Below are 54970 nucleotides of genomic sequence, written 5' to 3' on the forward strand. Positions count from 1 at the left end.
GCCAGAAGCTCATCGAGCACTCCATGGACGGCCTGCTGCGCGAGATCTCCCTGGACCGGGCCAACGGCCTGCTGGGCAAGACCTGCATCCACCCCTCGCACGTGCTCCCGGTGCACGCACTGTCCGTGGTCAGCCACGAGGAGTTCAGCGACGCCCAGGACATCCTGCGGCCCGAACGCTGCGGCGGAGGCGTGATGCGGTCGGCCTACACGAACAAGATGAACGAGGTGAAGCCGCACCGCGCCTGGGCCGAGCGGACCCTGCTGCGCGCCGAGATCTTCGGGGTGGCGAACGAGGACATCGGCTTCGTGGAGCTGCTCGCCGCCGGACTCTCCGACTGACCGCCGGGCGACCGGACGCAAGCGATCCACCACCGACGCCGGGCCCACGCCGCGGCGGACAACGGGAGGCACGAGTACATGACCGAGCGGGCGCACGCCGAGGGGCACGCCGACGAGTACGCGGGTGAGCAAGCCGGAGGGCACGCGGGTGAGCACGCCGGAGTCTGGTCCGGCAGCTGGGTCGCCGAGCGGCTCGGCGTCCGACTCACCGGCGACGAGGCGCTGACCGGCCTGCTGGGGCTCGCCCTGCGCCGCAACCCCAAGCGGGCGCACCTGCTCGTCTCCAACGTGCTCGGCAAACACGTCCCGCAGTCGCCCGCCGTCGTCCACGGCCACGGCGTCGCCCTGGGCCGACGCGTCCGCGACCTGCTCGGCGCCGAGGAGGCCGCACGCGCGGTCGTCCTCGGCTACGCGGAGACCGCCACCGGACTCGGCCACTGTGTCGCCGACGGCCTGGGCCCCGCCCCCTACCTGCACTCCACCCGCCGCCCGGTCGCCGGAGTCGCCCGGGCCGGCGGCTTCGAGGAGTCCCACTCGCACGCGACCTCCCACCTCCTGCTGCCCGAGGACCCGGCACTGCTGGCCGGAGACGGGCCGCTGGTCCTCGTCGACGACGAGTTCTCCACCGGCAACACGGTGCTCAACACCGTCCGCGCCCTGCACGAGCGCTACCCCCGCAAGCGGTACGTCGTGGTCGCCCTGGTCGACATGCGCTCGCCCGCCGACGCCGGCCGGCTGGACGACTTCGCCCGGGAGATCGGCGCCCGCGTGGACCTGGTGACCACCGCCTCCGGCACGGTCCGGCTTCCCCCGGGCGTGCTGGAGAAGGGGCAGGAGCTGGTCGCCCGGCACGAGGCGACGGCCACTGGGCCGACCGGCCCCGCACCGGCCACGCCACCGTCCGGATCCGTCGAGCGCGTCCGGCTGCGCTGGCCGCACGACGTGCCCGACGGCGGACGGCACGGATTCACCGCCGCCCACCGCGCCCGGCTGGAGGCCGCCCTGCCCGCCATGGCGGCACGGATCGCCGAGGCGCTCCCCGCCGGCGCCCGACGCGTGCTCGTCCTCGGCTTCGAGGAGCTCATGTACGCCCCCCTCCGCCTGGCCCACGCGCTGGAGCAGACCGTCGGCGGCGACGTCGACGTGCGCTACTCCACCACCACCCGCTCTCCCGTCCTCGCCGTCGACGACCCCGGCTACGCCATCCGCACCCGTCTGGTCTTCCCCGCGCACGACGACCCGGCCGACGGCCCCGGCGAGCGCTACGCCTACAACGTCGCGGGCGGCGGCTTCGACGCCGTCGTCGCCGTCGTCGACTCGGCCGCCGACACCCCCGCGCTGCACGCCCCGGACGGACTGCCGGCCCGGCTCGCCGCCCACGTCCCCCACGTCCTGCTCGCCGTCGTCCCGTCCTACGTCCCGCGCCCCCCGCACGCCCCCGAAAGGCCCTCCATGCTGTCCGAGCCCCTGCGCGGCCCCGACTTCTCCTCGTACGCGCCCGACGAGGTCGGCTGGCTGCTCCAGGACCTCTCGGACGTGACGCTGGAGGCACCGACCGAGGAGCGCGAGGAGGCGATCCAGAGCGGTGGCGCGCACTACGCCGAGTCGCTGCCCGTGGAGTACCAGCCCAGCGAGCAGTACCAGGACCTGTTCCACGCGGCGCTCGAGACGTCCGCGGCCCGGCTGGCGCGCGCCGTCGGCGCCGTCACCGAGATCGTCCTCGCGGAACGGTCGCCCCGCCCCGTCCTGGTCTCCCTCGCCCGCGCGGGCACCCCGGTCGGCGTTCTGATGCGCCGCTGGGCGCAGTTCCGCCATGGTCTCGACCTCCCCCACTACGCCGTGTCGATCGTCCGGGGCCGCGGCATCGACGCCAACGCGCTGCGCTGGCTGGCCGGCCACCACGACCCCGCCGACGTCGTCTTCGTCGACGGCTGGACCGGCAAGGGCGCCATCACCCGCGAACTCGCCGCCGCCCTGCGCGAATTCGAGGCCACCGACGGCATCACCGGCTTCGACCCGGAGATCGCCGTACTGGCCGATCCCGGCTCCTGCGTACGCACCTACGGCACCCGTGACGACTTCCTCATCCCCTCCGCCTGCCTCAACTCCACCGTCTCCGGCCTGATATCCCGCACCGTGCTCCGCGCCGACCTGGTCGGCCCGCACGACTTCCACGGCGCGAAGTTCTACCGCGAACTCGCCGCCGCCGACCTGTCACCGGACTTCCTCGACGCCGTCTCGGCCCGCTTCCCCGACGTGACGGACACGGTCGACGCCCAGGCGAAGGACCTCCTCTCCGCCGACCGCACCCCCACCTGGGAGGGCTGGGCCGCCGTCGAGCGCATCAGCGAGGAGTACGGCATCCACGACGTGAACCTCGTCAAGCCCGGCGTCGGCGAGACCACCCGGGTGATGCTGCGCCGCGTCCCGTGGAAGGTGCTGGCCCGCACCGGAGCCGGCGCCGACCTGGACCACGTCCGCCTGCTGGCCGAACAACGGGGCGTGCCCGTGGAGGAGGTCGCCGACCTCCCGTACACCTGTGTCGGGCTGATCCACCCCCAGTACACGCGGGGCGCCACCGGCGCCGACGGCAAGGCGGTGACGCTCTGATGCCCGTACTCGTCGCCAGCGACCTCGACCGCACCCTCATCTACTCCGCGGCCGCCCTCGGACTGACCATGCCCGACCTGCGGGCACCCCGCCTGCTGTGCGTGGAGGTCTACGAGAGCAAACCCCTCTCCTACCTGACCGAGACGGCCGCCCAACTGCTGACCGAACTCGGCGACACTGCCCTCTTCGTGCCGACCACCACCCGGACCCGCAAGCAGTACCAGCGGATCAACCTCCCGGGCCCCGCGCCGAAGTACGCGATCTGCGCCAACGGCGGCCACCTGCTGGTGGACGGCGTCTCCGACCCCACCTGGCACGCCCGGGTGACCGCACGGCTGGCCGACGAATGCGCCTCGCTCGCCGAGGTCCGCGACCACCTGACGAACACCGCCGACCCGCTGTGGGTGCGCAAGCACCGGGTAGCCGAGGACCTCTTCGCCTACCTGGTCGTCGAACGCGACCTGCTGCCCCAGGACTGGGTGAAGGAACTCGCCGTGTGGGCCGAGAACCGCGGCTGGACCGTGTCCCTCCAGGGCCGCAAGATCTACGCCGTGCCCAAGCCGCTCACCAAGAGCGCCGCCGTGCACGAGGTCGCCCGCCGCACCGGTGCCGAACTCACCCTCGCCGCCGGGGACTCGCTCCTCGACGCCGACCTGCTCCTCGCCGCCGACCGCGGCTGGCGCCCGGGCCACGGCGAACTGGCCGACTCCGGATGGGCGGCTCCGACGATCAGCGCCTTGCCCGAGCGCGGCGTCCTGGCCGGTGAGCGGATCCTCCGGGAGTTCCTGCGCGCGGTGCGCCCGACTCGCTGAATCCGCCGTCCCCGTCCCCGTCCCCGGCACCGCTCCCGGTGCCGGGGTGGCCTTCGTCGTCGGCCGGCGGCCGTATGTCCTGCCGCCCGTCCCGCCCGTCGTCGCCGCGGCCCCGCCGACGGTGACCGGCGCCCGGCCGCAGCAGCCGCATGACGACGAAGACCACCAGCGCCAGGGCGGCCGCCGCGAGGATCACCTTCGAATAGGTGGAGGCGATGTCCGAGACCTCCGACCAGTTGTCCCCCAGCGCGTAGCCCGCGAGCACGAACACGGTGTTCCAGATCGCGCTGCCCAGCGTCGTCAGGGCGAGGAAGACGGGCAGCCGCATCCGCTCCACACCCGCCGGCACCGAGATCAGGCTGCGGAAGATGGGGATCATCCGGCCGAAGAACACCGCCTTGGTCCCGTGCCGGAGGAACCACGCCTCCGTCTTCTCTATGTCGGACACCTTCACCAGCGGCAGCTTCCCCGCTATCGCCACCGTGCGGTCCCGGCCGAGCAGGGCACCGATCCCGTACAGGGCGAGCGCGCCGATCACCGAACCCGCCGTCGTCCACAGCAGAACGGCGATCAGGCTCATCCGGCCGGAACTCGCCGCGAACCCGGCCAGCGGCAGGATCACCTCGCTCGGCAGGGGAGGAAAGAGATTCTCCAGAGCGATGGCGAGACCGGCACCGGGGGCGCCGAGGGCGTCCATGAGGTCGTTGATCCACTGCGGTGCCGCGCCGCTGTCCACGGCCGGCTGCGCTGCGATGGCTGTCATGACGACCACGCTAGAAAATCGCGGCTGAAGAGACCCTGAGGAAGACCGCATGATCGATTGCGGTGTACCGCAGGCGGGAATTGCGGTTTTCCGCAGTGTGCCCGCCCACCGCGCCCGACTAGCCTCGCGATCATGCGAGTCATGGCGCGACGTGTAGTGCGGTGCGGGGCGGGCCTCATCCTGGGGACCGCCGCGGCCGCCGTCGAGCTGCTCTTCGCCCTGCTGGCCGGCGTGGCCCTGCTGCCGGTGGCCGCCTGGCCGAAGGGGCGCCGGGCCGTACTGCGCCCGGTCCTCGCGGGCGCGCGGATACTGGCGGAGCTGGAGCGGGGCCGGCTGCGGATGTGGCTCGACCTCCGCGTCACGCCCGCGTACGAGGACGTGCGGGCGCTGCGGTACGTCGCCTGCCACTGGGCCCTGGGCGTCCTGGGCGGGGTCGTGATGCTGACCGCCGCCATCGGCCTGGCGTACGGCACCTTCGGGGTGTACGGCTGGCTCCTGCTGGACGGCATACGCAACCCCGGTTCGCTGGTCCTGGGCAGCCTGGGCGGCTTCTTCCTCGTGTTCCTCACCGTGCAGGGAATATTCGGTGTGGTGGGACTGGAGGGGCAGCTGGCCCGGCACTTCCTCGGCCCGCGCCACCAGGAGGAGCTGGAGCGGCGGATCGCCGAGCTGTCCGCCAGCCGCGCCGCGGTCGTCGACGCGGTGAACGACGAACGGCGCCGCATCGAGCGCGACCTGCACGACGGTGTGCAGCAGCGCCTCGTCGCCCTCGGGATGCTGCTCGGCCGGGCCCGCCGCAGCCAGGACGCCGACCGCCGGGACCGCCTGCTGGGCCAGGCCCACGACGAGAGCCGCCGGGCCCTGGACGAGCTGCGCGAGGTGGCCTGGCGGATCTACCCGACCACGCTGGACGAGGCGGGGCTGCGCGCGGCCCTGGAAACGGTCGCCGAGCGGGCGTCCGTACCGGTGGGAGTGGAGTACGACCTGACCGAGGAGCCCGAGCAGGCCGTGGCAACCGTCGCCTACTTCGTGGTCTGCGAGGCGGTCACGAACGCGGTCAAGCACGCGGCGCCGACCCGTATAAGCGTCGCGGTCAGAGCGGAGGAGAAACGGATGTACGTGAGCGTGCGGGACGACGGCTGCGGCGGGGCCAACGCCGCGGGCAGCGGACTGTTCGGGCTCGCCCGGCGCGTCGCCGCCCTCGACGGCAGCCTCAGCGTGGACAGCCCCCCGGGAGGGCCGACCCTCGTGGCCGCGGAGCTGCCATGCGGCTGATCCTCGCCGAGGACTCGACCCTGCTGAGGGAGGGACTGGTGCGGCTGCTGGCCGAGGAGGGCCACGATGTCCTCGCGGCTGTCGGCAACGCCGAGCTGCTCCTGAAGGCGGTCGCCGAGGACCCGCCGGACGTCGTCGTCGCCGACGTTCGGATGCCGCCCACACACACGGACGAGGGCCTGCGCGCGGCCCTGGAGATACGCGGGCGGTGGCCGGGGGTCGGAGTGCTGGTGCTCTCGCAGTACGTCGAGAAGCGGTACGCGACCGAGCTGCTCACCGGGGAGACGGAAGGAGTCGGATACCTGCTCAAGGACCGGGTGGTCCAGGTCGACGAGTTCCTGGACGCGCTGGAGCGGGTAGCCGCCGGACGTGCCGCGTTCGACCCGGAGGTCGTCCGTCAGCTGCTCGGGAGGACGACGCACACCGACCTGCTCGCCCGACTGACCGTGCGGGAGCGGGACGTGCTGGCCGAGATGGCGCAGGGGCACACCAACGCGGCGATCGCCCGTCGGCTGCACATCTCGCAGAGCGCGGTGGAGAAGCACACCAACGCGATCTTCGACAAACTCGAGCTGACCGGAGGGGAGGGCTATTCACGCAGAGTACTGGCGGTGCTGCGCTACTTGGGGAGCTGACGGGAGCCGAGAGGGGGATCCGGCAGGAGCGGAAGGGCGCCGGGCTCAGCCGCAGCAGCCGCCACCGCAGCAACCCCCACCGCCACCGCCGCCCGACGACGGCGCCGGTGCGGAGGCCGAGCCGCCGACCGCGACCGTCGACAGCAGCTTCACCGTGTCGTCGTGACCCGCCGGGCAGGCGGCGGGAGCGGAGGACTCGGCCATGGGACGGCTCAGTTCGAAGGTGTCGCCGCAGCTGCGGCAGCGGTACTCGTAGCGAGGCATGGGCACAGATTAACCGGCACGGCCGGCCCCGGGTCCCGGTCGGCCGAACTCGGTGATCAGTGACCGGCCCCGCGCTCCTCGCGGATCTGGGCGACCACATGGGCCACCGTCTGCCGGACCGCTTCCGTCTCCGTCAGGAAGTGCCAGTAGTCGGGGTGCCGCCCCTCCAGCGTGGTGATCGCCCGTTCCAGCCGGGCCACGGCCTCGTCCAGGGGACGCGCGTGACGGGGCTCGGGGGTGTTGCGACCGGCCATGGCCAGGCGCTGGGCGTCGCGGATGGCGAAGCGGGTGCGCTCGATCTCCTGCTGCGGATCCTTCTGCACGGCGTTCAGCTGCCGCAGCCGGTCGCCGGCCGCCGACACTGCCTCGTCGGTCGAGTTCAGCAGCGCTCGTACCGTCGACAGCAGGGCGGTGGCGTCGGGCCAGCGCTGTTCGTCACGGGCGCTCTGCGCCTCGGCCAGCTTCCGCTCGGCCTGCCGGACCGATTCGGTGGCCTGGTCCGGCACATGCTGGAGGTCCTGCCAGCAGGCGGCGGTGAACCGGCGCCGCAGCTCGCTCAGCACCGGCTCGACCTGTTCGGTGCGGGTGGTCAGCGCCTGGGCGCGGGTGCGCAGGGAGACCAGGCGGTGGCCGATCTCGGCGGCCCGCTCCGGCAGTCGTTCGGCCTCGGCGCGGACCGCCTCGGCCTCACGGGTGACCCGTTCGGCCCGCTCAAGGGTCTGGGGCACGCCGTGCTGTCCCGCGCCCTGGTTCAGCCGGGTCAGCTCCGGGCCGAGGGTGGCGAGGCGGGTGGCGAGGTCGTCCGCCTTCAGACCGGAGCCGCGTGCGGCGTCCAGGGCGTTGGAGGCGGCGAGCAGCGCCTGCCGGGCGCGTTCGACGGCGGGCGCCAGCCGGGCCAACTGGGTCTCCGCCTTGCCGAGCAGCGGGCCGAGGCCCTCGGCGAAGCGGTCGAGTTCCTGTTTGACCCGGCCCAGCTCGGTCCTGGCGGCGGTCAGTTCCGTGCGGGCGCGGGAGGCGGCGGACGCTTCCAGGTCGTCCCGGTCCAGGTCGTGGGCGTCGACGGCGCTGATGTACTGGTGGCTGACCTCGTCGATGCGCCGGCCCAGGGCATCGAAGTCGGTGACCGCACGCCGGGCGGCGGGGGAGGAATCGACGGCCGCGATCGTCTCTATCGAGATCCGCAGGTCCCGCTGGGCGGTGTCCAGTTCGTAGAACGCGGCGGCCGCGTCGTCCTTCGCGGTCTGGGCCTCCGCCCGCTGGCTCTCGGCCCGCCCGCCGAACCAGCGCCGGGTACCGCCCCCGGCGAACGCCGCGGGGAGCGCGAACACGGCCAGCAGGGGCAGGCCCATCAGGGTGAGCGTGCCGGCGACCGCGCCGGCCCGGCGCCGGCGCAGGCGGTGCGGCAGGCGTTGGGCGCGCGCCACCATCGGCGAGTACGGCTGCGATGGCGTCGCCGTCACATCACTCTCCCGTGTCGTCCGTCCTGCCCGGGTTCATTCTCCCACCCGTTAGGGACGAACACACGGGCCGGTCAGTTCGCGGTTCGGACGGTGATTCTGCCGTCACCGGACCGGGCGTCGACGACGTGCGCGCTGGTGTCGTCGGTGGGCACGGACACGTCGACCGCGCCGTCACCGGTGTCGGTGGACACCTTGTACGTGGCCCGGGGCAGCGAGATCGTCACGGAGCCGTCGCCCGTGCGGGACTCCACCCGGTCCGGGACGGTGCCGAGATCCAGCCGGACCGAACCGTCGCCGGTCTGCGCCCGCACCGTGCGGGAGGCGACCGAGGCACGGACGGAACCGTCGTCGGTACGCAGTTCCAGCGGCCCGGAGGAGTCGGTGACGTGCACGGAGCCGTCGCCGGTACGGATGTTCAGCGCGTCCTCGAACCCGCTCGCCCGCACGCTGCCGTCCCCGTCCCGCACCTTGACGGCGACGCCGCGCGGCACCTCGACGCGGTGCTTGGCCGCGCAGTCGGCGACCACGCCGGAGCAGTGCATCCGCAGCACCAGCCGGTCGCCGTCCATCTTCCAGGTCACCTCGGGGTCCGAGCCGATGGCGACCGACCCGGAGAACCACCGGGTGACCCTGACCTTCCCGGACGCGTGGTCGTCCGAGGCGACGATCTCCAGGGCGGAGTCGTCGGAGTCGACGGTGAGCGTACGGCCCTGGAGGGCGAACGACCGGTGCTCGGGGTCTTTGTCGTCCGAGGCCGAGGCGCAGGCGCTGAGGCCCGCGACGAGGACGGCGACGGCGCCGACGGCGGCGAACGCGCGGACGGGAACGGTACGGGCGGGCATGACGGTCTCCCCCTGGAACGGACGACGAGGTGCCGCACCCGGGGGCCTTCCGCGCCGGCGGAGACCTTCTCGGTGAGGCTCTTCGACCGTACGGAGCGGGCGGCCCCGCCGGGATCCGGGCCGCTACCGGATCGAGGGTGGGGTTAACCCCCGGCCCCCGTCCGAGCACGGCGGGAACGCGTTTGCCGGGCAGCGCCCCGGGCCATGTAGGCTGTCGACTCGTCCTGGGTGCGTAGCTCAGGGGTAGAGCGCCTGCCTTACAAGCAGGATGTCGGCGGTTCGAAACCGTCCGCGCCCACCAGGACCGGCGTCGTCGTCGGAGCCAAGGCCCCCGGAGATCTTCCGGGGGCCTTACGCGTGCGGGTCCTCATGAACGTGTTTCAGCTCGGACCGGGCGCTCACCTGGTCGGGACCGGTCGTCTCCGACCAGTAGCGATGGGTGCTGACGAACACGGCCAGCTCGCGCTCGCGCTGCCGTAGCTTCTCGACCTCGGCCTGCTCGTCCGCCGACCAGCCGGGGGAGGCCGGGCGTTCGACCTTGCGCCAGCCGTTGTCGTCGCTGAAGCCGTCGAGCGGTTCGACGGACCAGGGCAGTCTCTTGAGCAGGGCCGACAGCTCGGCCCGGACCTGATGCAGTTCCTCCTGACCGGCGAGGAGATCACTGGGGAAATCATAGGTCGTAGCCACGTTTCAATGATACGCCTGTTCGATTTTGAGGCGCGCGTTCCCTTCGGTGGTTCATGCGAACGAGTGGCCCCGCGGCCCGGCCCGACTGTCAGACCCCTGCCCTACCGTGAAAGACATGGACGGCATGGACGAGCGGATCGCACCGGGCGGGGAGCGGGTGTGCCTGGTCCCCTGGGCGGAGGGGGACCTGTGGCTGCTGCGCAGGACCAACAGCCCGGAGATGACCGCGCACCTCGGCGGCCCGGAGAGCGAGGAGCGGCTCCTGGCCCGGCACCGGCGGTACGTGGAGCCGGGACCCGGGCAGATGTACCGGGTGACGCTGGCGGACGGCGGCGAGACCGTCGGCTCCGTCGGGCACTGGCAGCGGACCTGGCGGGACGCCGAGGTGTGGGAGACCGGGTGGGGCGTGCTGCCGGAGTTCCAGGGGCGGGGGCTCGCCGTGCGGGCGGCCCGCGCGGTCCGGGAGGCCGCCCGCACCACCGGGACCCACCGGTATCTGCACGCCTTCCCGGGCGTCGGCCACGCCGCCTCCAACGCGGTCTGCCGAGGGGCCGGGTTCACGCTCCTCGGGCAGGTCGACTTCGAGTATCCGAAGGGCCACTGGATCAGGTCGAACGACTGGCGGGTGGACCTCGAGAGGGGAGACTGACGTCATGTGCCGCAGCATCAAGACCCTGCGTCCGCCCGTGCTGGCCGAGGAGGCCACCGAGGACGAGATCAGGGCCGCCGCCCTTCAGTACGTACGCAAGGTCTCCGGATTTCGTGCGCCCGCCGCGCACAACCAGGAGGTCTTCGACCGCGCCGTCGAGGCCGTCACCTCGGCCACGACCGAGCTGCTGGCCGACCTGGAGATACGGGGAGGCGCCGGAGCGCGAAAGGCATCCTGACGCCGAGGGCCGGCCCGACGCGCGCCGTCCGACGCCGAGTGGTGGCGCGGCGCACACTTGCCGCCCCGCGCGTCACTTCCGCCGCCGTGGCCGAAGGCCTGCCGCCGGTCCGCCGACGGCAGGCCGCCCATACGCGCGGCCGACGCTGTCGGTCCCCGGGTGCGCGGCTGACAGCCGCGTGCGAGCGGGCTGCTGACACCTGCCTTCGTGGAAGCCGAGCTGCCCGCTGCCCGTCCGCCTGCGCTGACGCGGACTGCCGCCCGCCGCCGCGGCGCACGCCGCTGTCTTCCGCTGCCGCCCCGCCCTCGCCGCTCGGCCGAGCCCCCGGTCTGCCGACCCGTCGACCGCCGGCTCACCGATCCGCCGCCTCGCAAGCCGGTCGGTCGAGGTCCGTGGGCTACGCGGCCTCCGTCGCCAGGGGGCTTCCGTCGCTACGAGGCTTCCGTCGTTCGTGGCTGGCGGCGCATCAGGTATGCCGCGCCCGCGCCCGCGCCGAACAGCGCCACCAGTGACACTCCCGTCGCCAGCCAGGTGGCGCCCAGCCACTGGCCGCCGAAGTAGCCGAGGGCGACGCTGTACGCGGCCCACGCCAGGCCGGCCAGGGCCGACCAGGGGAGGAACTCCCGGACCCGGCGATGGGCCGCGCCGGCGACGAGTGAGACGACCGAGCGGCCGGCCGGGGCGAAACGGGCCAGGACGACGAGGGCACCGCCGCCGCGGGCCAGGGCGCCGCCGAGACGTTCCTGCGCGGTGGTCAGCCGCCGGGAACGGGCAATCGCGCGGTCCAGCCGTGCCCCGCCGCGCCAGGCGAGGCGGTAGACGGCCAGGTCACCGATGACGGACGCGGTCGCCGCGCAGAGCGTGAGGACGAGGATGTCGGGGACGTCCTGCGGGACCCGACCGGCAGCCGCCGCTCCCGAACCCGCGGCCGCCGCCGTCGCCGCGGTGATCACCAGGACCCCGCTCGGCAGCACCGGCAGGAAGATGTCGAGCAGCACCGAGGCGCCCACCAGCACATAAATCCATGGGCTGCTGACCAGCGACCCGATACTTCCCAGACCTTCGACCACGACAACTCCCCGTTACTCCCCCGTGGGCCGGGCCATGCCGCGAGACGCGGGGACGGCAGGAGCGGCCAATGACAGCCATACAGCGTACGCCCGGGGTGTGACAGAGGGTTCACAGGGGGCTTGTGTGATCGACGCGGGACGTTCACACGGGGGAGGGGCGGCGGGGGTCCGCCCAGGCTCAGGCGGCGACCGGCGTCTGGCGCTCGGGGGTGGATTCCTCCCGCTCGGACGTGCGCCGGGCGAGGAGACGGTCCAGGCCGAAGGCGCCGGAACCGGTGAAGGCGAGCAGCAGGAAGGCCCAGCAGAACATGGCGGGGGCCTCGCCGCCGTTCTCCATCGGCCACAGGGCGTTCGGCTGGTGCACCTTGAAGTACGCGTAGGCCATGGAGCCGGAGCAGATGACCGCTGCCGGGCGGGTGCCGAGGCCCAGCAGGACGAGGCCGCCGCCGACCAGTTGGATCACGGCCGCGTACCAGCCCGGCCAGGTGCCCGCGTCGATCGTGCCGCCCGTCATCGCGGCGCCCCCGAGGACACCGAAGAGGGAGGCGGCGCCGTGGCAGGCGAAGAGCAGGCTGACGACTATGCGGAACAGGCCGAGAACGTACGGCTGGGCGCTGGTGCTGTTGAGGCGTGCGGGCATGCGGGGGTGCTCCTTCGGTCGGCCGGCCGGGGCGGGCCGGTGGGGGACGGAACCGAGTGGGCTGCCACGTTAGGTGAGCCTAATGAGTACTTGCAAGTTCAACATTTAGCCATAACCTGACGTGCAGTCACCCGTCCGGCGCTGCCGCCGCTCCAGGTGGGAGCGCTCCCACACCCGCGGCGCGGCCCACCGATGTGACTCAATTCATACCCCTCCCGGCTCGCGACGACTCATGCCGGAACGACTCCGTACAGACTCCGTAGGGACTCCGTACGGCTACGTCAACTCCCGGTCCGTGACCGTCCGCAGCACGTTCGTCCCGTCCCGGTTCGCGCGGGCCTGTTCCAGGCGCAGCCGGGCCGACCGCCCCCGCAGGGTCAGCGTCATGATCTGGTTGCCGAACCAGGGCCCGCCGGTCCTGCGCCAGCTCACCGCCGGGGGCGCGCATCGCCCGTGCCGGGCGATGCGCCGCCCGAGGGCCCGCGCCGGGGCGCTCCAGCCGAAGCGGAAGCCGAGGCGGATCGAGAGCGGCACCGAGTTGTGGACGGGGGAGCAGGTCAGCTGGGCCACCCGCGCGTCGGGTGTGCGCCCCGGCCACGAGGGCTCCGCCACGTAGGCGTGGTGGACGTCGCCCGACAGCACGCTCACCGTCGCGGGCGCCCCCGGCCCGGTACCGGCATCGGCGATCAGGTCGCCGAGGGCTTCGAAGGACGAGGGGAACGCGGACCAGTGCTCCAGGTCGGCGCCGCGCCGTATCCGTTCCCCGGTCCGTGCCCAGCGGGCGCCCCGCTCGCCGCCGCAGATCGCGGCGTTCCACGCCTCCACGTCGTGCACCAGGTGGGGCAGCAGCCAGGGCAGGGAGGTGCCGATCAGCAGATGGTCGTAAGCACCGTCGCCGCCATCGCCGTCGCTGCCGTCGCCGATGCCGCCCTCGCTGCTGTCGCCACCGTCCCGCCCCTCCATGACCTGCTCGCGCAGCCAGGCGGCCTCGCCCGGGTCGAGCATGGTGCGGCGGTCCTCGTCCAGGACGCGGGCCGCGCGGGAGTCGACCATCAGGAGTCTCGTGCGCCCGAAGTCGCGCCGGTAGCTCCAGCGCACCGAGGCCGGATCGGCGTCGGCCCGTGCGGCGAACTCCCGCAGCGCTTCGGTGCCGTCGGACGCCTCGCGGACGGCCGTGTAGAGCGGGTCGGCGGCCAGTTCGTCCGGGGAGAGGTTGCCCAGCTGCTGGTACACCCAGTACGACATCAGCCCGCTCAGCACCCGTTCCTGCCACCAGTCGGTGGCCCGCATGTCGGCGAGCCAGGACGCGGAGGTGTTCCAGTCGTCGATGACGTCGTGGTCGTCGAAGATCATGCAGCTCGGCACGGTGGACAGCAGCCAGCGCACCTCGGGGTCGAGCCAGGACTCGTAGTAGAGGCGGGTGTACTCTTCGTAGTCGGCGACCTGGTCGCCGGGGCCCGCCGTCACGTCGCGGCGCCCGGCGATCCACTCGCGCGTGGCGTCGGAGATCTCGTCGGCGTAGACCTGGTCGCCGAGCAGCAGCAGCACGTCCGGGCGGGCGTCTCCGGGATCGGCCGCGACGCGGGCGGAGAGGGTGTCCAGGGCGTCGGGGCCCACCCTGCCCTTGCCGCCCGCGGGCGGCGCCGCCCAGCGGCAGGAGCCGAAGGCGACGCGCAGGCCGGCGTCGTCCCCGGATGTGGCGATCACCGAGGGCGGGAAGCGGGAATCGGGCGGCGGCCACACGCCCGTGCCGTCGAGCAGCACCTCGTACTCCGTCGCCGTGCCGGGGGTCAGGCCGCCGACCGGGACCAGGGCGTAGTGGTGGTCCGCGATCCGGAAGGTGCGGGCCGTGCCCCGGGCGCCGTCGGCGCAGCGCACCTCGGCCGTGCAGGGGCGGTCCGTCTCGACCCAGACGGTCGCGCACGAACCGTCGGTGTACCTCAGCAGTGGGCCCAGGCGCAGTTCCGCCATGATGATCCTCTCCTCCGTCGCCCCGTACGGTACGGAACGACGGAGGCCGGCGGGGAGGTTCCGCGCCGAACGGACGGTGTACGGGGCGTCAGCAGTTGGCGAGGTAGCCCTGCAGCGCGGACTTCTCCGCCGAGTCGACCGAGAGGTCGTAGTAGTACTTCACCTGCACCCAGGCGCGCACGTACGTGCAGCGGTAGGCGCTGCGCGAGGGCATCCAGGTGGCCGGATCCTGGTCGCCCTTGGACTGGTTGACGTTGTCGGTGACCGCGAGCAGCTGGGGCCGGGTCAGGTCGTTGGCGAACGACTGCCGCCGCGAGGTGGTCCAGGAGTCGGCGCCGGAGTCCCAGGCCTCGGCGAGCGGCACGAGGTGGTCGATGTCGACGTCGGAGGAGGCGGACCAGGTGGCACCGTCGTAGGGGGAGTACCAACTGCCGCTGGTGGCGGCGCAGGAGGAGTCGGTGACGACGTTCGTGCCGTCGCGCTTGAGGATCGTCTCGCGGGTGTTGCAGGTGCCGGACTGGGTGATCCAGTGCGGGAAGAGGTCGCGGTCGTAGCCGGTCCGGTCCTCGGTGGCCACCGTGAGGGAGGCGAGGTAGGTGCGGGCGGTGGCGGCGCTGACCGGGGTGGGGAGGGCGGCGGAGGCGGCCGGGCCGTTGAGGAGCCCGGCGGAGGCTATGAGCCCGGTGAACGCGGCGAGGAAACCGAGCCGTCGACGCGCGTAGAACTTCGGCATGCGAACTCCCTTGAGGTGTGGGGGTGTTGGGACGCGGGCAGGGGAATGCTCGCGACGCCGCATGGCGCACAGGTGTGCGGTCGGTAAGAAGTTAGTGACGTGTGCATGGCACGTCTAGAAGCGCGGCGAATCTCGTGACGGGAGCCGGGCCGGGACTTTCGGCCCTCGGCCCCGCCGGGAAGGTCGCGTAGTATGGACGGCGCAGAAGGGGAGTAGCTCTTCGCCGGACCGTCGACATACTGCTCAGCCCGCCTGAGCCGGCGCCCGGAGGCAGGCCTCGTACGCGAGGCGGGCCAGCGAGACCTTCGGCAAGCAGTGCACGCCCGTGCCGTACGGCAGGGGTGGATCCGTGTGCTGCCGTGCCGAGGTGTCGCGCGTCGCGGAGATCGTGGAATCCGCGCAATCAGCACTCTCGGTGGGGTGGCCCCGACCGATTGAGGAATCTTGATCAGCCTGACCGTGACGGCGCTCGTCTTCGGTGTTGTCTTCCTCGCCGAACTGCCGGACAAGACCGCCCTGGCCGGCCTCGTCCTCGGCACCCGCTACCGCGCCTCCTACGTCTTCGCGGGCGTCGCCGCCGCCTTCCTGCTGCACGTCGTGCTGGCGGTCGCGGCCGGCAGCGTGCTGACCCTGCTGCCGCAGCAGATCGTGCACGCGGTCACCGGCGTGCTGTTCCTGGGCGGCGCCGCCGTGCTGCTGATGAAGAAGGACGACGAGGACGAGGAGGTCCGCAAGCCGGAGGACCAGTCCTTCTGGAAGGTCGCAGGGGCGGGCTTCATGCTCATCCTGGTCGCCGAGTTCGGCGATCTGACGCAGATCATGACGGCCAACCTCGCGGCCCGCTACGACGATCCGCTCTCCGTCGGCCTCGGCGCGGTGCTCGCGCTGTGGGCGGTGGCCGGGCTCGGCATCGTCGGTGGAAAGGCCCTGATGAAGCGGGTGCCGCTGGGGCTGATCACGAAGATCGCGGCCGTGCTCATGATGGGCCTCGGCGTGTGGAGCCTGTTTGAGGCGATCGCCGGCTGAGCGGCCGGCGGCGTGTGCCGGCGCTGTGTGCCGGTGGCGCGAACCCGGTCTATTTTGTACCGTGGATGAACAAAGTGGTTCCCGTCCGTTCTCCCTGACCGGCGGGCGGGGCCGCCTTGTTTCCTCCCCGCCCCTTGGAGTCTGCCGATGACGGCCACCGCCACCACCGTTCTGCCCGCCCGTGCCCTGCTGCTCGACATGGACGGCACCCTCGTCAACTCGGACGCCGCCGTGGACCGCGTCTGGCGGCGCTGGGCCGACCGGCACGGGCTGGACGGCGACGAGGTCATGAAGGTCGTCCACGGACGGCAGGGCTACGCCTCGATGGCGCTGCTGCTGCCGGACCGGCCCATGGAGCACAACCACGCCGACAACGCGCGCATGCTCGCCGAGGAGACCGCCGACACCGAGGGCGTCGTCGCGATCCCCGGCGCCGCGGAGTTCCTCGCCTCGCTGCGCGGGCAGCCGCACGCCCTGGTGACCTCGGCCGACGTGGCCCTGTCCACCGCGCGGATGGCCGCCGCCGGGCTCGCGCAGCCGGACGTCCGGGTCACCGCCGAGTCGGTCGGCGCGAGCAAGCCCGACCCGGAGGGCTTCCTCAAGGGCGCCGCCGAACTGGGCATCGCCCCCGCCGACTGCATCGTCTTCGAGGACTCCGGCGCCGGCATCGCGGCCGGACGCGCCGCCGGTATGCGGGTCGTCGGCGTCGGGCCGCGCGCCGGGCTGCACGGGCCGGACGTGGTCGTGGAGGACCTGACGCGGGTGCGTGTCGAGGCCGACGCTGACGGCGGGCTGCGGCTGCACATCGGCTGACGGCGGACGCCGAGCGGCCCGCCGCCCCTACGGCTCCCTACGGCTCCCGGGTCTCCGACTCCAGCTTGCGGCGGGTGTCCGGGCCGTAGACACCGACCCTGTCGGTGCGTATGCCGTTCTCCCACTGGTACTGGCGGACGGCGTCCTCGACCTGGTGGTTGTAGTCGCCGTCGAGGCCGCCCCAGTACATCCACTTCTCCTTCAGGCGCTGCTGAAGTTCCACTACCTCCGGGCCCTGGTCACCGCGGCGCAGCGTGGGGCCGCCGCCGGGGTTCCGGTCGTCGTCCCCGGACTCCTGCGGGGCGTCGTCCGCCGGCGCCGTCGTGCTCTGCGTCGGCCCGGCCGACCGGGACGGTGTGGGCGAGGCGCTCGACGCCGACGGGGACGGCGAGACCGAGGCGCTCGCACTCGCCGACGGGGAGGCGGACGCGGAGGCGGAGGCGGAGGGGGACGCGGAGGGCGACGGCGAGGCGGAGGATGCGCTCGGGTCCGCGCTCGGCGAGGACTCGCCGGTCGACGGGTCCGGCACGCTGGCCCGGACCTCGTCCGGCACCGCCTCGTCCCGCGACGGGGTGTCGTACGAGAACAGCCCGCTGGCGAAGCCCGCCGCGCCGATCACGACCACGACCGCTCCGGCGGCACTCAGCAGGACGCGCTTGCGCCGCCTCCGCGGTGCCCCTCCGTCGCCGCCCGGGCCTCCGGCCCCCGGGCCCACCTGCGGCAGGGGTGCGGTGGCGGATGCGTCGAACAGGCGCAGGTCGTGCGCGCTGGGCGAGCCGGCCGAGGGGGCCAGGGGGGTCGGCAGCGCGGAGGTCGCCGCCGGGTCCCCGGCGGGCGAGTCGGCACCGGAGGCGGTTCCGGAACCCGCACCGGCTCCGGAACCCGCACCGGCTCCGGCGTCGACGGCGCGCAGCGTCATCGTGGCGTCCGGGTCGGACGGGGGCGACGCGGGCGACGCGGGCGGCGCGGGCGGCGCGGGCGGCGCGGGCGCGGCACGGTGCTCACCGGGCGCGTCGGGCGCGTCCGGCGGCTTCCCGGCGTCGGCGCCGTCCAGTTCGACGTACGGCCGTATGCGCAGCGGATCGAAGTCCTCCGCCGCTGCCGCCTGGGCCGTGCGTGCGTCGCGCAGGGCGTCGGACGCCCTGGTTCCGCAGGCGCAGGACGGGGTGTTGTCCGCCGCCCTGGGTGTGCCGCACTCCGGGCAGGCGGCCCCCGCCGGCCGGTCCTGCGACGGCTCCTTCTGCTGCTCCACGCGTTCGTCCCTCCCCTCGCGACTCCCCTCGCGACCTCCAGAGATTATGCAGATCTTCTCCATACTCCGGCGCACACGCCCCCGGAATACCGGCTTCCTGGAGGACTGAAACGGCCATATCTGGTCACACCGACCAGGATGGACCGTGACACCTGTGGAGGTCGGGATGGCCGGAGACGTGCGCGGGGCGACGGAGTCGGAGCGGGAGCCGGACCCGGCGCGGCTCACCGCACCGGGGGAGCAGGAGCAGGTCTCCAGCGGCGTACTCGTCTCCATCGGGGCCCTGCTCCTCGGCATGCTGCTCGCCGCCCTCGACCAGACCATCGTGTCGACGGCGCTGCCGACCATCGTCAGCGATCTCGGCGGACTCGAGCACCTGTCCTGGGTGGTCACCGCCTACCTCCTGGCGGCCACCGCCGCGACCCCGCTGTGGGGCAAGCTCGGCGACCAGTACGGACGCAAGAGGCTGTTCCAGCTGGCGATCGGGATCTTCCTGGTCGGGTCCGCGCTGTGCGGCATCGCGCAGGGCATGGGCCAGCTGATCGCCTTCCGCGCCCTGCAGGGACTGGGCGGCGGCGGGCTGATGGTGCTGTCGATGGCGATCGTCGGCGACCTGGTCCCACCCCGTGAACGCGGCCGCTACCAGGGGCTGTTCGGCGCGGTCTTCGGCGCGACCAGCGTGCTCGGGCCGCTGCTCGGCGGGGTCTTCACCGAGCACCTCAGCTGGCGCTGGGTCTTCTACATCAACCTGCCCATCGGCGTCGTCGCGCTCGCCGTGATCGCCGCGGTCCTGCACATCCCGCGCCGCACCACCCGGCACGTCATCGACTACCTCGGCACCCTCCTCATCGCCTCCGTCGCCACCTGCCTGGTCCTCGTGGCCTCGCTCGGCGGCACGACCTGGGCCTGGGGCTCCCCGCAGATCATCGGGCTCGCGGTGCTGGCGGTGCTCCTGGCCGTGCTCTTCGTGGCCGTGGAGCGCAGGGCGGCCGAGCCCGTCCTGCCCCTCAAACTCTTCCGCGTCCGCACCTTCACGCTCTCCGCCGTCATCAGCTTCGTCATCGGCTTCGCGATGTTCGGCGCGATGACCTACCTGCCGACGTTCCTCCAGGTCGTGCGCGGCGTCACCCCCACCATGTCCGGTGTGTACATGCTGCCGATGGTGTTCGGCCTGCTGATGTCCTCGACCGTCTCCGGGCAGATCGTCAGCCGCACCGGCCGCTGGAAGGTGTTCCCCGTCGCGGGCACCGCCGTCACCACCCTCGGACTGCTCCTGCTGCACCAGCTCGACGAGAACAGCGCCACCGCCGAGATGGGCGCCTGCTTCTTCGTCTTCGGCCTGGGCCTCGGCCTGGTGATGCAGGTCCTCGTCCTCATCGTGCAGAACGCCGTCGCCTACGAGGACCTGGGCGTCGCCACCTCCGGCGCGACCTTCTTCCGGTCCATCGGCGCGTCGTTCGGCGTGGCCATCTTCGGCACGATCTTCGCGAGCCGCCTCGGCGACCAGCTCACGGATGCCTTCCGGGGCGACGCCCTGCCGCCCGGTCTCTCCGTGGACACCCTCAAGGCCGACCCGCGCGGCATCGGCGCCCTGCCGCCCGCGCTGCGCCCCGAGGCGATCCACGCCTACGCCTCCTCCATCACCGACGTCTTCCTGTACGCCGCCCCCGTCGCCCTGCTCGCCTTCCTGCTGGCCTGGTTCCTGAAGGAGGACCGGCTGCGTGGCTCGGTCACGGCACCGGACGCCACCCAGACCCTGGCCAGCAACCCGGTGGAACGCTCCTCGCACGACGAGGTGTGCCGCGCCCTGTCGGTGCTCGGCACCCGGGAGGGCCGCCGGGAGGTCTACCGCGGGATCACCGCGCGGGCGGGCTACGACCTGCTGCCCGCGGCCAGCTGGATGCTGCTGCGGGTCAGGAAGTACGGCCGGGTCGAGCCGGCCCAGCTCGCCGAGCGCAGCCCGGTCCCCCTGGCGACCGTGATGGCGGCGGCCCGGCAGGTGGAGGAGCGGCACCTCGCCGTCCGCGAGGGACCCGACCTGGTCCTCACCCGCCGCGGCCGCGAGGTCGCCGAACGGCTGGCGCTGGCCCGCGAGGACTCGCTCGCCGAACTGCTGGGCGACTGGTGGGGCCCGGACCGTCCGACCGACCTGGTGCGGCTGGTGCGGGAGCTGACCGGGGAACTGTGCGGCTCGCAGCGGGAGCGCCCGCACGAGGGGCGTACGCCCGCGCGGGCGGGCTGAGCGCCGCCGTCAGGAGTCGGGGTCGCGGCGCAGCCGCTTGGCGAACCAGTGCTCGGCGTACGGACTGTCGTTGTACGCCTCGGTCTCGGTGTAGCCGAGGCGCGCGTACAGGGCGCGGGCCTCGACGAGGTCGCCCCGTGTGTCCAGGACCATGCGCCGAGCCCCGAGCGCCCGTGCCGCGTCCTCGGCGGCCCGCACGAGCAGCCCGGCGCCGCCCCGGCCGCGCATCGGGCCGTACAGGAACACCCGCTTCAGCTCGGCGGTCGTGTCGTCCAGCAGGCGCACGCCGGAGGTGCCGGCCGGTTCACCGCCGTAGCGCGCGACCAGCAGCCATCCCCGGGGCGGTGCGAGGTCGGCGCCGGATTCCGCGGCGATCTCCCGCTCCAGCTCGTCGGGGTCGGTCGCGCGGCCCTCGTGGAGCCGGTACCAGCGGTCGCTCACCTCCGTGTAGTACGCGCGCCAGAGGGCGGCGGCGACGGGGGAGTCGTACGGTTCCGGGTCGACGGTCCAGGTCATGACCCGCATTGTCGGCCGGGGACCGGCGTGCCGGGCAAGCGGATTTCCCGGTGCGCCCCGCCCGCGGGCGACGGGTGTCAGCCCTCCGCCCGGCCCTCCCGCCACTGCCGCACGACCTCTTCGACGTCGTAGGGCTTCAGACCCAGCGGAGGGCCGGGCGGTGGCTTGAACATGACGTCGCGGATCTTGACGTTGATCTCCTCGACGATGCGGCGGACCACCCGCTCCGACGGTGCCTTCGCCGCCGCCTCCAGGGCGTCCTCCGCCTCCTTGCGCAGGGCCAGCGTGGGCGGCAGTACGGAGAAGCCCTCGCGGGCCATCTTCCGCTTGACCCACCACAGTTCGTCGTAGGTGCTGTCCATCTCGCTCGGCAGGGGCTTGCCGACGCCGGGCAGTTCGGCGAACTCGCCGCGCGCGTCCGCATCACGGATCTGTTTGTCGACCCAGGACTCGAAGTCGACGCCGGGTGGCTTTCGCTCGGTCATGACCCCATTGTGCCGGACGCCGGACACGGCTTCACCGGTCGATCTATCATGCGGCGGCGACAAGCCAACGGACCTCGAAGGAGCGCACGTGCTCGAACTCACCATGGCCGCCGTCACCGCGGCGGACGCGGGTGCCACGGCCGGCATGCAGATGGCCGACGCGCCCAGCGAGCCGGACGCGGTGCTGCGGGTGGGCAGGGACAAGTCCGTGTGCCGGCTGTCGACGCCGGATGACTGGCTGTTCGTCTCCCGGGTCCACCTGGAGTTCCGCTGCGGAGCCGACGGCACCTGGCGGCTGAGCTGGCTGCGCGGCTCCCAGCCGGACCCCTCCAGCGAGGTCCGGCTGACCATCGGCGAACACCGGCAGGCGCTGCCCTACGGCGGCACCGTGCCGCTGCCCAGGGGCGGCAGCGGCGAGGTGGTGGTGCAGGACCGCGCGGAGCCGCGCAGCGTCAACGTCGGCTTCTACCACGAGGTGTAGGCCCGGCCCCGCAGCTACCGGACAGTGGTTCAAGCCGGCGGCTCAGGACGGCAGTTCAAGCCGGCAGCTCAGGCCAGCACGCGCGCCAGCGCGAACCCGTCGTACCCCTTGGTGCCGACCGTCTGGAGGGCGGTGCCGCTGAGCCGGGGGTGGCTGCCGATCAGCTCGATGGCGGCGCGGGTGCCGCGTACGTCGTCGCCGGTGTCGTCGGCGTCGGCCACCCGGCCGCCGCGGACCACGTTGTCGATGACGATCAGGCTGCCGGTGCTGGTGAGTCTCAGCGCCCACTCGAGGTAGTGCGGGTTGTTGCCCTTGTCGGCGTCGATGAAGACCAGGTCGAAGGGCGGCGGGTTCTCGTCGGCGAGCTTCGGCAGGGACTCCAGCGCGGGACCCACCCGTACGTCGACGAGCGCGTCGAGTCCGGCGCGGGCGATGTTGCGGGTGGCGACCTCCGCGTGCCGGGCGCTGTACTCCAGCGTGACCAGGCGGCCCTCGGCGGGCAGGGCGCGGGCCAGCCAGATGGTGCTGTAGCCGCCCAGGGTGCCGATCTCCAGGATGGTGCGGGCGCCCTGGATCTGGGCGAGGAGCTGGAGGAGCTTGCCCTGGTTGGCGGCGACGTTCACCGGGGGCAGCCCGGCGGCGTCGCTCTCCCTGCGGGCGGCCGCCAGGGCGTCGTCGTCCGCTGCGAGGTGGGTGACGAAGTAGGCGTCGACGTCGTCCCAGACCTGCGACTCGCTCATGCGGGGCCTCCCGTGTGCGTCGTGACGTGTTCCCGGTGTGTGGGTCCGACCCGTGCCGCGCGGCGGAAGAGCTGGCGGGAGCCGCCCTCCGGGCCCGGGGCGACGACTTCGGCGGGGGTGAAGCCGAGCCGCTCGTAGAAGGCGCGGGCGCCGCTCTCGGCGGCGCCGGGGTGGTCGGCGCCGAAGGTGACCACCTCGACGTCGGCCGGTTCCCGCACCCACCTGCGCATCGCGTCCCGCATCAGCGCACGGCCGACGCCGCCCGCGCGGGCCTGCCGGGACACGACCAGCCAGTGGACGTGGTGGACCGGCGTGTCCGTGCCCGCGTCCGTGCCGAACAGGAGCCCGCCGAGCAGCTCCGCTCCAGCACCCGGGGCCGCGTCGGTGTCCGGATCCGGGTCCGGGGCGACGGCGACCAGGGCCGCGCCCCGGCGGATGTGCTCGCGCACCGCGTCGTGGAATCCGGCGTCCTCGACCATCGGGCCGAACCAGTGCTCCACCTGGCCCGCCAGGCCCAGGAATCCGGGGAAGTCTCGCTCCTCGGCGAGTCTGACCATCATCCTGGCAGTCTCGCAGACAAGGGCGATCAGCGTCGTCCCTCCACCGCCGGTGCCGAGCCCGGCAGCGGGCGGCCCGCCGACTCCGTCATGAACCACACCGCGACGCCGCCGACCACGGCCGCGGCCATCATGTAGTACGCGGGCATCATCATGTCGCCGGTCGCCCCGATCAGCGCCGTCACCACCAGCGGCGTCGTCCCGCCGAACAGGGACACCGAGACGTTGAACCCGATCGACAGCGAGCCGTACCGCACCCGCGTCGGGAACAGCGCGGGCAGCGCCGACGGCATGGACGCCGTGAAGCAGACCAGCAGCAGGCCCAGCGCGCCCATGCCCAGGGCCACCGCGAGCAGGCTGCCCTCGCGGATCAGCAGCAGCGCCGGGACGGACAGCAGCAGGAAGCCCGCGCAGCCCGCGGCGATCACCGGCCGCCGCCCGACCCGGTCGGTCAGCGCGCCCGCGAACGGCTGGACGACCATCATCAGCGCCATCACGCCCAGCACCACGAGCAGCCCGTGCGTCTCGTCGTACTCCAGTTCGCTGGTCAGATAGCTCGGCATGTACGACAGCAGCATGTAGTCGGTGACGTTGAAGACCAGCACCAGGCCGACGCAGAGCAGCAGCGCCCGCCACTGACCGGCGACCATCTCGCGCAGCGGCACCTTCACCCGCGCCGTCTCCGCCTTCGCCACCTCGGCCGCGAACGCCGGGGTCTCCTCAAGACGCATCCGCAGGTACAGGCCGACGATGCCCATCGGGCCCGCGATCAGGAACGGGATGCGCCAGCCCCAGGACATCAGGTCGCCGTCCGACAGCAGCGCCGTCATCAGCGTCACCAGACCGGCGCCGCCGATGTACCCGGCGAGCGTGCCGAACTCCAGCCAGCTGCCGAGGAACCCGCGCCGCCGGTCCGGCGCGTACTCCGCGATGAAGGTGGACGCGCCCGCGTACTCACCGCCGGTGGAGAATCCCTGCACCAGCCGGGCGGCCAGCAGCAGCACCGGAGCCCAGACACCGATCGTCGCGTACGACGGGATCAGGCCGATGGCGAACGTGCCCGCCGCCATCATGATCATCGTCACGGCGAGCACCTTCTGCCGCCCGACCCGGTCCCCGAGCGGACCGAAGACCATGCCGCCGAGGGGACGGACCAGGAACGCGGCGGCGAAGGCGCCGAAGGTGGACAGCAGCTGCGCGGTCGGATTGCCCGACGGGAAGAAGACCTTGCCCAGCGTCACGGCGATGTAGCTGTAGACGCCGAAGTCGAACCACTCCATCGCGTTGCCCAGCGCCGCCGCCTTGACGGCACGCCGGACGAGGGCGGGGTCGGTGGCGGTGGGCGCGCCGGTGGCGCGCGGGGCGGGTGCGGAGGTGGTGCGGAACGGGGGAGTGGCGACGGGGGCGGCCGACAAAACTACGCTCGCCTGCTTTCGACGGGGACGGGGGACGGGATGGGACCGGGACGAGGCGGGGACGGGGACGGAGGCGGCGGAACGCCACGACCCGCACGGCGGCGCTGTCGCCGGGCCGGAAAGAGCCCGCGGCACTCGGCCACGGGCGGAAAAGCGACCATAGGCGCTGATGCGCCACTTACGCCCGGTATGCTTTTCGTTGCACTGTGCACCAAAATGGCGTACACGCAGGGGACATGCGCGCGCCGCCTGCCGTTCCCCCGCTCGCGCTCTGTGATCCTTCTCGCTCTCCGGGGCGAGAAGCGGGCGGCTGTCAGGTTGAGTGGGGGTTGCTCGCGTCTTCCTCCGGGGGTGGTGCGAGCCTCATAGGGTTCGCAGGGACGACACACCGCGTCCACGAGCGCGGTACGTGCGGTACGAACGGGGCGGGAGGCCGACGAGGCGTGGCGAATGCGGAGCACAGTGGGCGACCGGCGGAGTCCTTCGGAGCCTCGGCCGCCGACGTGACCAGAGCACGATGGCACGTCGCACGCCTCGGCCTGTGGCTGATCGCCGCCGTGCTGGCCGTACGACAGGTGGCCGCGGTCCTCGGCACCCCGCGCGGGGAACGCCTGACGGACCTGGAGACCTGGGTCGGCGAGCACGGCGTCCTGCACGTGGAGGGGTCCCTCTACGACTCCACGCAGTTCACCGGGACGCCCTTCGTCGGACTCGTCCTCAAACCCTTCACCCGCGCCGCCGAACAGGCCCTCGGCTGGGGCTGGACCTTCGGCTCGCTGCTGCTGGTCGTGGCCCTCGGCCTGGTCGCCGCCCGCGCCCTGCCCCAGCCGGTCGGACGCCGTACGGCGCTGCTGGCGGCGCCGGTCGCCATCAGCCTGCTGATGCTGTCGCTCCCGGTGCGCAACGCGTTCTGGCTCGGCCAGACCAGCATCATCCCGGTCCTCCTCGTCCTCCTCGGCTGCTTCGCCGTACGCGGGGCCCAGGGCGACCGGGTGGGCGGCGTGCTGATCGGTGTCGCCGCCGCCTTCCAGCCGACCGTCCTGCTCTTCGTGCCGCTGCTGTGGTTCACCGACCGCAGACGCGCCGCCGTGTCCACCGGGATCACCTTCGTCGCCTGCACCGCCGTCGCCTGGGCGGCCATGGCCCAGGACTCCTACACGTACTGGGTGCACCACATGGCCGGCGTCGGCCTGGGCGGCGAGGCCGACGACCTCGCCAACCAGTCCCTGCACGGCGCCCTGCTGCGACTCGGCCTCTCCGGCCCCCTGGAGATCGCCCTCTTCCTCCTGCTCGGCGCCGCCGTCGCCGCCCTCGCCCTGCGCCGCGCCGTGCACTACGCCCGCGACGGCCAGCTGCTGCTCGCGGTCGCCGTCACCGGCTGCGCGGCCGTCGTCGTGTCCCCGGCCACCTGGCAGCACCAGCTGCTGTGGGTGCTGCCCGCGGTGGTCGGCCGGGTCGGCAAGCGGGCCTCCGACCGGTACCTGTGGCCGGTCGCCGTCGTCCTGGTGATGACGCTGCCCGCGAAGATGATGCTGCCGAACATGTCGGCCCTGTACCCGCTGCGGGACAACGTCGTCTTCCTCGCCGCGCTGGCCGCCGCCGTCGCCGTGCCGTTCCTGTCGCGCACGTCGCCCCACTTCGACACCCCGGTCCCGACGGCCTACGCGCCCCCCGTCCCGACCCGCTTCAAGCACGTCCCGCTGCTGCCGTTCCTGCGCCGGGTCCTCACCCGCCCCAACCTCCTCCTGGAGCTGCTCCTCATCCGGGTCACCTACGCCGCCTACTCCCAGGTCCGCCTCGCGGCGACCGGCGGCAGCAACTCGGCGGGCCGGGCGCGCGCCGAGGAGCACGGCACGCAGATCCACGACATCGAGCGGTTCCTGCACATCGACATCGAGCACGCGATCAACCACGCGGTGGTCAAGGTCGGCTGGCTGCGGGACTTCTTCGACTTCTACTACACGTCGTTCCACTTCATCGTCCCGCTGACCGTCCTCGGCGTCCTGTACTGGCGCCGCCCGGTCGACTACCGCTGGGCCCGCGCCTCGCTGGGCTTCGCCACCCTGCTGGCCCTGGTCGGCTTCTGGCTCTACCCGCTGGCCCCGCCGCGGCTGATGCCGGGGCTCGGGATCATCGACACCGTGCACGGAGTGCAGGACTTCTCCAAGCCGGACTACGGCACGCTGACCCACCTCACCAACCAGTACGCGGCGATGCCGTCGCTGCACTTCGGCTGGTCGCTGTGGTGCGGGGTGGTGATCGCGATCATCGCGCCGAGGGCGTGGATGAAGGCCCTGGGCCTGCTCCACCCGCTCTTCACCGTCTCGGCGATCGTGGCCACCGGCAACCACTGGGTCCTGGACGCGGTCGGCGGCGCGGCGGTGGTCGCGGCTGGCTTCGGACTGACGTATTGGTTCCAGGGCCCGCGGGCCAGGACCGTCACGGCGGTGGCGGCGACGGAGAAGACGGCGCAGACGGAGAAGACAGGGGAGACGGAGGCGAGGGTGAAGCCGGCCGGGGAGCCCGCGGCGGACGTCAGCAGCGATCCCCCGGCCCCGGCGAAGGACCGTACCGGGAGCTGATCCGGTACTCGCCGGGTGCCGCGACGGTCAGCCGGGCGAACTCACCGTCCTGCTTCAGGCACCCGCCGTCGCTGCGCAGCCACGGCGACCAGGCGACCCGCACGGTCACCGCGCCGGGCCTGTCCACGCGCAGCACCAGGTCGGCGGGGGTGGTGTCCACCACCGTGCCGGGCGCGGAGACGAGCGGTACGGCGTCCCGCACCCGGTAGACCTGCCAGTGCGGGTCCCGCCAGACGGGCTCCAGCCAGTCGGGCCGCAGCTCCGGGTCCCGGACCAGCTCCGCCTCGGCCCGCGCCGGGCCGTCCGGCCTGCCCAGCGGGGCGACGACGAAACCGACCGCCCAGCGGTCCAGCCACTCCCGGTAGGCGGTCGCGGAGAAGGTGCCGTCGTAGAAGAGGCGGCCGCGTTCCACGTCGAGCTGCCGGTTCCAGCCGCGGGCCAGGTTGACGTGCGGGGCGAGCAGGGTGGCCTCGCGGTGGTTGCGGGCGGGCACCACCTCCACCCGCGCCCGGTCGGCGCCGAGCCCCTCCAGGGCCGCCACGACGCCGTCCGTCTCGGCGGCCCAGGCCGGCACGGTGGTGGACACCTTCAGATCGTCGACGGTCTTCTTCCCCACCCAGCCCACGGAGTAGACGAGCGAGACGGCCAGCAGCCCCGGCAGCAGCCGCCGCGACCGGGCCGCGGTGAGCGCCGCAGGGGCGGTGAGCAGCGCGGCCAGCAGTACGGCGGGCGCGAACAGCTCCGCGAACCGCTCGACGTTCGTGCCGACCGGTGAGGCGACCAGGTACGTCAGCACGGTCCCGAGCGCGTAAACGGCCCCGCTCCACCGGGCGACCCGCCAGGTGCGCGGGGCCAGCACGGTGACGGCGAGGCCGAGCAGGACCGGCGGCCAGATGCGGGCGGCCGGCATGGGCTGCTCCCCGGTGAAGGGGAAGAACAGCGTCGTCAGCCCGACGACGGCCGCCGGGGGTATGAGCAGCACCAGGGCCCGCCGCCAGTCCCGTACCAGCAGGAACGCGGCCCCCACGACGGCCAGGAACAGCCCGGCCACCGGCGAGGCGGCCGTCGCCAGCGCCGCGTACCCGGCGGCGAGCCACAGCCGCCGCTCCCGCACCAGCGGCACGCAGGCCGCCAGCGCGAGGGCGACACCGAGGGCGAAGGTGGTCCGGCCCGAGGCGACGTCGCACCACAGCGCGAGGGAGGCGAGCAGCGCGGGCCACACCGGCCGGCGCACCCCGCCCCGCACCATCAGCACGGCCGCGAGCCAGGAGGCGGCGAGCCCCGACACGACCGTGACCGTGCGCACGCCGAGCGCCGCCATCAAGTACGGGGATATGACGCTGTAGTTGGCGGTGTGCATCCCGCCGTACCAGAACAGCCCGTACGCCGAACTCCCGTGCCGCGAGGCGAAGTCGGCCCACGCCTCCTGCGCGGCGAGGTCGCCGCCGCCCGTGGCGAGAAACGCCCACCACACCACGTACAGCGGGATGGTGGGCAACGTGGCGAGCAGCGGCACGCGATACCGGCGCCCGAAGTCGCGCAGGGCGGCGCCCGGACGTCTGTCCCGACGCCGTTCGGGCCGGGGGACGGTGAGTTCGGCAGGGGCCACGGTCGGGGGATTCCGTTCGGCGTCGTCGGGGTGCCCGGCGTGGACACACGTGCGAAGACGATAATTCGAACAGAAAAGTTGGCCCGGACCGGGCCCGACTACTCGGCGGCGGATGGGCGGGGACGGCAGCCGGGTCCGTGGCTCCGCCCTCGCCTAGACCTTGGCGAGGAAGGGATCCATCGCCGCCCAGGTCGCGTCCCGGGCTTCGAGGTGCGGGAGGTGCCCGGCTTCCGGGACCTCGACGAACTGCGCGCCGGGTATGGCGCGTGCGACGGCCCGCCCGTAGGCAGGTGTGACGATCCGGTCGCTCTCGCCCCACACCACGAGTGCCGGGACGGCCACCGCGCCGAGCCTGCCGAGCAGCGCCGGATCGCTCATGCTCGGGCCCGCGACGGCGGCGATGGCGCGTCCGTTCGCCTGCTGGATCGCGCGCTGTTCGTCGGTGAGGCGGGCCGGGTCGACGTAACCGCGCTCAGGGTGGTGCCAGGCGGCCTCGGCGAGCCCACGGGCGTCGAGGGCGAAGAAGTCCGCGACGGGTTCGCCGTCCACCACCGCGCCGACGCCGTCGATGACGACCACGGCCCCGATCACTCCCGCACAGCGGTCGTCGGCGGCGGCCTGCACCGCCATCTCAAGGGCGACCCACCCGCCGATCGAGGACCCGATCAGCACGACGTCCCGCTCTTCGTGCTCGCGCAGGCGCGCGAGATAGGCGGCCGCGAGCTGGGCGACCGAGGCGATGGAGTCGGGGCGCGCCGTGCCCTCCCAGCCGGGATGCGTGGGTGCGAACGCGTGCATCGTGGCCGCGAGATGCTCCACGAGTGGCGCGACGGTCCGGGGTCCCCCGCCACCGTGCAGCACGAGTGCGGTGCGAGATGCGGGGGAGCCGGTTTGGAGGGCGGGAAGGCCGTCGACGAGAGAGATGCGCATGGCGTTCTCCTCCACGTTTCATATCAACATGTTTATATACGAGTGTTGATACGCTAACACCATGACGACCGACCTGGAAGTCCTCGGGCAGGCGCTCAAGCGTGCCCAGTACCGCAACCACCGCACGATGGACGCCGCGCTGCGCGAGACCGGGGTCAGCCTCGTCCAGTGGGACGCGCTGCGCGCCATCGAGCGGATGCCCGGAGCCTCGGGGCACGAACTCGCCGTCGCGACGTTCCAGAGCGACCAGGCGTTCGGTACCCTCGCGAACCGGCTCCTGGAGTACGGGCTCATCACCCGGTCCGCAGGCCACGGGCGACGTCTCGAACACGCGCTCACCGATTCGGGGCGGGCGGCACTCGCGGAAGGCAGGCGGTTGGCGACCGGTGTCCTGAAGGACCTCTTCGCGCCTCTCGGCGAGGAGCAGCGAGCGCAACTGCTTCGAGCGCTCCGGGACCTCACCGAGGGCCACCGGCCCAGGGATTAGGTCAGGGACTCCTGCGACGGTACGACGACCCCGTACATGTCGGCGACGGTGGCGAGGGCGCTGTAGTGCACCTGGTGGGCGTCGAGTTCGGTGTCCGCGACCGGCAGGGCGCGGGTGGCGCAGGCGTCGGCGACGACCGTGGGGCGGTTGCCGCGCAGGAAGGCGCCCTGGGCGGTGAAGGCCACGCACATGTGGGTCATGAAGCCGACGACGACGAGGTCGTTGTTGCCTGCCGCGTCGACGCGCTCGCCGAGATCGGTGCCGAAGAAGGAGTCCGGCGCCTTCTTGGTGACGACGGGTTCGCCGTCGACCGGGGCGACGCTCGGGTGGATCTGCCCGATCTCGGCCCCGAGGTCGTACGGGCTGCCCTCGCCGCCGTCGTGGACGACGTGGACGATCCTGGCACCCTCCCGGCGGGCGCGGGCCAGCAGCCGGGCGCCCGCGTCCAGCGCGGCCTGCCAGCCGTCGAGTTCCATCACGCCGGTCGTGTAGGTGTTCTGGTAGTCGACGAGGACCAGCGTGGAGTCGGCGAGCTTCGCGGGGGTGTCGTCGAGCCCGCTGAGGCGGCGCAGCGTGGTTCTGGGCATGGGAACTCCTCGAATCCGGGTGTGGGTGAAGGCCGTCGGCCTGCTCCTACGACGCTAGGGCTCGCCCGGCGATGTCGGCAATGTCGTCTAACCTGCAGATACCGACATGGCCGTGTAGCAGCGGGAGGAACCGTGAACTCCGTCGGACGACTGATCGTCGTCGTGCTCTTCGAGGGCGTCGACCTGCTCGACGTCACCGGGCCGCCGGAGGTGTTCTCCCTCGCACGGCGCGAGACGGAGGACGCGGCGGGCTACGAGGTGGTCCTCGCCGCCGGGACCATGGACCCGGTGACCACCGCCGCCGGAGTCCGCGTCCTGCCGGACGCCACCTTCGAGGACCTGTCCGCGCGGCGCATCGACACCCTGATCGTGCCCGGCGCGGTCGAGATCGACGGCCGACGGCGGGTCCGGGCGGTCACCGACCCCGTCGTGGTCGAGTGGGTGAGGCGCCTCGCGGCACGCACCCGGCGAGTCACGTCCGTCTGCGTCGGGGCGCATGTCCTGGCCGCCGCCGGGCTGCTCGACGGCAAGCGCGCCACCACGCACTGGTCGACCGCGCGGCAGCTCGCCGACGAGCATCCGGCGGTCGAGGTCGACGCCGACCCGATCTTCATCCGCGAGGGCGACGTGTGGACCGGCGCGGGCATCAGCTCCTGCCTCGACCTCTCCCTCGCCCTCGTCGCCGACGATCTCGGCGAGGCGGTGGCGCTCCGGGTGGCCCGGCAGCTCGTGATGTACCTGAAGCGGCCGAGCGGGCAGAGCCAGTTCAGCGTGCCGCTGGAGCAGGTCTCCACGACCCGGCGCGTCGAGGACCTCCGCCACCACATCCTGTGCAACATCGCCGCACCACTCACCGTCGCCGACCTCGCGGCCCACGCCCACGTCAGCGACCGGCAGCTCACCCGCATCTTCAAGACCGAACTCGGCACGACCCCGTACGCCTACGTCGAGTCGGCGCGCGTGGAAGCGGCACGCCACCAGCTCGAATCCACCGACGCGACCCTGGAACGCGTCGCCTCGGCCTGCGGTTTCGGCACCGTCGACACCCTGGTCAGAGCCTTCCGCCGCAGACTCGACACGACCCCGACCGAGTACCGCCGCCGCTTCCGGACGGGCGCGGCCTGAGGTCAGCCCAGTTCCGCGGGGCCGTAGCACGCGGCACCCGCGCCCGTCGCCAAGGCCCAGTAGCGGTCTCCGTACGACCAGTGCCACCACTCCGTCGGGTAGTTGACCAGGCCCGCCGCTGTGAGTGCGGTGCCCAGCACGGCACGGTGGGAGCGGGCCTCGTCGCTGATGTCGTCGGCGTGCGTGTAGCAGGCGCCCGCGCTCTCCTCCGGGGTCGCGTTCATACGGGTGCCCAGGTCGAGTTCGCGGCCGTCCAGGTCCGCGAGCGTCAGGTCGACGGCGGCGCCCGCGCTGTGCGGGGCTATCTCTGGCGGGGAGACGTAGCGGCTGGCCGCCGAGCGGATCCGGTCGGGGGACCACTGCGGGTGTTCGGTACTCAACTGTGCCGCGTACTTGTCGAAGTAGCGGCGTTGGAGGGCGGGTGGGCGGTACCCCTCGACGAAGAGCAGCCGCAGTCCCGGCGGCAGCTGCGCCTGGGCTTCGAGGAGCCGGGCGAGCACGCCTTCCCGCAGGTGGGCGAAGGCGCCCGCGGAGTCCTGCCACTTGCGCCGGTCGACCAGCAGCGGGCTGTCCCGCAATACGTCGACGAGTCGTTCGCCGCACTCCTGGACGGGCACGGCGGCGACCTTCGGGTCGGACATCAGAACGATCTCGGTCATGGCGTGATGATCTCGCGGACCGGGTTGCCTTCGGCCGGTTCCTCGGGACCTGGGCGTTCATCGCGCGAACTTCGAAACGGAGACCCGCTTGTGGGTGCCCGCCCTTTCCGTGCTGGAGGCGGAGCGTGAGCTTCTCGGCATCACGGAACACGTGGGGCAGCTGGACGTGATGCACACCGTCGACCTCGACTACCCGGCAGTGCTCGCGGTGGCACAGTTGAGCCGCGACGGCGTGCCGCCGGGGATCGGCGCGGCCGTCCACGCGGCTCGTCACCTGCCCGAGTGGGGCGCGGACGCGCTGATCGCCACGGTGGCTCCGAAGGCGTACGAGGGGCGGGGCCTGCCCGTGCTGGACCTGAACCGCTGACACCAGCCGGGTCAGTACCAGCCGTTGGACTGCCAGAAGGTCCAGGCGTCGCAGGTGCTGCCGTAGCGGTCCTTCATGTAGTCCAGGCCCCACTCGATCTGGGTGGCCGCGTTGGTCTTCCAGTCGTCGCCCGCCGAGGCCATCTTCGAGCCCGGCAGGGCCTGGACCAGGCCGTACGCGCCGCTGGAGGCGTTGGTGGCGTGGATGTTCCAGTCGCTCTCGTGGTCGACGATCTTCGAGAAGCACTGGAACTCGGCCGAGTCGCCGATCATCTTCTTCGCGGTCGCCTGCGCCGAGGAGGCCGGCGTCGCTGCCTGGGCGGGCCCGGCGGCGATCAGCGAGCCGCAGGTGGCCGCGGCCAGGGCGGCGCCCGCGAGGGCCTTCTTCGGGGTGGCGACGGAACGGAGGAGGGAAGCGGCGGTCAACGGAGGGCCCTTCTTCGGGGACAGGGGCGTCGGCGCACACCGGCCCGGCATGCGTCGGCGCCGCTGCCCGGGAGGGCGTCGGCGCCTGGCGACCGGTTCAGAGAAGCAGGCGGGGCACTCGTCCGCAATCGTCGCTTTTGCTAAGCCTGGTCGTAGGCGGGGCGAGGATGCCGCGGCCCGGGGGCCTGGTGGCCCGTCCACCGCCCGTCCCTCACCTACGAACCCGCTTCGTAGGTGAAGCGGCTCACGTGGGGCGGCTCACCTCGGCGGCCTGCTCGGGGCCTTTTCGAACGTGACCGGCGCCTCGAAGGCCGCCCTGCGGGTCGCGCGGCGCAGCGCCTTGAGGAGCGGGGTGCCGAGCGTGAGGGTCAGGACGACCGTCAGAGCGGCGCGGCCCCCGTCCCAGCCGAGGGAGGTGAGCAGGCAGTAGGCCAGGAAGTGGGCCAGATTGGTACCGACCGAGGCTTCGGCGTCGAAGGCGATGTTCGAGGAGAGCTCGTTCATGAAGGTCCAGCCGGCGAGATTCGTCGCCGTTCCGTAGGCGAACGCGCCCAGGAAGCCGTACCCGGCGAGCAGGAGCAATTCCCCGCGCCCGCGCAGCCGGTCCGGGAAGGGCAGCAGACCCGCCCCCATCGTGAACCAGCCCATCGACAGCATCTGGAACGGCATCCAAGGGCCCACCCCACCCGTGAGCAGGGCGGACGCGAACATCGTGAGCGAGCCGAGGACGAAGCCGAAGCCGGGGCCGAGGACCCGGCCGCTGAGAAGCAGCAGGAAGAACATGGGCTCCAGGCCGCCCGTGCCCGCACCCAGCGGGCGCAGTGCCGCGCCGGTCGCCGCGAGGACGCCGAGCATGGCCACCGCCTTCGGACCCAGCCCCGACTCCGAGATCGTCGCGGCCAGTACGGCCACCATGAGCACCAGCAGGCCCGCGAAGAGCCAGGGCGCGTCCGCGCTGTGGGCGTTCCTCGATGCCTCCGGCGGAGCCAGGAAGGGCCAGCCGAGACCCGCCACGCCCACCGCGCTGACCAGGAGCAGCGCGGCGACCGAGCGGGGGCCCAGGCGCACGGCGCGGGCCTGGCGCTGGGGAGGGGAGATGCCGGTCATGCCAGGGCCTCCCGTACCTGTGCGACCGTGAGCCACTTGCGCGGGGCCAGCACCTTCGCCACCTGCGGGGCGTACGACGGGGAGGCCACCACCACGTCCGCCGCCGGGCCGTCGGCGATCACCTCGCCCTCGGCGAGGAGTACGACGCGGTGGGCCAGCTCGGCGGCCAGTTCCACGTCGTGCGTGGCCAGCACGATCGCGTGGCCCTCGGCGGCCAGGCCGCGCAGGATGCCGGCCAGCCGGGCCTTCGCCGCGTAGTCCAGGCCTCGGGTCGGCTCGTCCAGGAGGAGGAGCGGAGGCCGGGCGGTCAGGACGACGGACAGGGCGAGGGTCAGGCGCTGGCCCTCCGAGAGGTCGCGGGGGTGGGTGTCGTCCGTGATGCCGGGGAGCAGGTCCGACAGCAGGGCGCGGCAGGTGCCGGGGGGCGCGTCCGCGTCCCGGTCGGCGGCCGCGCACTCGGCGGCGACCGTGTCGGCGTACAGCAGGTCGCGCGGCTCCTGCGGGACCAGGCCGACCCGGCGTACGAGGTCGCGGGGGGCCGTACGGTGCGGTACCGCGTCCCCGGCCCGGACCGAACCGGCGGACGGTTCGACCAGGCCGACGAGCGCCGACAGCAGGGTCGACTTTCCGGCGCCGTTGCGGCCCATCAGGGCGACCGTCTCGCCCGGCGACACCGTCAGGTCGACGTGGCGCAGGGCCTGGACGCGGTCGCGGCGCACGGCGAGGGAGCGGACCTCGGCGGCGTACGGGGTGGGCGCTGGGGGAGTCTCCGGGTGGCTCTTGCGGCGGCGCCAGCGGGAGGTGGCGGGGCGCGGGGCGGGCGGCGCGGGGAGCGTGGCGGACGGTGACGGGGTGTGGTGCGGGATCTCCCGGTCGGCCAGGCGCTCGCGCAGGGGCGCGGCCCGGCGGCGGGCGTCCCGGATCGTCAGCGGCAGCGGGGACCAGCCCGCCAGCCTGCCCAGGCCCACCACCGGCGGATACACGGGGGACACCGCCATCACCTCCGCCGGGACGCCGATGAGCGGGGCCTCGCCGGGGGCCGGGAGCAGGACGACCTGGTCGGCGTACTGGATCACCCGCTCCAGACGGTGCTCGGCCATCAGGACCGTCGTACCGAGGTCGTGGACCAGGCGCTGGAGGACCGCCAGGACCTCCTCGGCGGCGGCCGGGTCCAGGGCGGAGGTCGGCTCGTCCAGGACCAGGACCTCAGGGTGCGGGGTGAGTACCGAGCCGATGGCGACCCGCTGCTGCTGGCCGCCGGAGAGGGTGGCGATGGGGCGGGAGCGCAGGTCGGAGAGGCCCAGGAGGTCGAGGGTCTCCTCGACCCGGCGGCGCATCACGTCGGGGGCGAGGCCCAGGGACTCCATGCCGTAGGCCAGTTCGTCCTCGACGGTGTCCGTCACGAAGTGGGAGAGCGGGTCCTGGCCGACCGTGCCGACGACGTCGGCGAGTTCGCGCGGCTTGTGGGTGCGGGTGTCGCGCCCGGCCACGGTGACCCGGCCGCGCAGGGTCCCGCCGGTGAAGTGCGGGACCAGGCCGCCGACCGAGCCGAGGACGGTGGACTTGCCGACTCCGGAAGGACCGGCGAGCAGGACGAGTTCGCCCTCGGGGACCTCGAAGTCGACGCCCCGGACGGTGGGTTCGGTGGCACCGTCGTACGTGACCGACACGTCTTCGAAGCGGATCACGACGGCTCCTTTGCGGGTACGGGGTCGGGTGCGGGAGTGACGAACGCCGGGAGCAGGCCTACGAGTACGGCCGCCGCGGGCCAGAGGGGGAGGGTGGGCGCGGTCAGCGGGATCACGCCCGGGTGCAGCGCCGCCGGGTCGCGGGCGGCGGCGAGGAAGAGCAGCGCGGCGACCGTCGCGCCGGACGCGGTGACCAGCCAGGCGCGGGCGTCCCAGCGGTCGGGGCGGTACCGGGTGCGGACCGTGCGCCGGCCGCCGAGCCACAGGCCCGCGACGGCGGCGGCGACACCGGCCAGGAGTACGGGGATGCCGTACGTGCCGCCCGCGGCGGTCAGCAGTCCGTACGTCCCCGCGCAGACGCCGAGCAGGCCGCCGAGCGTGAGGGCGGCGGTGGTACGGCGGACGGGAGCCGGTACCTGTGCGGTACGGCCGTAGCCGCGGGCGTCCATCGCGGCGGCGAGGGCGACGGAGCGTTCCAGGGCGCCCTCCAGGACGGGGAGCCCGACCTGGAGCAGGCCCCGTAGGCCCCGGTCCGGGCGGCCGCGCAGGCGGCGGGCGGCGCGCAGGCGCTGGACGTCGGCGATGAGGTTCGGCGCGAAGGTGAGGGCCACGACCACGGCGACGCCCATCTCGTACAGGGCACCGGGGAGGGACTTGAGGAGGCGGGAGGGGTTGGCGAGGGCGTTCGCGGCGCCGACGCAGATGAGGAGGGTGGCCAGCTTCATGGCGTCGTACAGCGCGAAGGTGAGGGCCTCCGCGGTGACCCGGCCGCCGAGGCGGATGCCCTGCGCCCAGTCGGGGAGGGGGACTTCGGGGAGGGTGAGGAGGGTGTGGGTGCCGGGGATGGGGGAGCCGAGGAGGGTGGTGAAGAGGAGGCGGACGAGGAGGACGGCGAGGGCGAGTTTGACGAAGGCGCCGTAGGAGCGGGACCAGGGGGCGTGGGGGCGGCGGGTGACGACGACGTACGCGGAGACGGTGACGAGGAGGGTGAGGAGGAGGGGGTTGGTGGTGCGGGTGGCGGCGGTGCCGAGGGCCAGTGCCCAGAGCCACCAGGCGCCGGGGTGCAGGGCGGTTGCCCGGTGCTGGTGGGGGGTGGGGGCGCTTGCCGGCGCTGACAGGGTGCCGCCTGCGCCCACCCGTGCCGCCCCAGCGGCACGATTGCCCGCAGGGGGTGCGGCATGACTGCCCGCAGTCGACGCGGCGCTAGCGGGTTGCATTTCTGCGCCGCCTTGCCTGCCAGGCGCCTGCGGCGGCCAGGGCGGCGATCACCGCTGTGCCTGCGATGAGGCCGACCGAGGGGCCCCCGTCGTCCGAGGTGTCTTTCTGCTCCGGGGCGGTTGTGGTCCCCTGCTTCTCCTGCTTCTCCTGCTTCTGCGACACCTGCTCGCCGCAGCCCGACTTCGGGTAGCCAGCGATCGCGCACAGCAGGGCGTTGGTGTTGTAGCGGAGGGGGTCGGCGACGGCGGCCAGGGCGTCGGCCGTGGTCGCGTCGGGGGAGACCTGGGCGCAGGCCGTGCGCGGGGCGGGCGGGGTCTCGCCGGACGGGGCGTCGGGCGCCGTGCCGAAGTCGAGGACCAGCGCCACCCGCTTGGTGCCGTCCTCGGCCGGGGTCTTCGCGCAGATCGACGCGAAGTCCGCCGTGCCGCGCGGCTGGGCCGCGTCGCCCGAGTTCTCGCTCACCGCGAAGCGGAAGCCCTGCACGTCGCCGTCGGAGGGGCGGGACATGGACGGGCCCTGGGTGGCGTAGACCCACTTCCCGCCGTCGCGGTCCCAGAAGGACCAGTAGCGGTAACCGGCGGCCTGCGCCTGGCCCGCGGTCCCGATCAGCAGGAACGCGGCCAGGAGGAGGGGGACGATGCGGCGGGGCGTCACGGCTGCTGCTTCTTGTTGCGGTTGCTGAGCAGGAAGCCGATGCCGATGCCGAAGAGCAGGCAGACGCCGACGAACCACCAGACGCCGAAGGGGGAGTCGTCGTCCTTCTCCTCCGCCTTGTCCTCGTCGCTCGCGGTGGCCGTGTCCTTGGCGGTCGTCCCCTGCGGAGCGGGTCCCGTCGCGTTCAGCTTCTCCACCAGGTCCGTGCCGCCGAAGTCGCGCGGGTCGGTGCCCGTGGCATGGGCGGCGAAGATCAGCTGGGCGTAGGCGGCCGGACCGCTCTCCCCGGCCCACTTCGCGGCGTTCTTCTTCAGCCAGGCCAGTGGCTCGGCCGCCTTGTCCGCGCCGCCCCGTGCGGCGAGGGCGACGACCGCGTCGGCGGTGTTGCCGTAGTCGGGCTGGTCGGCGGAGCCGCCGAGGGCGGAGACGAGGTGGCCGTCCTTGGCGAGCGTGTCGGTGAGATACGCGGCGGCGTTGGCGGCGGCGCGCTCGCGGTCGGGCCGGTCCGCGTCGGCGCAGGACGCGGCGTCGGTCTTCTTGCCCGCCTCGGCGACCAGGCCCGTGCCGAGCGCCCCGAGGACACCCGCGGCGGTGGCGTCCGCGTTGGGGAGCAGCCTGCCGTCCTTGTCGGGCTGGAAGGCGAAGGCGCCCGCGCCCTTGTCCTTCGCGCAGGGCAGGGCGAACGTCAGCAGGGCGTCGTAAGGGGACTTGCCGCCCTTCCGGACGTCCTCGGGGTCCGTCTCCGTGGCGGTCAGGGCGCCGATGACGACGGAGGTGGAGTTGGCGTCGCTGGGGGTGCCGGGGACGTAGCCCCAGCCGCCGTCCTTGTTCTGTACGGACTTCAGCCAGCCGAGGGCTTCCTCGATCACGTCGCCGTGCCCGCCGACCGCCCACAGGGCCTGGACGGCGGCGGCCGTGTTGTTGGTGTCGATCGGGGTCTTGGCGTCGCAGGCCGCGGCCGGGTCGGCGCGGAACGGGGCGAAGGCGCCGTTCGCGCACTGCTGGTCCGTGAGCCACTTCACGGCCGTCGAGGACGGGATCACGCCCGCCGTGTCCTGCGCGAGCAGCGCGAGGGACTGGCGCCAGACACCGTCGTACTGGGGGTCGGTGCTCCCGTACAGCCCGGACGGCGCGGTCTTGGACGGGGCGGAGGACGGCGACGGATCGGCGGCGACCGCGGGCGCGGTGGCGGCGCCGATCACGGCTATGGCGGCCAGAGCCGCGGCGCTGCTGCGACGGCGGACGTTCATGATCGGCGGGTGCCTTTCCCTGTGCGGGGTCCGGCAGCACGGGGCACCCCCGGCGGCTCGGCCCCGTATGCCTCGACGGTGCCCGTGCGCCGGCGGGTGCCGGGCACGTGAGCCGGTCACATCCGTGCGGGGCAGTCCGGCTCACCGTCCGGGAGTCTCGGGGAGGCTCGGCGGGCGGCTCACGGTTGCGGGTCAGCGCCGGAATTGCACCGGCTTCCCCCCGTACGGGTGATGACGACGCCGCCACTTTACCCGTCGCCGGGGTCCGGGCCGAGGGGCGGCCGGACGGGGGCGGCCGGACGGCGGGCGGCGGCCGGGGTATACGTTCCCGGGCATGCGGACGGGGAGACTGATCGGGGCGGGGCGTTCGGCCGACGTGTACGAGGCGGACGCGGGATGGGTGCTCCGGCGCGACCGGGAGGGAGTCGGGGACGCGGCGGCCGAGGGTGCGGTGATGGAGCATGTGCGGAAGCACGGCTACCCCGTGCCGCGGGTGTGGCCCGGGACGACGGAATCACCGCGTACGGACCTGGTCATGGAGCGGCTGACCGGGCCGACGATGCTGCGGGCGTGGCAGGACGGGGCGCTGACGCCCCAGGAGGCGGGCGGCATGCTCGCCGGGCTGCTGCGACGGCTGCACCGGGTGCCCGCGTACCGCGGCGCCGACCCGGGCGCCCGCGTCCTCCACCTGGACCTGCACCCGGACAACGTGATCCTCACGGCGGACGGGCCCCGGGTGATCGACTGGTCCAACACCGAGGAGGGTGATCCCGGGCTTGACTGGGGCATGACCGCGGTGATCCTCGCCCAGGTGGCGGCCGCCGGCGGACCGGTGTCCGGGCCCGTCGAGGGCGCGCTGGCCGCGCTGCTCGCCGACCCCTTTGCCCTCACGCCGGACGGTCTCGCCGAGGCGCTGCGGCGCCGGGCGGCCAACCCGACGATGAGCCGGGACGAGGTGGACCTGCTGCCCGCCGCGGAGGCGCTGATCCGCTCCCGCCTGGACTGAACGCCGGGACCGGACCGAACGGCGGGACCCTCAGGGGCGCTCCGCGGCCGCTCCCGTCGCGGCCTCCGTTCCCGTCCCGGCCTCCGTCAGGTCGATCAGCCGGCACACCGTCTCGATGTCCACCCGCACCTGGGCGAGGGAGGTGCGGCCGGCCAGCCAGGTGATCAGGGTCGAGAGCCAGGTGTGCTCGACGACCCGGACCGCCGACAGCTGCTCGGGCGTCGGGTTCTCCAGGCCGCCCATCGCGTCCAGGACGATCGCCGTGGTCTGCCGGGAGACCTGGTCGACCTCCGGGGAGACGCTGCGGTCGGCGAAGGTCAGGGCACGGGCCATCGCCTCGGCCAGCCGGGGCTCGCGCTGCAATGCGCCGAAGGCCCGCATCAGGGTCTGCGCCACCCGGTCCCCGGCCGTCTCGCCGGCGGGCGGGCTCTTGCGCAGCGTGCCGTGCAGCCGCTCCAGCTGGTCGTGCATGGTCGCGACCAGCAGATGCACCTTGGACGGGAAGTACCGGTAGAGCGTGCCGAGGGCCACCTGCGACGACTCCGCGACCTCCCGCATCTGCACCGCCTCGAAGCCGCCCCGGCAGGCCAGCCGGGCGGTCGCGTGCAGGATGCGCCGGCGGCGCTCCCGCTGGCGCTCGGTGAGGGGCGGTGCGGGGGAACGGGCCGCCGGACCGGATGCCTCCGCCGCTGGGTGGTCCACCTCGGTCACCTTCTTCCCCCGTGGCGCGAATCACCTGATCCACTCGTCACAGCCCGGCTACCTGCCGGTAGATTCGGAGCCTCTGACGATCAAGTCTGAAACTTGTTCTAGATTAACCTCCCGACGTAGTGTCGCGGGACAGCGCAGTGAGGAGGGGGCCCAGAGTGACCGCCGAGGCCAGTCAGACGGGTCCCCGTCCGGAGCCAGCCGCCGACGGCTTGCCACCGCTGCGCATCGCCCTCCTCACCTACAAGGGGAACCCGTTCTGCGGCGGCCAGGGCGTCTACGTCCGCCACCTCTCCCGCGAACTGGCCCGCCTCGGCCACCGCGTCGAGGTCATCGGCGCCCAGCCCTATCCCGTCCTCGACGACGGGCCCCTCGTCGGCGACCGGCTCTCGCTCACCGAGCTGCCCAGCCTCGACCTCTACCGCCAGCCCGACCCCTTCCGCACCCCGAAGCGGGGCGAGTACCGGGACTGGATCGACGCGCTCGAGGTCGGCACGATGTGGACCGGCGGCTTCCCCGAGCCCCTGACCTTCTCGCTGCGCGCCCGCCGCCATCTGCGGGCCCGGCGCGGCGAGTTCGACGTCGTCCACGACAACCAGACCCTCGGCTACGGCCTGCTGGGCGACGTGGGCGCACCCCTCGTCACCACCATCCACCACCCCATCACCGTCGACCGGCAGCTCGAACTCGACGCCGCCGACAGCCGGGGGCGCCGGTACTCGGTCCGCCGCTGGTACGCCTTCACCCGGATGCAGAAGCGGGTCGCGCGCCGCCTGCCCTCCGTGCTCACCGTCTCCGGCACCTCCCGCCAGGAGATCGTCGACCACCTCGGCGTACGGGACGACCGCATCCACGTCGTCCACATCGGCGCCGACACCGACCTGTTCTCGCCCGACCCGTCGGTGCCGCGGGTGCCGGGCCGGATCGTGACGACGTCCAGCGCGGACGTACCGCTCAAGGGCCTCGTCTTCCTCGTCGAGGCGCTGGCCAAGGCACGCACGGAGCATCCGCGGGCCCACCTCGTCGTCGTCGGCAAGCGGCCGGCCGAGGGTCCCGTCGCCCAGGCGATCGAGCGGTACGGCCTCGAAGACGCCGTCGAGTTCGTCAAGGGCATCTCGGACGCCGAGCTGGTCGACCTGGTGCGGTCCGCCGAGGTCGCGTGCGTGCCGTCGCTGTACGAGGGGTTCTCGCTGCCCGCCGCCGAGGCCATGGCGACCGGCACGGCGCTGCTCGCCACCACCGGCGGGGCCGTCCCCGAGGTCGCCGGACCCGACGGGGAGACCTGCCTCGCGGTGCCGCCGGGCGACGCGGACGCGCTGGCCGCCGGGCTGAACCGGCTGCTCGGCGACCGCGAACTGCGGGCCCGGCTCGGCGCCGCCGGACGCGAGCGCGTGCTGCGCCACTTCACCTGGGCCCGCGCCGCCGAGGGCACCGTCGCCCGCTACCGCGAGGCCATCGGTGCCACCCCCACGGCCTCCCCGAGGACCGTGCCCGCGACCTCGAACACCAGTGACACCGGCGTCTACCCCGAAAGCAGGGCCACGTGCTGACCGTCGACTTCTCCCGGTTCCCGCTCGCCCCCGGCGACCGCGTCCTGGACCTCGGCTGCGGCGCCGGCCGGCACGCTTTCGAGTGCTACCGGCGCGGGGCCCGGGTCGTCGCGCTGGACCGGAACGCGGAGGAGATCCGCGAGGTCGCCAAGTGGTTCGCGGCGATGGAGGAGGCCGGTGAGGCCCCGGCCGGCGCCACCGCCACCGCCATGGAGGGCGACGCGCTCGCGCTGCCCTTCCCCGACGAGTCCTTCGACGTCGTCATCATCTCCGAGGTGATGGAGCACATCCCCGACGACAAGGGCGTCCTCGCCGAGATGGTCCGCGTCCTCAAGCCCGGCGGCCGGATCGCGATCACCGTGCCGCGCTACGGCCCCGAGAAGGTCTGCTGGACCCTCTCCGACGCCTACCACGAGGTCGAGGGCGGCCACATCCGCATCTACCGGGCCGACCAGCTCCTCGCCCGCATCCGCGAGGCCGGACTCAAGCCGTACGGCAGCCACCACGCGCACGCGCTGCACTCGCCGTACTGGTGGCTGAAGTGCGCGTTCGGCGTCGACAACGACAAGGCGCTGCCGGTGCGCGCGTACCACAAACTCCTGGTGTGGGACATCATGAAGAAGCCGCTGGCGACGCGGGTCGCCGAGCAGGCGCTGAACCCGCTGATCGGCAAGAGCTTCGTCGCCTACGCGACCAAGCCGCACCTGCCGACGGTGGACGCCGCGTGACCGCGCCCCGCACCCCCGGCACACCCCGCACGCCGCGCACCGAACACCTCGTCCTGCCCGGCGTCCTCACCGCCGCCGAGGCCGCCGCGACCGTCCGCGGCATCCTCGCCGTCCAGCGCGAGGACGGCGCGATCCCGTGGTTCCGCGGGCACCACCTCGACCCGTGGGACCACGTCGAGGCGGCCATGGCCCTGGACACGGCCGACGAGCACGAGGCCGCCGAGCGCGCCTACGCGTGGCTGGCCCGGCACCAGAACCAGGACGGCTCCTGGTACGCCGCCTACGCCGACGGGGACTTCGCCGACGTCACCGACCGCGGCCGGGAGACCAACTTCGTCGCCTACGTCGCGGTCGGCGTCTGGCACCACTACCTCGCCACCGGCGACGACACCTTCCTGGACCGGATGTGGCCCGTCGTCCACGCGGCCGTCGAGTTCGTGCTGCGCCTCCAGCAGCCCGGTGGGCAGATCGGCTGGCGCCAGGACGACGACGGCACCGGCACCACGGACGCGCTGCTGACCGGCAGTTCCTCCGTCCACCACGCCCTGCGCTGCGCGCTCGCCATCGCCGAGCAGCGCGAAGAGCCGCAGCCCGACTGGGAGTTGGCGGCGGGCGCGCTGCGGCACGCCATCCGCCGCCACCCGGAGCGGTTCCTGGACAAGGGCCGCTACTCGATGGACTGGTACTACCCGGTCCTCGGCGGCGCGCTGACCGGCACGGAGGCCAGGTCCCGCATCAAGGAGAGCTGGGACCGCTTCGTGGTCCCGGGCGTCGGCGTGCGCTGCGTCGTCCCCAACCCGTGGGTGACCGGCGGCGAATCGGCCGAACTCGCGCTCGCCCTGTGGGCGGTGGGCGAGTCCGACCACGCCCTGGAGATCCTCCAGTCCATCCAGCACCTGCGGGATCAGGACAGCGGCCTGTACTGGACGGGCTACGTCTTCGAGGACGAGGCGATCTGGCCCCGCGAACTGACCACCTGGACGGCCGGGTCGCTGCTGCTCGCCGTCGCCGCGCTCGGCGGCCACGAGGCCACCTGCCAGGTCTTCGCGGGCGACCGGCTGCCCAGGGGACTGGATCCGGACTGCTGCGTCTGACGGCGGCACACACGTACGTGACGGCGCCACACACGTACGTGTACGTGTACGTCAACGGCCCCTCGCCCGGAAGTACCGGTGGGCGAGGGGCCGTTGACGTGAACGAACGAGCGGGTGCGCGGGGTCAGCCGCGCTGGATGCCCGAGGTGTCCTGGAGGACGCCGCGGCGGCCGTCCTGGGTCTGCGCGACCAGGTTGGCGCCGCGCTGCTCGACGGCCAGGTACCAGGTACCCGGCGCCAGCTCGGCGATCGGCGTCGGCGAGCCGTCCTCCGCGAACAGCGGACGCGGCACCGGCACGGCGAACCAGAACGGGGAGAAGTCCCCGGCCGGCTGTGCCTGCGCCTGTGCCTGCTGCGGGGCCTGCGGCTGGCCGGGCTGGGGCTGACCGGGCTGCGGCTGCCCCGGCTGCGGCTGGCCGCCGAAGGACGGACCGGGCTGACCCGGCTGTCCCGGCTGTCCGGGCTGACCCGGCTGGCCGCCGTACGGCTGCTGCTGGGCGCCCGGGTAGCCGTAACCACCCTGGGGCTGACCGCCGTAGGGCTGCGGCGCGGCCGGACGGGCGGCCGGGATCAGGGTGCCCTTGAGGGCCGGGAGCAGCGGCGTGGCCACGGCCGCGGCGGCCATGACCAGCGTGGCGATGAGAGCGAGGATCAGGCCCATCCCGGCACCGATGCCGCTCGCACCCCCGTCGTTGTCGAAGGCGCCCGCCGGGTCGAAGATGTTGCCGAGCGCGCACCACGCGGCGAAGACCGTGAACGCGATGCCGAACTGGCCGAGGTCGAGACCCGCCACCTTCTTGGGCTGCGGCATGGCGCGGTTCACGACGACGAGCGCGGCGCCGATGACGCCCGCCAGGACGACACCGAGTACGACCGAGCCACTGCCCCACAGGCTGGGGATGTCGGCGCTGTCCGGCGCGCCGTCGATCGAGTAGATGTCGAGGAACGACGCGATCAACAGCAACACCGCTGCTCCGATCACCACGCCGTCGCCTCGAGTGAGCGAGCGGATATTCACTTCAGGTCCTTCGTAGGTCGTCTCGTCGTCGGTAGAGGCGTCGCTGTCACGACGGCGCCGAAAGGTTCCGGTGTGAAGCGCGGGGGTGGCCCCTCATCGTACGGACGACACTATCGTCCGGACCTCGGGGCTGTCCGCAGGGATCGGGACGCCGGGCGTTACCCGCGCAGGAAACTCACAATCCCCTCAGACATCCCCTCCGCCGCCTTCTGCCGCCAACTGCCGCTGGTCAGCAGGGCCGCGTCCTTGCTGTCACGCATGTTGCCGCACTCGATGAATACCTTGGGAACCGTTGACAGATTGAGACCGCCCAGGTCCGTGCGCGTGACCAGACCGGTGCCGTCGCCGAGGTAGTTCGAGGGCGCGCTGCCCGTGACCCGCACGAAGCTCCCCGCGACCCGCTCGCCCAGTTCGGCGGAGGGCGCCACGATCGCGCGGGTGTCGGCGGCCCCGTCGTGCACCGAGCCGGGCATGATCACGTGGAAGCCCCGGTTGCCCGCCCCCGACCCGTCGGCGTGAATCGAGATCGCGGCGTCGGCCTTCGCCTCGTTGCCGATCCGGGCCCGCTCGTCCACGCAGGGACCGAACGAACGGTCGCCGTCCTGCGTCAGCTTCACCGTCGCGCCCTGCTCCTGAAGCAGGGTGCGCAGCCGGTGGGCCACGTCGAGGGTGAACTTCGCCTCGGGCCAGCCCGCGTTGGTGGCCGTACCCGTCGTGTCGCACTCCTTCCAGTGCGTGCCGACGTTCACCTTGCGATTGATCTCGGACGCGTGCTGGAAGTTGGCGGGGTTGTGGCCGGGGTCGATGACGACGACCTTGCCCTCAAGAGGCCCGGAGGCGGGGAGTCCGGAGGCGGACGCGGACGGCGCCTTCGACGTGGGGGCGGGTGCGGAGCCCGCGGGCTTCTTGGCGTCGCCGCCCTCGGACGCGGGACCACCGGAGGACGGCGCCTTTGACGTGCGTACGGCGCCCGCGCGGTCGGCGCCGCCCCCGTCCCCGTCGTCGGGGCCGCCCACCGCCGCGTACACCCCCCACCCGAGCAGCGCCCCGGGCACCAGCGCGGCGACCGCCACGGTCAGGGGGCGGCGCAGCGGGGAGCGGCGGCGCTGGGGAGGTTCGAAGTCCGGGCCTGTGTACGACACGTCAGCGACTCTAACCGCGGCCTCAGATCCCCGCGCCGGTTCGCCGCAGGACGCGCAGCGAGTCGGTCGCGGAGACCTCGGTGAACGCGCCGGACGCCAGCGCCCTGAGGTGGACGCGGTACGGGGCCTGGCCGGTGAACTCGTCGGCCGGGTCCGGGAAGACGTCGTGGATGGCCAGCAGACCGCCGTCGGCCACGTGCGGGGCCCAGCCCTCGTAGTCGGCGTTCGCGTGCTCGTCGGTGTGGCCGCCGTCGACGAAGACGAGGCCGAGGGGGGCGTTCCAGACCGCCGCGACCTGGGGGGAGCGGCCGACGAGTGCGATCACGTGCTCCTCCAGGCCGGCCCGGTGCAGGGTGCGGCGGAAGGTGGGCAGCGTGTCCATCACGCCCAGCTCCGGGTCGACCGTCGCGGGGTCGTGGTAGTCCCAGCCCGGCTGCTGCTCCTCGCTGCCCCGGTGGTGGTCGACGGTGAGCGCGGTGACCCCGGCCCGGCGGGCCGCGTCGGCGAGCAGCACGGTGGAACGCCCGCAGTACGTGCCGACCTCCAGCAGCGGCAGCCCGAGCCCGCCCGCCTCCACGGCGGCGGCGTACAGCGCGCGGCCCTCGTGCGCGGGCATGAACCCCTTCGCGGCCTCGAAGGCGGCCAGGACTTCCTGGGAGGGGGCAGGGGCAGAGGCTGGGGCCGCAGTCATGAGGGCCTTTCGGTGGTCGTATCGGGTGTGCCCCATGCTGCCGTACCGTTCCTATTCAGTGAGCAGGAGTGGGTCTTGGACCCACTCCTGCTCACTGCGGACATCCCGAACGGTGTTGGGTGTCCTGGTTGCCCGCGTTCGTGCCGTGTCCGGTGGCACGGATCGTGTCCGTGGTCCGGGGATACGGGGGCGGGGTCCCTCACGCCCAGGAGTCTCCGGTCCGGCCTGGATGGTCCGATGCCCGCATCCATCGCTCTGGTGGGTGCGGGGCGGTGCCGTCCGACGCCGGATGGGATAGCCCTGGGCGCGTCGCCCGATCGCGATGCTCGCCGCATCGTGCCGGGTCGTCCTGCGGGTGGGGGTGGTGAGTGGTTTCTGCCAGTGCTGGGCACCCCAGTGGGAGGTGTAGGCGGGGTCGACGGCGATGATCGTGATGCCGGTGGCATCGGCCATGGAGGTCAAGCGGGCGCGGAGACGTGCGGTGGGCATGCTGGAGATCAGCTGCCTGAAGCGTTTCCGGCGGCCGTGCTTCTCGCGGGTCTTCTCGGCGGTGAAGTCCAGGTCCTCGACGGCGATGGCCTTCACCCCGGAGGTGGCGGCCCAGTGCAGGAGCCGGGTGAGGGCGTGGCGGACCTGGGCGTCGCGGTGGGTGGCGGGGCCGGTGAGGTCGTAGGAGAAGCGGCGCGGATTGCCGACGGGGTTGCCGTGGAGGTCGAGGTGCCAGGCGGCGAGGTGGTCGGCGTTCATGTCGACTCCGATCACACCCTCGGCCAGTGCTGTCGCCAGGGGGACGGTGCGGGTGACTGGTTTCTGCCAGGACGCGGTCACGTACCAGCGGGCACGCATCGTGTCGTGGTGGATGCGGTAGGCGACGGCCCGGTGCGCGGCGACGCGGTCGGCCCACTCCTGCCCCCGGTGCGCAAATACCACCCGGCCGGTCAGGACGTACCGGCCGTGCGCCGCGTTGGCCAGATGAGCGAGCGGAGCCGGGAGCCGGAGGGACACCTCGCCGTCCGGGGTGACGCGGATCGTCTCGTTCCCGAAGCGTTTCCCGGACTCCCCGTCCGCCTGCACAAACCACCGCTCGGCTTCCCACCGCTCACGCCACTCGGCCTCGGTGAGTCCGGCATCGGTCAGGTGGTGCCGCGCGCGGGCGAGGCGCTTGCCGCCCCGGGCCACGTGCACCCGCCCGGCCTCCCAGTCCGCGCGGGCACGCGCGAGCCGGTCCTCCAGGACGTGCAGGCGCCGGGCCTTGACATGCCACTCCCGCCGACTCCTGTACCCACCCGGCGCGTGCTTCGTCCCCTTCTGGCCGAGGGGCAGCGACAGCCGGTGCTCCAGCGTCCGCACTCCCGTCTCCAGGGACTGGACGTGCGCGTGGGCGCCACGGCGGGCCAGCGCCCACTGATCGTGTGTGGCTTTGGTGATCGCACCCGCCCACCGGGCTGACGATTCGGGCGTCAGCTCCCGCTTGCGCACCGCCCACGCACCGGCATCATGGTCCAGCCCGTCACGACAACGCGCCCTCAGGTCACGGGACGCCAACTTGCCCAGATGTGCGCCGACCTGCCGCAGTACCTCCACGTCGGTGGTGGTGAGCTGACCCAGCCGGGTACGTACCGCCACTCCCGACGGGCCCAGCGCGACGAACGGCGTCGCAAGCCCTCGCAGACTACCCATCCCGCACCCCCGATCAGCCGCGGCGACCTTGCACACCACCCTCAACGAACGCCCTCGCCAAAGGTCACGTATTCGGCAGGCGAACTCTCGTTCCTGCTCGGAGGTGGAGCCTTCCCGCCCCACCACCGTGCTCACCCCTTCGCGCCAGAGCACATTCGTACGCAGTCAACGGCCAGCAGTTCCCAACCCCCTGTCGCGTTCCGCGACAGGGGGTTGGGAAGGGCGAGGGTCAGGCGGGGACCGTCTCGCCCGGCAGGGACAGGTCCAGGTCGACCGGGCGGTCACCGCCGTGGGTGGCGGCGTGGGCGAGCGGGGCGTGGCCCGCGGCGCGGGCGGCCAGGACGTACGGGCCCTGGGCGGGCACGGCGAGGGCGTAGCTGCCGTCGCCCGCGGAGAGGGTCGCGCCCGCCTGCCGTCCGTGCCGGTCGATCAGGGTGACCTTGGCGCGGGCGACGGGGGTGCCGTCGGCGGTCAGCACCCGGCCGCGGAAGCCGTGCGGCGGCTGCCCGGCCCCGGCGAGCGCCTGCTCGGCGCGGGCCAGGTTCGCGTCCTCCTCGCTGCTCGCGCGCAGCTGGGACACCGCCGCCGTGGTGCGGCGGGGGAGGAAGAAGGCCAGGACCAGGCCGACGGCGACCGCGCCCGCCGCGATCATGAAGGAGACGCGGAAGCCGTGCAGGGTGGGGACGGCGGTGCCGCCCACGTCGTTCGCCGTGTTGGCGAGCACCATGCCGATGACCGCGCTCGACACCGACGTACCGATGGACCGCATCAGCGTGTTGAGGCCGTTGGCGGCGCCCGTCTCGGAGGCCGGGACGGCGCCGATGATCAGGGCGGGCAGGGAGGAGTAGGCGAGGCCGATGCCCGCGCCGATCAGCACCGAGGTGACGACGGTCTGCCAGGCGGCGCTCATCAGGCCGAGACCGCCGGCGTAACCGATCCCGATGATCACCAGACCCATGATGAGAGTGGTGCGGGGGCCGTAGCGGGCGGACAGGCGGGCGTACACCGGCGCGGTGAACATCATCGTCAGGCCCAGCGGCGCCACGCACAGACCCGCGACCACCATCGACTGGCCGAGGCCGTAGCCGGTCTCCGAGGGCAGCTGGAGCAGCTGCGGCAGGACGAGGGAGATGACGAAGAAGGAGACGCCGACCATGATCGAGGCGAGGTTGGTGAGCAGCACCTCGCGGCGGGCCGTGGTGCGCAGGTCGACCAGCGGGGCCGCGACGCGCAGCTCCATCAGGCCCCACAGGAGCAGCACCACGACGGCGGCGCCGAACAGTCCGAGCGTGGTGGGCGAGGACCAGCCCCAGTCGCTGCCCTTGCTGATCGGCAGCAGGAAGAGGATCAGACCGGCGGTCAGACCGATCGCGCCCGGCAGGTCGAACGAGCCCTTCGCGCGCAGGGGGGACTCGGGTACGACCAGCAGGGTCAGGGCGATGGAGACGACACCGAGGCCCGCGGCGCCGAAGTACAGGGCGTGCCAGTCGGTGTTCTGTGCGACCAGGGCCGCGGCGGGCAGCGCCAGGCCGCCGCCGACGCCGATCGAGGAACTCATCAGGGCCATCGCCGAGCCGAGCCGCTCGCGGGGCAGCATGTCGCGCATCAGGCCGATGCCGAGGGGTATCGCGCCCATCGCGACGCCCTGGAGCGTACGGCCGACGATCATCGGGACCAGGGCGTCGGTGAGCGCGCTGAGCAGCGCGCCGACGACCATCACCGACAGGCTGGCGATCAGCATGCGGCGCTTGCCGAACAGGTCGCCGAGCCGGCCCATGATCGGCGTGGCCACGGCTCCGGACAGGAGCGTGGAGGTCAGGACCCAGCTGGCGTTGCTGGGTGAGGTGTCCAGAAGTCGGGGCAGGTCCTTGATGACCGGGACCAGCAGGGTCTGCATCACCGCGACGACGATGCCCGCGAACGCGAGCACCGGGACGGTGGCCCCGCTCGCTCGCCGCGCGGGCTCGTCGGTCGTCGTGTGGGACATGGGGTGGGGCCTCCAGGCCGGAGATGGCGGGTGCGGTGCGTGATCGTGATACGTGCAGACTGAACCTCGTGCGCCGGGGCAACTATTCCGTTGCTTCGAGTCCCTAACTAATTCTTGACCTTCTCTTGGCGTTCCCGGGAGGGGGACAGAGAGGGGGAGAGAAGCTAGGTCGCGAGACCTAGGCCGGTCCGGGGCCGAAATACCGATGCAAGGGGCAGCTCCGGGTTGAGACCATGACACCCATGCTCGAAGCCACCGGTTCTCCCGCCTCCGCCACCGCGCGGATATCCCCGCGCCGTACTCCGCCCACCTGGCTGGTCGTGGCGCTCGCCTGCGCCGGACAGTTCCTGGTCGTGCTCGACGTGTCCGTCGTCAACGTCGCCCTGCCCTCGATGCGGGCCGACCTCGGCCTGAGCGCCCAGGGGCTCCAGTGGGTGGTCAACGCCTACGCCATCGCCTTCGCCGGGTTCATGCTGCTCGGCGGCCGGGCCGGCGACCTCTACGGGCGCAAGCGGATGTTCCTGGTCGGGCTCGGGCTCTTCACGCTGGCCTCGCTGGGCGGCGGCCTCGCCCAGGAGGGCTGGCAGCTGCTGGTCGCCCGCGCCCTGCAAGGGCTCGGCGCGGCCGTACTCGCCCCCTCGACGCTGACGATCCTGACCGCCGCGGTGCCGGAGGGCGCGGCGCGGGCCCGCGCGATCGCGACCTGGACCGCCGTGGGCGCGGGTGGCGGCGCCGCGGGCGGCCTGGTGGGCGGCGCCCTGGTGGACGGGCTGTCCTGGCGCTGGGTGCTGCTGATCAACGTGCCGGTGGGCGCGATCGTACTGGCCGGTGCCGCGCTGTGGCTGGCCGAGAGCAGGGGCGGTCCGCGGCGCCGACTCGACCTGCCCGGCGCGCTGCTGGTGACCGCCGGTCTCGCCACGCTGGCCTACGGCATCTCGCAGACCGAGTCCGAGGGGTGGGCGGCGCCGGCGGCTCTGCTGCCGCTGCTGGCCGGACTCGCGCTGCTCGGGCTCTTCCTCCTCGTCGAGGCGCGGACGGCGGCGCCGCTGATGCCGCTCGGGCTGCTGCGGCTGCGGTCGGTGGCGTCGGCGAACGTGGCGATGCTGGTGTCCGGCTCGTCGATGTTCTCGATGTGGTTCTTCATGACCCTGTACGCCCAGAACGTGCTGGGCTACTCGCCGCTGGAGGCCGGAGTGGCCCTGGTGCCCAGCTCCCTGGCGGTGATCATCGGCTCGAAGGCCGCCCCGCGGTTCCTGCCGGTGCTCGGGGCCCGGAACGTGGCCGTGCTCGGCACGCTCGTCGCGGCGGTCGGCTTCGGCTGGCAGTCCACGATGACCGCCGACGGCGGCTATCTGACCGCGATCATGATCCCCGGCGTACTGATGATGCTGGGCGCGGGCATCGCGGCGACCCCGCTCGCCTCGCTGGCCATCTCCGGCGCGGCCCCCGGGGACGCCGGGCTGGTCTCCGGGCTGATCAACACCTCACGGACGATGGGCGGTTCGCTGGGGCTCGCGGTGATGTCGACGATCGCGGCGACCCGGGCCGGGGGCGAGGACGCGGGGCCGGTGGCCCTGACGGACGGCTACGCGCTGGTCTTCCGCACGGCGGCGGTGGTCCTGGTCGCAGCGGCCCTGCTGATGTGGCTCTGGCTCCCGGCAGGCCGCCCGAAGCCCGAGCTGAAGGCCCACAGCACAGACTGATCGCCCCAAGGGGGCACCTTCTGTCGCCGGGTTCCTGGAGCGCCCCAAAGGGGCGCGGGGCGGTATCCATGTGCGGCTCCGCCGCGGGGCGCGACCAGCCCCCACCGGCCCGCGGCCGACGAACCGCCCCGGCCGTGTCCGGCGGACCCCTCGGCCCGGGGCCGGTCTACAGCCACCCCTGCCCCCGCGCCGCGCGGAGCGCCTCCGTGCGGTTGCGGGTGCCGGTCTTGCCGATCGCCGCGGAGAGGTAGTTGCGGACCGTGGACTCGGACAGGTGCAGCGCGCCGGCGATGTCGGCCACCGTCGCGCCGTCCGCCGACGCCCGCAGGACGTCGCACTCCCGCGCGGTGAGCGGGCTGGGACCCGCGCTGAGCGCGGCGGCGGCGAGCGCCGGGTCGACGACCGTCTCGCCGCCCAGCACCCGGCGGATCGCCCCGGCCAGCTCCTCCACCGGGCCGTCCTTGACCAGGAAACCGGCGGCGCCCGCCTCCATGGCCCGCCGGAGATACCCGGGGCGGCCGAACGTGGTCAGGATCAGCACCCGGCAGCCCGGCGCCCGTTCCCGCAGCTCGGCGGCGGCGTCCAGGCCGCTCAGGCCCGGCAGTTCGATGTCGAGGAGGGCGATGTCGGGGCGGTGCGCGAGCGCGGCGGCGACGATCTCGTCCCCGGCCGCCACCTGCGCGACCACCTCGATGTCGTCCTCCATGCCGAGCAGCAGCGCGAGCGCGCCCCGCATCATGCCCTGGTCCTCGGCGAGGAGGACGCGAACGGGGTGGGCGCGGGGCGTCTCGTCGGTCACGGGGAAAGGGTAGAGGGCAGCCGCCGGAGGGCAGGCGCCGACGGTATGCGCTGGAGGACAGCCGCCGGAGGGCAGGCGCCGACCGGTAAGCGCCGGAGGACAGGCGCACCGGAGACCCGGGGCCTCGCACGGCACGGGTGCTACGCCGGTGCGCCCACCGGTTTCCCCTCCGCCAGAACCGGCAGCTCCGCCGTCACCGAGAACCCGCCCCGCGGTTCCACCCCCGCCGTCAGCGACCCGCCCGCCGTGGCGAGGCGTTCCCTGAGCCCGGTCAGACCGGTGCCCGGCCCCTGGGTGGAGAGGGCGGCGCCCGTGCCGTTGTCCGTGACCGTCAGCCGGACCCGGTCCGCGCTGCCCGCGACCGCGATCTCGCACCGGCTCGCCCCGCTGTGCCGTACGACGTTGGTGACCGCCTCCCGCACCACCCACCCCAGCAGCGCCTCCGCCTGCGGCGGCAGCGGCGGGCCGGAGCGGCGCACCACCGGGTCCACGTCGGCCGCGCTCAGCGCGGAGCGCGCCCGGTCCAGCTCGGTGCCGAGGCTGCCCTCCCGGTAGCCGGTGACCGCCTCGCGGACCTCGGTCAGCGCCTGACGGCCGACCGACTCGATGTCCGTGATCTGGGTCAGCGCCGCGTCCAGGTCGCGGGGCGCCAGCCGGCGGGCGGCCTCCGACTTGACCACGATCACCGACAGCGTGTGCCCCAGCAGGTCGTGCAGGTCCCGCGAGAACCGCAGCCGCTCCTCCGCCACCGCCCGCGTGGCCAGTTCCTCCCGGGCGGCCCGCAACTGCCGTACGGCGTCGGACAGGCTCAGGATCGCGGCCGTCACCATCGTCGACAGGAAGGTCCCGTAGGCGATGTTCAGGCCCGTCCAGCCGTCCTTGACGCCCGCCACCGCACCGGCCACCACCGCGAGCGACCAGCCCCACCGGCCCAGCCACCGGCCGCGCAGCGCCGCCCCCGCGGCCAGGCCGAGCAGCGGGAAGAAGAGCAGCCAACTGCCCCCGTAGGCCAGAGCCAGACCACAGGTCACCAGCGCCATGGCGGCCAACGCCAGCCGCGTGGACGGTGACTCGCGCAACTCCTTGTCGAAGGAGCGGAAGGCGACGTAGATGTAGAGCGAGTTGAAGACGAACAGTCCGAGGCCGCCGATCCAGGGGTTGGCGCTGTTCCCCTGGAAGATGTTCGCCAGGCTGCCCAGGCCCATCAGCAGCCACGGCAGCAGCGTGAAACCGGTGGGCGGCGGCCCCATCCGCCCGCCCGCCCCGGCCGCAGCGCCCGCTCCGGCAGGGTCTGCCGGATCCGACTGCCGTGCCAGCTGCCACGCGTCCAGGCGGCACGACATCCTGCGCAGCCGCCCTCGGGTCCCGGTCATCGGTGTCGGCTCCCTTCCACTTCGGCGCCCGCGGCGCTCAGTCGTTCGCCGCGCCGCGGCGGTAGGACAGGACGGCGTACGCGCCGAAGGCCAGCAGCCACCCCGTCAGGACGAGAATGGCACCCGCGGGAGGCGCGTGCCCCGTGGCGACCGAGGTGCCCAGCTGCGCGAAGCGGTTGGTCGGGGTGTACGCCGACACCGTGCGCAGCCACTCCGGGAACAGCACCAGCGGGAACCACAGCCCGCCGAGCACCGCGAGACCCAGATTGGCCACCATGTTCGCCAC

Annotated in this window: 54 protein-coding genes, 1 tRNA gene and 1 riboswitch (2 of these 56 only partly in view); of the genes, 21 read left to right on the forward strand and 34 right to left on the reverse strand. The window is 73.2% G+C overall.

Translation table 11 applies throughout. The annotated features are described in order from the left end of the window. The 3 genes from ACH4D3_RS09075 to ACH4D3_RS09085 all read left to right on the forward strand — a co-directional run. A protein-coding gene (locus ACH4D3_RS09075; RefSeq protein WP_398318360.1) for an HpcH/HpaI aldolase/citrate lyase family protein crosses the window boundary here: on the forward strand, positions 1 to 341 show its final stretch. Its footprint begins 826 nt before the window's first position; 341 of the gene's 1167 nt are visible here — the last part of the coding sequence; the start codon falls outside the window, past its left edge; it ends in the stop codon at positions 339 to 341. Between the two features lie 78 nt (positions 342 to 419). After that, positions 420 to 2951, forward strand: coding sequence for a phosphoribosyltransferase (locus ACH4D3_RS09080; RefSeq protein ID WP_398318362.1), 2532 nt, complete (start codon positions 420 to 422; stop codon positions 2949 to 2951). Then, positions 2951 to 3763, forward strand: a complete 813-nt coding sequence (locus ACH4D3_RS09085; protein WP_398318365.1) for an HAD family hydrolase — start codon at positions 2951 to 2953, stop codon at positions 3761 to 3763. Before ACH4D3_RS09080 ends, ACH4D3_RS09085 begins: the two co-directional genes overlap by 1 nt. Here ACH4D3_RS09085 and ACH4D3_RS09090 read toward each other — a convergent pair. Then, positions 3681 to 4526, reverse strand: a complete 846-nt coding sequence (locus ACH4D3_RS09090; RefSeq protein WP_398318367.1) for a DedA family protein — start codon at positions 4524 to 4526, stop codon at positions 3681 to 3683. The two genes, ACH4D3_RS09085 and ACH4D3_RS09090, sit on opposite strands and share 83 nt — an antisense overlap. Positions 4527 to 4658: 132 nt before the next feature. Between ACH4D3_RS09090 and ACH4D3_RS09095 the strand changes: the two genes are divergently transcribed. Beyond that, positions 4659 to 5801 (forward strand): sensor histidine kinase, encoded by a 1143-nt coding sequence (locus ACH4D3_RS09095; RefSeq protein ID WP_398318370.1) that lies wholly within the window; start codon positions 4659 to 4661, stop codon positions 5799 to 5801. Further along, a complete protein-coding gene (locus ACH4D3_RS09100; protein ID WP_398318373.1) occupies positions 5792 to 6436 on the forward strand; it encodes a response regulator in 645 nt (214 codons plus the stop codon). Before ACH4D3_RS09095 ends, ACH4D3_RS09100 begins: the two co-directional genes overlap by 10 nt. A 45-nt stretch (positions 6437 to 6481) precedes the next feature. On the opposite strand, the gene ACH4D3_RS09105 is transcribed toward ACH4D3_RS09100, so the two are convergent. From ACH4D3_RS09105 to ACH4D3_RS09115, 3 genes are all read right to left on the reverse strand, one after another. After that, complete coding sequence (locus ACH4D3_RS09105) at positions 6482 to 6700, reverse strand: zinc ribbon domain-containing protein (RefSeq protein WP_011028303.1); 219 nt, start codon at positions 6698 to 6700, stop codon at positions 6482 to 6484. 56 nt (positions 6701 to 6756) lie between these two features. After that, a complete protein-coding gene (locus ACH4D3_RS09110; protein WP_398318376.1) occupies positions 6757 to 8160 on the reverse strand; it encodes a hypothetical protein in 1404 nt (467 codons plus the stop codon). A gap of 71 nt (positions 8161 to 8231) precedes the next feature. Then, the gene (locus ACH4D3_RS09115) at positions 8232 to 9002 is read right to left on the reverse strand and encodes a DUF4097 family beta strand repeat-containing protein (RefSeq protein WP_398318379.1); all 771 of its coding nucleotides are present in this window, start codon (positions 9000 to 9002) and stop codon (positions 8232 to 8234) included. A gap of 226 nt (positions 9003 to 9228) precedes the next feature. Here ACH4D3_RS09115 and ACH4D3_RS09120 point away from each other — a divergent pair. Beyond that, a tRNA-Val gene (locus ACH4D3_RS09120) sits at positions 9229 to 9303 on the forward strand. A gap of 50 nt (positions 9304 to 9353) precedes the next feature. Here ACH4D3_RS09120 and ACH4D3_RS09125 read toward each other — a convergent pair. Then, positions 9354 to 9689 (reverse strand): hypothetical protein, encoded by a 336-nt coding sequence (locus tag ACH4D3_RS09125; RefSeq protein ID WP_398318382.1) that lies wholly within the window; start codon positions 9687 to 9689, stop codon positions 9354 to 9356. A 115-nt stretch (positions 9690 to 9804) separates the two neighbouring features. Here ACH4D3_RS09125 and ACH4D3_RS09130 point away from each other — a divergent pair, with 115 nt between their 5' ends. Together ACH4D3_RS09130 and ACH4D3_RS09135 are read left to right on the forward strand one after the other, a co-directional pair. Then, positions 9805 to 10338: a GNAT family N-acetyltransferase gene (locus ACH4D3_RS09130; RefSeq protein WP_398318385.1), complete on the forward strand. Its 534-nt coding sequence runs from the start codon at positions 9805 to 9807 to the stop codon at positions 10336 to 10338. A gap of 4 nt (positions 10339 to 10342) precedes the next feature. Next, complete coding sequence (locus tag ACH4D3_RS09135; protein ID WP_398318388.1) at positions 10343 to 10576, forward strand: DUF2277 domain-containing protein; 234 nt, start codon at positions 10343 to 10345, stop codon at positions 10574 to 10576. Positions 10577 to 11007: 431 nt separating this feature from the next. Here ACH4D3_RS09135 and ACH4D3_RS09140 read toward each other — a convergent pair whose 3' ends face one another. The 4 genes from ACH4D3_RS09140 to ACH4D3_RS09155 form a co-directional block, all read right to left on the reverse strand. Continuing rightward, positions 11008 to 11646 carry a DedA family protein gene (locus ACH4D3_RS09140; protein ID WP_398318391.1) on the reverse strand — a complete coding sequence of 213 codons (639 nt, stop codon included), beginning with the start codon at positions 11644 to 11646 and terminating at the stop codon, positions 11008 to 11010. 178 nt (positions 11647 to 11824) lie between these two features. Continuing rightward, positions 11825 to 12286, reverse strand: a complete 462-nt coding sequence (locus ACH4D3_RS09145) for a DoxX family protein (protein ID WP_398318394.1) — start codon at positions 12284 to 12286, stop codon at positions 11825 to 11827. 276 nt (positions 12287 to 12562) lie between these two features. Next, positions 12563 to 14257, reverse strand: a complete 1695-nt coding sequence (locus ACH4D3_RS09150; protein WP_398318397.1) for an alkaline phosphatase D family protein — start codon at positions 14255 to 14257, stop codon at positions 12563 to 12565. Between the two features lie 88 nt (positions 14258 to 14345). After that, positions 14346 to 14990, reverse strand: coding sequence for an HNH endonuclease family protein (locus ACH4D3_RS09155; protein ID WP_003976456.1), 645 nt, complete (start codon positions 14988 to 14990; stop codon positions 14346 to 14348). A gap of 444 nt (positions 14991 to 15434) precedes the next feature. On the opposite strand from ACH4D3_RS09155, the gene ACH4D3_RS09160 reads away from it, so the two are divergent. Next, the gene (locus ACH4D3_RS09160) at positions 15435 to 16016 is read left to right on the forward strand and encodes a TMEM165/GDT1 family protein (RefSeq protein ID WP_398318400.1); all 582 of its coding nucleotides are present in this window, start codon (positions 15435 to 15437) and stop codon (positions 16014 to 16016) included. Between the two features lie 147 nt (positions 16017 to 16163). Next, a complete protein-coding gene (locus ACH4D3_RS09165) occupies positions 16164 to 16829 on the forward strand; it encodes an HAD-IA family hydrolase (protein WP_398318403.1) in 666 nt (221 codons plus the stop codon). Positions 16830 to 16866: 37 nt separating this feature from the next. Here ACH4D3_RS09165 and ACH4D3_RS09170 read toward each other — a convergent pair whose 3' ends face one another. Next, positions 16867 to 18081, reverse strand: coding sequence for a peptidoglycan-binding protein (locus tag ACH4D3_RS09170; RefSeq protein WP_398318406.1), 1215 nt, complete (start codon positions 18079 to 18081; stop codon positions 16867 to 16869). A gap of 166 nt (positions 18082 to 18247) precedes the next feature. Here ACH4D3_RS09170 and ACH4D3_RS09175 point away from each other — a divergent pair, with 166 nt between their 5' ends. Further along, complete coding sequence (locus tag ACH4D3_RS09175) at positions 18248 to 20323, forward strand: DHA2 family efflux MFS transporter permease subunit (protein WP_398318947.1); 2076 nt, start codon at positions 18248 to 18250, stop codon at positions 20321 to 20323. Between the two features lie 9 nt (positions 20324 to 20332). Here ACH4D3_RS09175 and ACH4D3_RS09180 read toward each other — a convergent pair whose 3' ends face one another. Both ACH4D3_RS09180 and ACH4D3_RS09185 read right to left on the reverse strand, forming a co-directional pair. After that, positions 20333 to 20839 carry a GNAT family N-acetyltransferase gene (locus ACH4D3_RS09180; protein WP_398318409.1) on the reverse strand — a complete coding sequence of 169 codons (507 nt, stop codon included), beginning with the start codon at positions 20837 to 20839 and terminating at the stop codon, positions 20333 to 20335. Positions 20840 to 20916: 77 nt separating this feature from the next. Next, positions 20917 to 21324 (reverse strand): DUF1992 domain-containing protein, encoded by a 408-nt coding sequence (locus tag ACH4D3_RS09185; protein WP_398318412.1) that lies wholly within the window; start codon positions 21322 to 21324, stop codon positions 20917 to 20919. 88 nt (positions 21325 to 21412) lie between these two features. On the opposite strand from ACH4D3_RS09185, the gene ACH4D3_RS09190 reads away from it, so the two are divergent. After that, positions 21413 to 21805 (forward strand): hypothetical protein, encoded by a 393-nt coding sequence (locus ACH4D3_RS09190; protein WP_193782873.1) that lies wholly within the window; start codon positions 21413 to 21415, stop codon positions 21803 to 21805. A 68-nt stretch (positions 21806 to 21873) separates the two neighbouring features. Here the strand turns inward: ACH4D3_RS09190 and ACH4D3_RS09195 are convergent, their stop codons facing one another. Genes ACH4D3_RS09195 through proP form a run of 3 tightly spaced genes read right to left on the reverse strand, consistent with a single transcriptional unit; the run spans position 21874 to position 24517 of the window. Further along, on the reverse strand, positions 21874 to 22545 hold the full coding sequence (locus ACH4D3_RS09195; RefSeq protein ID WP_398318417.1) for an O-methyltransferase: 672 nt from the start codon (positions 22543 to 22545) through the stop codon (positions 21874 to 21876). Continuing rightward, positions 22542 to 23105 (reverse strand): GNAT family N-acetyltransferase, encoded by a 564-nt coding sequence (locus ACH4D3_RS09200; RefSeq protein WP_398318420.1) that lies wholly within the window; start codon positions 23103 to 23105, stop codon positions 22542 to 22544. The genes ACH4D3_RS09195 and ACH4D3_RS09200 overlap by 4 nt, the downstream gene beginning before the upstream one ends. Positions 23106 to 23131: 26 nt before the next feature. Further along, positions 23132 to 24517: a glycine betaine/L-proline transporter ProP gene (gene proP / locus ACH4D3_RS09205; protein WP_398318423.1), complete on the reverse strand. Its 1386-nt coding sequence runs from the start codon at positions 24515 to 24517 to the stop codon at positions 23132 to 23134. A gap of 443 nt (positions 24518 to 24960) precedes the next feature. Here proP and ACH4D3_RS09210 point away from each other — a divergent pair, with 443 nt between their 5' ends. Further along, the gene (locus ACH4D3_RS09210) at positions 24961 to 27099 is read left to right on the forward strand and encodes a bifunctional glycosyltransferase 87/phosphatase PAP2 family protein (RefSeq protein WP_398318426.1); all 2139 of its coding nucleotides are present in this window, start codon (positions 24961 to 24963) and stop codon (positions 27097 to 27099) included. On the opposite strand, the gene ACH4D3_RS09215 is transcribed toward ACH4D3_RS09210, so the two are convergent. Beyond that, positions 27053 to 28708, reverse strand: a complete 1656-nt coding sequence (locus ACH4D3_RS09215) for a hypothetical protein (protein ID WP_398318429.1) — start codon at positions 28706 to 28708, stop codon at positions 27053 to 27055. The two genes, ACH4D3_RS09210 and ACH4D3_RS09215, sit on opposite strands and share 47 nt — an antisense overlap. A 153-nt stretch (positions 28709 to 28861) precedes the next feature. Further along, positions 28862 to 29638, reverse strand: coding sequence for an alpha/beta fold hydrolase (locus tag ACH4D3_RS09220; protein ID WP_398318432.1), 777 nt, complete (start codon positions 29636 to 29638; stop codon positions 28862 to 28864). Positions 29639 to 29699: 61 nt separating this feature from the next. On the opposite strand from ACH4D3_RS09220, the gene ACH4D3_RS09225 reads away from it, so the two are divergent. Next, on the forward strand, positions 29700 to 30125 hold the full coding sequence (locus tag ACH4D3_RS09225; protein WP_398318435.1) for a MarR family winged helix-turn-helix transcriptional regulator: 426 nt from the start codon (positions 29700 to 29702) through the stop codon (positions 30123 to 30125). On the opposite strand, the gene ACH4D3_RS09230 is transcribed toward ACH4D3_RS09225, so the two are convergent. After that, positions 30122 to 30712: a cysteine hydrolase family protein gene (locus ACH4D3_RS09230; RefSeq protein ID WP_398318438.1), complete on the reverse strand. Its 591-nt coding sequence runs from the start codon at positions 30710 to 30712 to the stop codon at positions 30122 to 30124. The two genes, ACH4D3_RS09225 and ACH4D3_RS09230, sit on opposite strands and share 4 nt — an antisense overlap. Positions 30713 to 30844: 132 nt before the next feature. Here ACH4D3_RS09230 and ACH4D3_RS09235 point away from each other — a divergent pair, with 132 nt between their 5' ends. Continuing rightward, positions 30845 to 31837 (forward strand): GlxA family transcriptional regulator, encoded by a 993-nt coding sequence (locus ACH4D3_RS09235; RefSeq protein ID WP_398318441.1) that lies wholly within the window; start codon positions 30845 to 30847, stop codon positions 31835 to 31837. Between the two features lie 2 nt (positions 31838 to 31839). Here the strand turns inward: ACH4D3_RS09235 and ACH4D3_RS09240 are convergent, their stop codons facing one another. Then, complete coding sequence (locus ACH4D3_RS09240) at positions 31840 to 32496, reverse strand: M15 family metallopeptidase (protein WP_398318444.1); 657 nt, start codon at positions 32494 to 32496, stop codon at positions 31840 to 31842. Between the two features lie 94 nt (positions 32497 to 32590). On the opposite strand from ACH4D3_RS09240, the gene ACH4D3_RS09245 reads away from it, so the two are divergent. Then, a complete protein-coding gene (locus tag ACH4D3_RS09245) occupies positions 32591 to 32863 on the forward strand; it encodes a hypothetical protein (RefSeq protein ID WP_398318447.1) in 273 nt (90 codons plus the stop codon). Positions 32864 to 32874: 11 nt separating this feature from the next. On the opposite strand, the gene ACH4D3_RS09250 is transcribed toward ACH4D3_RS09245, so the two are convergent. From ACH4D3_RS09250 to ACH4D3_RS09275, 6 genes are all read right to left on the reverse strand, one after another. After that, a complete protein-coding gene (locus ACH4D3_RS09250) occupies positions 32875 to 33339 on the reverse strand; it encodes a transglycosylase SLT domain-containing protein (RefSeq protein ID WP_398318450.1) in 465 nt (154 codons plus the stop codon). Between the two features lie 207 nt (positions 33340 to 33546). Beyond that, positions 33547 to 34395: an ECF transporter S component gene (locus tag ACH4D3_RS09255; protein WP_398318453.1), complete on the reverse strand. Its 849-nt coding sequence runs from the start codon at positions 34393 to 34395 to the stop codon at positions 33547 to 33549. Next, on the reverse strand, positions 34392 to 36083 hold the full coding sequence (locus tag ACH4D3_RS09260) for an ABC transporter ATP-binding protein (RefSeq protein WP_398318456.1): 1692 nt from the start codon (positions 36081 to 36083) through the stop codon (positions 34392 to 34394). The genes ACH4D3_RS09255 and ACH4D3_RS09260 overlap by 4 nt, the downstream gene beginning before the upstream one ends. Continuing rightward, positions 36080 to 37219: a CbiQ family ECF transporter T component gene (locus ACH4D3_RS09265; RefSeq protein ID WP_398318459.1), complete on the reverse strand. Its 1140-nt coding sequence runs from the start codon at positions 37217 to 37219 to the stop codon at positions 36080 to 36082. Before ACH4D3_RS09265 ends, ACH4D3_RS09260 begins: the two co-directional genes overlap by 4 nt. A gap of 67 nt (positions 37220 to 37286) precedes the next feature. Further along, complete coding sequence (locus tag ACH4D3_RS09270; protein WP_398318462.1) at positions 37287 to 37955, reverse strand: SCO2322 family protein; 669 nt, start codon at positions 37953 to 37955, stop codon at positions 37287 to 37289. Continuing rightward, positions 37952 to 39205, reverse strand: coding sequence for a prenyltransferase/squalene oxidase repeat-containing protein (locus tag ACH4D3_RS09275; protein ID WP_398318465.1), 1254 nt, complete (start codon positions 39203 to 39205; stop codon positions 37952 to 37954). The genes ACH4D3_RS09270 and ACH4D3_RS09275 overlap by 4 nt, the downstream gene beginning before the upstream one ends. A 129-nt stretch (positions 39206 to 39334) precedes the next feature. Then, positions 39335 to 39425, reverse strand: a riboswitch (cobalamin riboswitch). Positions 39426 to 39539: 114 nt separating this feature from the next. Between ACH4D3_RS09275 and ACH4D3_RS09280 the strand changes: the two genes are divergently transcribed. Continuing rightward, positions 39540 to 40211, forward strand: a complete 672-nt coding sequence (locus ACH4D3_RS09280) for a phosphotransferase (protein ID WP_398318468.1) — start codon at positions 39540 to 39542, stop codon at positions 40209 to 40211. Between the two features lie 30 nt (positions 40212 to 40241). Here the strand turns inward: ACH4D3_RS09280 and ACH4D3_RS09285 are convergent, their stop codons facing one another. Next, positions 40242 to 40913, reverse strand: a complete 672-nt coding sequence (locus ACH4D3_RS09285) for a TetR family transcriptional regulator (RefSeq protein WP_398318471.1) — start codon at positions 40911 to 40913, stop codon at positions 40242 to 40244. Positions 40914 to 41077: 164 nt separating this feature from the next. Here ACH4D3_RS09285 and ACH4D3_RS09290 point away from each other — a divergent pair, with 164 nt between their 5' ends. Genes ACH4D3_RS09290 through ACH4D3_RS09300 form a run of 3 tightly spaced genes read left to right on the forward strand, consistent with a single transcriptional unit; the run spans position 41078 to position 44291 of the window. Further along, a complete protein-coding gene (locus tag ACH4D3_RS09290; RefSeq protein ID WP_398318474.1) occupies positions 41078 to 42469 on the forward strand; it encodes a glycosyltransferase family 4 protein in 1392 nt (463 codons plus the stop codon). Next, a complete protein-coding gene (locus tag ACH4D3_RS09295; protein ID WP_398318477.1) occupies positions 42463 to 43197 on the forward strand; it encodes a methyltransferase domain-containing protein in 735 nt (244 codons plus the stop codon). Before ACH4D3_RS09290 ends, ACH4D3_RS09295 begins: the two co-directional genes overlap by 7 nt. Beyond that, complete coding sequence (locus ACH4D3_RS09300; RefSeq protein ID WP_398318480.1) at positions 43194 to 44291, forward strand: prenyltransferase; 1098 nt, start codon at positions 43194 to 43196, stop codon at positions 44289 to 44291. The genes ACH4D3_RS09295 and ACH4D3_RS09300 overlap by 4 nt, the downstream gene beginning before the upstream one ends. A gap of 124 nt (positions 44292 to 44415) precedes the next feature. Here the strand turns inward: ACH4D3_RS09300 and ACH4D3_RS09305 are convergent, their stop codons facing one another. The 5 genes from ACH4D3_RS09305 to ACH4D3_RS09325 form a co-directional block, all read right to left on the reverse strand. After that, on the reverse strand, positions 44416 to 45309 hold the full coding sequence (locus ACH4D3_RS09305) for a hypothetical protein (RefSeq protein ID WP_398318483.1): 894 nt from the start codon (positions 45307 to 45309) through the stop codon (positions 44416 to 44418). Between the two features lie 158 nt (positions 45310 to 45467). Further along, positions 45468 to 46451: an N-acetylmuramoyl-L-alanine amidase gene (locus ACH4D3_RS09310; protein WP_398318486.1), complete on the reverse strand. Its 984-nt coding sequence runs from the start codon at positions 46449 to 46451 to the stop codon at positions 45468 to 45470. 22 nt (positions 46452 to 46473) lie between these two features. Then, positions 46474 to 47142 (reverse strand): class I SAM-dependent methyltransferase, encoded by a 669-nt coding sequence (locus tag ACH4D3_RS09315; RefSeq protein ID WP_398318489.1) that lies wholly within the window; start codon positions 47140 to 47142, stop codon positions 46474 to 46476. A 51-nt stretch (positions 47143 to 47193) separates the two neighbouring features. Further along, positions 47194 to 48822 carry an IS200/IS605 family accessory protein TnpB-related protein gene (locus tag ACH4D3_RS09320; RefSeq protein ID WP_398318492.1) on the reverse strand — a complete coding sequence of 543 codons (1629 nt, stop codon included), beginning with the start codon at positions 48820 to 48822 and terminating at the stop codon, positions 47194 to 47196. Positions 48823 to 49051: 229 nt separating this feature from the next. Continuing rightward, positions 49052 to 50809 carry an MFS transporter gene (locus ACH4D3_RS09325; protein ID WP_398318495.1) on the reverse strand — a complete coding sequence of 586 codons (1758 nt, stop codon included), beginning with the start codon at positions 50807 to 50809 and terminating at the stop codon, positions 49052 to 49054. A 242-nt stretch (positions 50810 to 51051) separates the two neighbouring features. On the opposite strand from ACH4D3_RS09325, the gene ACH4D3_RS09330 reads away from it, so the two are divergent. Then, complete coding sequence (locus tag ACH4D3_RS09330; RefSeq protein ID WP_398318498.1) at positions 51052 to 52512, forward strand: MFS transporter; 1461 nt, start codon at positions 51052 to 51054, stop codon at positions 52510 to 52512. Positions 52513 to 52678: 166 nt separating this feature from the next. On the opposite strand, the gene ACH4D3_RS09335 is transcribed toward ACH4D3_RS09330, so the two are convergent. The 3 genes from ACH4D3_RS09335 to ACH4D3_RS09345 all read right to left on the reverse strand — a co-directional run. Then, positions 52679 to 53311 carry a response regulator gene (locus ACH4D3_RS09335; RefSeq protein WP_398318501.1) on the reverse strand — a complete coding sequence of 211 codons (633 nt, stop codon included), beginning with the start codon at positions 53309 to 53311 and terminating at the stop codon, positions 52679 to 52681. A 140-nt stretch (positions 53312 to 53451) separates the two neighbouring features. Next, entirely contained in the window at positions 53452 to 54684 is a 1233-nt protein-coding gene (locus ACH4D3_RS09340) for a sensor histidine kinase (protein WP_398318504.1), read from the reverse strand. 37 nt (positions 54685 to 54721) lie between these two features. Further along, positions 54722 to 54970, reverse strand: partial view of an ABC transporter permease gene (locus ACH4D3_RS09345; protein WP_398318507.1) — the 3' portion only. 468 nt of this gene lie beyond the right edge of the window; the window shows 249 of its 717 coding nt (coding positions 469-717); its start codon lies beyond the right edge, outside the window; its stop codon occupies positions 54722 to 54724.

Source organism: Streptomyces sp. NPDC018026 (assembly GCF_044327745.1).
In the GTDB taxonomy this organism is placed as follows: Bacteria; Actinomycetota; Actinomycetes; order Streptomycetales; family Streptomycetaceae; genus Streptomyces; species Streptomyces rubrogriseus.

Bases quoted from the DNA above. Each gene is read 5' to 3' on its own strand.
- ACH4D3_RS09080 (WP_398318362.1), top strand. From the start codon at position 420: ATGACCGAGCGGGCGCACGCCGAGGGGCACGCCGACGAGTACGCGGGT.
- ACH4D3_RS09085 (WP_398318365.1), top strand. From the start codon at position 2,951: ATGCCCGTACTCGTCGCCAGCGACCTCGACCGCACCCTCATCTACTCC.
- ACH4D3_RS09090 (WP_398318367.1), bottom strand. From the start codon at position 4,526: ATGACAGCCATCGCAGCGCAGCCGGCCGTGGACAGCGGCGCGGCACCG.
- ACH4D3_RS09095 (WP_398318370.1), top strand. From the start codon at position 4,659: ATGCGAGTCATGGCGCGACGTGTAGTGCGGTGCGGGGCGGGCCTCATC.
- ACH4D3_RS09100 (WP_398318373.1), top strand. From the start codon at position 5,792: ATGCGGCTGATCCTCGCCGAGGACTCGACCCTGCTGAGGGAGGGACTG.
- ACH4D3_RS09105 (WP_011028303.1), bottom strand. From the start codon at position 6,700: ATGCCTCGCTACGAGTACCGCTGCCGCAGCTGCGGCGACACCTTCGAA.
- ACH4D3_RS09115 (WP_398318379.1), bottom strand. From the start codon at position 9,002: ATGCCCGCCCGTACCGTTCCCGTCCGCGCGTTCGCCGCCGTCGGCGCC.
- ACH4D3_RS09130 (WP_398318385.1), top strand. From the start codon at position 9,805: ATGGACGGCATGGACGAGCGGATCGCACCGGGCGGGGAGCGGGTGTGC.
- ACH4D3_RS09135 (WP_398318388.1), top strand. From the start codon at position 10,343: ATGTGCCGCAGCATCAAGACCCTGCGTCCGCCCGTGCTGGCCGAGGAG.
- ACH4D3_RS09145 (WP_398318394.1), bottom strand. From the start codon at position 12,286: ATGCCCGCACGCCTCAACAGCACCAGCGCCCAGCCGTACGTTCTCGGC.
- ACH4D3_RS09150 (WP_398318397.1), bottom strand. From the start codon at position 14,257: ATGGCGGAACTGCGCCTGGGCCCACTGCTGAGGTACACCGACGGTTCG.
- ACH4D3_RS09155 (WP_003976456.1), bottom strand. From the start codon at position 14,990: ATGCCGAAGTTCTACGCGCGTCGACGGCTCGGTTTCCTCGCCGCGTTC.
- ACH4D3_RS09165 (WP_398318403.1), top strand. From the start codon at position 16,164: ATGACGGCCACCGCCACCACCGTTCTGCCCGCCCGTGCCCTGCTGCTC.
- ACH4D3_RS09175 (WP_398318947.1), top strand. From the start codon at position 18,248: ATGGCCGGAGACGTGCGCGGGGCGACGGAGTCGGAGCGGGAGCCGGAC.
- ACH4D3_RS09180 (WP_398318409.1), bottom strand. From the start codon at position 20,839: ATGACCTGGACCGTCGACCCGGAACCGTACGACTCCCCCGTCGCCGCC.
- ACH4D3_RS09185 (WP_398318412.1), bottom strand. From the start codon at position 21,324: ATGACCGAGCGAAAGCCACCCGGCGTCGACTTCGAGTCCTGGGTCGAC.
- ACH4D3_RS09195 (WP_398318417.1), bottom strand. From the start codon at position 22,545: ATGAGCGAGTCGCAGGTCTGGGACGACGTCGACGCCTACTTCGTCACC.
- ACH4D3_RS09200 (WP_398318420.1), bottom strand. From the start codon at position 23,105: ATGATGGTCAGACTCGCCGAGGAGCGAGACTTCCCCGGATTCCTGGGC.
- ACH4D3_RS09220 (WP_398318432.1), bottom strand. From the start codon at position 29,638: ATGCGCATCTCTCTCGTCGACGGCCTTCCCGCCCTCCAAACCGGCTCC.
- ACH4D3_RS09225 (WP_398318435.1), top strand. From the start codon at position 29,700: ATGACGACCGACCTGGAAGTCCTCGGGCAGGCGCTCAAGCGTGCCCAG.
- ACH4D3_RS09230 (WP_398318438.1), bottom strand. From the start codon at position 30,712: ATGCCCAGAACCACGCTGCGCCGCCTCAGCGGGCTCGACGACACCCCC.
- ACH4D3_RS09240 (WP_398318444.1), bottom strand. From the start codon at position 32,496: ATGACCGAGATCGTTCTGATGTCCGACCCGAAGGTCGCCGCCGTGCCC.
- ACH4D3_RS09250 (WP_398318450.1), bottom strand. From the start codon at position 33,339: ATGCCGGGCCGGTGTGCGCCGACGCCCCTGTCCCCGAAGAAGGGCCCT.
- ACH4D3_RS09255 (WP_398318453.1), bottom strand. From the start codon at position 34,395: ATGACCGGCATCTCCCCTCCCCAGCGCCAGGCCCGCGCCGTGCGCCTG.
- ACH4D3_RS09275 (WP_398318465.1), bottom strand. From the start codon at position 39,205: ATGAACGTCCGCCGTCGCAGCAGCGCCGCGGCTCTGGCCGCCATAGCC.
- ACH4D3_RS09280 (WP_398318468.1), top strand. From the start codon at position 39,540: ATGCGGACGGGGAGACTGATCGGGGCGGGGCGTTCGGCCGACGTGTAC.
- ACH4D3_RS09315 (WP_398318489.1), bottom strand. From the start codon at position 47,142: ATGACTGCGGCCCCAGCCTCTGCCCCTGCCCCCTCCCAGGAAGTCCTG.
- ACH4D3_RS09320 (WP_398318492.1), bottom strand. From the start codon at position 48,822: ATGGGTAGTCTGCGAGGGCTTGCGACGCCGTTCGTCGCGCTGGGCCCG.
- ACH4D3_RS09325 (WP_398318495.1), bottom strand. From the start codon at position 50,809: ATGTCCCACACGACGACCGACGAGCCCGCGCGGCGAGCGAGCGGGGCC.
- ACH4D3_RS09330 (WP_398318498.1), top strand. From the start codon at position 51,052: ATGCTCGAAGCCACCGGTTCTCCCGCCTCCGCCACCGCGCGGATATCC.
- ACH4D3_RS09340 (WP_398318504.1), bottom strand. From the start codon at position 54,684: ATGACCGGGACCCGAGGGCGGCTGCGCAGGATGTCGTGCCGCCTGGAC.